Origin of the sequence: Rhizobacter sp. Root1238 (assembly GCF_001425825.1) — a bacterium.
In the GTDB taxonomy this organism is placed as follows: domain Bacteria; phylum Pseudomonadota; class Gammaproteobacteria; order Burkholderiales; family Burkholderiaceae_C; genus Rhizobacter.
On record NZ_LMDM01000049.1, the window covers coordinates 54,363 to 109,403 of the forward strand.

Below are 55,041 nucleotides of genomic sequence, written 5' to 3' on the forward strand. Positions count from 1 at the left end.
GCGACGTGCGGCCGTCGGTGAAGGAACAGGTCGAGTCGCTCGGCGCGAAATTCATCGACGTGCCGTACGAGACCGCCGAAGAGAAGGAAGCGGCCGAGGGCGTCGGCGGCTATGCGCGGCCGATGCCGCAGAGCTGGCTGGACCGCCAGAAGATCGAGGTGGCCAAGCGCGTCGCAGCCGCCGACATCGTCGTGACGACCGCGCTGATCCCGGGCCGGGCCGCGCCGGTGCTGGTCACCGAGGAGATGGTGAAGGCGATGAAGCCGGGCTCGGTGATCGTCGACCTGGCCGCCGCGCAGGGCGGCAACTGCCCGCTGACCGAGGCCGGCAAGACGGTGGTCAAGCACGGCGTCACGCTGGTCGGCGAGACCAACCTGCCGGCGCTGGTGGCGGCCGACGCGAGCGCGCTGTATGCGCGCAACGTGCTCGACTTCCTGAAGCTCGTGCTGACGAAGGAGGGCACGTTCCACGTGCCGATGGACGACGACATCGTCGTGGCCTGCCTGGTGAGCCAGGGCGGCCAGGTCACCCGCAAATAAAGGAGCGCGACGATGGATCCCGTGAGCCATACCCTGACCAACCTGATCATCTTCGTGCTGGCGATCTACGTCGGCTACCACGTCGTGTGGACCGTCACGCCGGCGCTGCACACGCCGCTGATGGCGGTGACGAATGCGATCTCGGCGATCGTGATCGTCGGCGCGATGCTCGCCGCGGCGCTCACCGAGACGCCGCTCGGCAAGACGATGGGCGTGCTGGCGGTCGCGCTGGCGGCCGTCAACGTGTTCGGCGGCTTCCTCGTGACGCGGCGCATGCTGGAGATGTTCCGCAAGAAGGAGAAGAAGGCCATCGCTGCGCCGAAGGAGGGCTCGCAATGAGCATGAACCTGGTGACGCTGCTGTACCTGGTGGCCAGCGTCTTCTTCATCCAGGCCTTGAAGGGCCTGTCGCACCCGACCACGTCGATCCGCGGCAACCTGTTCGGCATGGCCGGCATGGCGATCGCGGCGCTGACCACCGCGGCGCTGATCGTCAAGCTGGCCGACGGCAATGCGCTCGGCCTCGGCTGGGTGCTGCTCGGGCTGCTGGTCGGCGGCAGCGCCGGCGCGGTGATGGCCAAGCGGGTCGAGATGACCAAGATGCCGGAGCTGGTCGCCTTCATGCACAGCATGATCGGCCTGGCGGCGGTGTTCATCGCGGTGGCGGCGGTGGCCGAGCCGCATGCGTTCGGCATCGTCGCGAAGGGCGAGCCGATTCCCGCCGGCAACCGGCTCGAACTGTTCCTCGGCGCGGCGATCGGCGCGGTGACGTTCAGCGGCTCGGTGATCGCGTTCGGCAAGCTGTCGGGCAAGTACAAGTTCCGGCTGTTCCAGGGTGCGCCGGTGCAGTTCGCGGGGCAGCACGTGCTGAACCTGCTGCTGGGCTTGGCCACCGTCGGCCTCGGGCTGGTGTTCGTGTTCACCGAGAGCTGGCCGGCCTTCTTCGGGATGCTGGCGCTGGCCTTCGTGATGGGCGTGCTGATCATCATCCCGATCGGCGGGGCCGACATGCCGGTGGTGGTGTCGATGCTGAACAGCTACTCCGGCTGGGCGGCGGCGGGCATCGGCTTCAGCCTGAACAACAGCATGCTGATCATTGCGGGCAGCCTGGTGGGCAGCTCGGGCGCGATCCTGAGCTACATCATGTGCAAGGCGATGAACCGCTCGTTCTTCAACGTGATCCTGGGCGGCTTCGGCGGCGAGGCCGGCACCGCGGTGGCGGGCGCGCAGGCGCAGCGCAACGTGAAGAGCGGCAGCGCCGACGATGCGGCCTTCGTGCTCGGCAATGCCGAGACGGTGGTGATCGTGCCGGGCTACGGCCTGGCGGTGGCGCGGGCTCAGCATGCGGTGAAGGAGCTCGCGGCGAAGCTGACGGCCAAGGGCGTCACGGTGAAGTACGCGATCCACCCGGTGGCCGGGCGCATGCCGGGCCACATGAACGTGCTGCTGGCCGAGGCCGAGGTGCCGTACGACCAGGTGTTCGAGATGGAGGACATCAACGGCGAGTTCGGCCAGGCCGATGTCGCGATCATCCTGGGCGCGAACGACGTGGTGAACCCTGCCGCGCACATCAAGGGCAGCCCGATCTACGGTATGCCGATCCTGGAGGCCTACAAGGCCAAGACGGTGATCGTCAACAAGCGCTCGATGGCGGCGGGCTACGCGGGGCTCGACAACGAGCTGTTCTACATGGACAAGACGATGATGGTCTTCGGGGATGCGAAGAAGGTCGTCGAGGACATGGTGAAGGCGGTGGAGTAACTCTTGTCGGGGGCATCGGCGCGGCAAAGGCGCCTGCCCCGGCAACCGTTCGCCCTGAGCAGGACCGAGCTCGTCGAGGGCCGGTGTCGAAGGGTGGGTCCGCAGCGCGCCGGTGATCCCCGCGCACGATCTCCAGGCCTTCGACAAGCTCAGTCCGAACGGGATACGGGCACTCGACGGGCCTCCCACACCCGACCGCGCCTTTGTACGAGCCAATGACGCCCCGACACGAGTGTCACGCGGTCAGGAATCGACCAGATCCACGTACTGGATGTTGATGTTCTTGATCTCGCTGAACTTCACCGCGAAGGTGTCGCCCGGGATCGGGGTCAGGAACTCCGGCTCGGCGGTGCCGGCGAAGTCGGGCACCACGCCGCGGAACGCGGACGCCAGCACCAGCGCGTCGGGCGCCTTGGTCTTCTCGTCGAACGAGAAGTAGCTCAGGATGCCGCTGTACAGCACCGGCGATTCGCCGACCTGCACCAGCAGGTCGACCACCACCGTGCGCCCGGCCTGGTTCGAGCGGTTCTCGCCGGTCAGGATGTAGTGCCACGGCGGCTTGAAGCGCAGGAAGCGGTAGCGGATGTCCAGCTCGCGGCGGTCGATCCACACGTTGAGCGCGAGCCCGGCCGCCAGCGGCAACGCGAAGATGCTGATGAAGTACAGCGCGACGAACCACAGCGCGCCGCCGATCGCCGACTCGGCCGCGAGGTAGGGCGCGGTTGCGTTGTTCAGCGTCAGCAGCGCGAAGAATTCGCGGTGCGCCGGCTGGCAGCCGCACAGGCCGCCCATCGCGTGGATCGCCAGCAGCCACCCGGTGTGCAGCACCGCCGACGCCAGCACCGCGGCAATCGCATGGCCGGTCATCGAGCCGGAGATCACCGGGATCTCGCCGTTGTCGCGGATCTTGCCGGTCACCGCCAGCACGAAGATCGCGCCGGGCAGGTAGATCAGCAGCAGCAGGAAGGCCTGGAACGCGAAGTTCAAGATCGAGGGGCGACCGGCGGCGTGGCGGGCAGCACCTTCAGGCGGACGATGCGGCCGCGCTCGTCTTCGAGCTCGATGCGCCGGCCTTCGTCCTGCTGCGGCGGGCTGGCAATCAGCTGACGCCGGTACTCCTGGCGCGTCTTCGGATCGCTCAACAAGGCCCGGACCACGGGATTGATGTTGACACTGGGCATGCCCGGAAATGTAAGGTCAAACGGGCGATGCCGCAGAAAACTGCGGTGTCGGTGGAACCTTCGCGCGGTGGGAGTTACACAGGGCAGTCTCCAACCATTGATTCGCGGTGGGATATTCCGCATTCTCGGGGCGCTGGCGAGTGCCCCAACAACCTCCGGCAGAGGAGAGCAGCCATGAAGGTCTTTCTCGGACTGAAGACCCGTCCCGAACTGTTGAGCAAGCTGCAGCAGACCGTGGGGCGCAAACCGTCTGCGGCAGAAATCCTGGAACAGCGGATCTCATTCGTCTTCGGGTCGTTGAAGCCCGACAGTGGGATCACGCGCGAACAGGTTCGCCAGATCCTCCTCGAACACGACGGAAGCGTGAGCAAGTCGTGATCTTGTTCGACCTGGTGGGAGACGACGAGCATCACCCCACCTACGGAGCACTGACCGTCGAGAACGGCATTCGCCAGTACAGCTTCTTGAGGTCTGTCGTGGAGGCCAGCCTCGCGGTAGGCCGTCCATTCCTGTCGTCGCAGGTGCTGAAGGCATTGAACTTCCAGGCAATTGCCTGCCTGCATGCCTACGCGGGCGACTATCGGCCTTGTCAGGTTTTCGTCGGCGAGCATGAGCCTCCACCGCACTACCGGGTTCAAGCGTTGATGGATGACTTCGTCAACACGGTCAACCGGGAGTGGGAGGCCGCAGACTCGGTCGGTCTTGCCGCCTTCGTCCTGTGGCGCTTGAACTGGATCCACCCGTTCATCAACGGCAACGGACGCACCGCGAGAGCGGCGTGCTACTTCGTGTTGTGCGTCAAAGCGGAGCAGTGGTTGTCAGGCGCGACCATTCTTCCGGAACTCATCCGCCGCGAGCACCCGCGGTACGAACTCGGCCTGCGGCACGCTGATGCATCGATGGCCGCGGGTGCCGTCGATCTGGCCCCCTTGCACGCGCTGCTGGTCGAACTGCTCGAAGAGCAGATCACGGATGCTCCACCCAGGACTGCATAGTCTCCCGGTCGTCAGCTCCCAGGTGCCGCGAGCACCGTGGCCACCTCCGCCGCCGAGCGCACCCCCAGCTTCGCGTACACCCGCGCCCGGTGCACCTCGACCGTCCGCACCGACACGTGCAGCTCGTCGGCGATCACCTTGTTCAGCTTGCCGGCCGCCACGCGCAGCATCACCTCGTGCTCGCGCTCGGTCAGGCTCGACAGCCGCGCCTGCCGTTCGGCCACCTGCGCGCCCTGGCGCTGCATCGCGGCATCGACCGCCAGCGCCTGCGCGACGCGGTCGGCCAGCGCGTTGTCGACGTACGGCTTCTCGAGGAAATCGAACGCGCCCTTCTTCAGCGCCTCGACCGCCATCGGGATGTCGCCGTGCCCGCTGAGGAACAGCACCGGGTTGCGCAGCCCGCGCGCGATCAGCTCGTCGTGCAGCCGAGGGCCCGACATCGGCTCCATCCGGATGTCGAGCAGGAACACGCCGGGCAGCGGTCGCGGTGCGGCGTCCAGCGTCGCCAGCAGCGCCGGGCCGCTGCCGTGCGGCCGCACGTCGAGGCCGTGCGACGTCAGCAGGAAGCCGAGCGCATCCAGCACCACCGCCTCGTCATCGACCAGGTAGACCACGCCAGCGTTCATGCGCCATCCTCCATCGAGAGTTCCGAAGCCGCCAGGTTCACCGGCAGCGTCAGGGTGAACAGCGCCCCGCCGCCGGGGGCATTGGTCGCGTCGAACATGCCGTGATGCGCCTCGATGATCGAGCGGCAGATCGCGAGGCCCATGCCCATGCCTTCCGCCTTGGTCGAGAAGAACGGCGCGCACAACGCCTCGATGCCGAGCCCGCCGAGCCCGGGGCCGTTGTCGCGCACGTCGATACGCACGAAGCGGCCGTCGGCGCTCAGCGAGCTGCCGGCGACGATGCGGCGCTCGCCCGGCCGCTGCGCCAGCGCATCGCCGGCGTTGCGCACCAGGTTGATCACCACCTGCTCGATCAGCACCGCATCGGCGACGATCACCGGCAGCGCGGCATCGAGCTGCAGGACCACCTGCACCTGCTGGCGCTGCAGCTCGCGGCGCAGCAGCGCGACGCCGCCTTCGATCACCACATTCAGCGTGCACGGCTCCAGCCGCGGCTCGCGCCGCGTCAGGAATTCGCGGATGCGCTGCACGATCGCGCCAGCATGGGCTGCCTGCTCGCCGAGCCGCTTCAGCGCGCGCATCACCACCGGGTCGGGCGACGGCAGCTTGAGCATCGAATTCATCACGCCGGCGTTGTAGCTCGCGATCGCCGTCAGCGGCTGGTTCAGCTCGTGCGCCAGCGTCGAGGCCACCTCGCCCAGCATCGTCAGCCGGCCGTGGTGGGCCATGGTCTCGGTCTGGCGGCGCTCGCGTTCCTCGAGCCGGCGCCGCTCGGTCATGTCGAGGATCGAGCCCATCCAGCCGATGTGAACGCCACGCGCGTCGACCAGCGGCGCCTCGAACACCATCACGTCGAACAGCCGTCCGTCGCGGTGCCGCCAGCGCGCCTCGTAGCCTTCGCGCGGGGCCTGGCCGGCCATGTTGCGCAGGTGGCGCTGCATGATCTCCTCGTGCGAATCGGCGGGCCAGTACGGCATCGGCGGCAGCAGGCCGACCAGCTCGTGCGGCTCGTAGCCGACCATGTCGGCGAGCGTGCGGTTCACGTAGACGAGCCGGCCGTCGAGGTCGCGGGCGCGCAGGCCGACCGTCAGCGAATCCTCCATCGCCTGGCGCCACGCGGCCTCGGTGCGCCACGCCGCCTCGGCGCGCGACACGCCATGCATCTGCCGCCGCAGCATCCCCGTGATGGCCGCGATCAGCGCGACGAAGCCGGCCACCATCGCGACCGGCAGCCCGTGGTACCAGCGCGGCACCACGTCGCGCGCGGTCAGCTCGAGGTAGCCGTCGGCCAGCGCCGGCGCCATGCTGATGCGCCAGCTCTGGCGGCCTTCCAGCGGCCGGTCTTCGGTGGTCGACGCGATCACCGCATCGAAGCTGTCGAGCAGCCGCACGTCGTACTTGCGGGCCAGCCACCACGGCACCGTCTGGCGCAGCATCTCGCCGGGCGAGTAGCGGGCCACCAGCGTGCCGCCGGACGCGAGCGGCGCCGACAGGTGGGCCGACAGCCCGGGGCCGCTGCGTGCGCCGTCGGGGCCGTCGGGCAGCTGTGCGACCAGCCGGTTGGCGGCGTCGAGCCAGGTCAGGCTGATCCAGAAGCGGTGCAGGCCCTGCTGCGCCTCGGGCAGCGTCGCGAGCGCGGGCGCGCCTGCAGCGCGCTGATCCAGCCGCGTCGCGACATCCTTCAGCAGCAGCGTCTCGCGCTCGATGCGCGCGCTGGCCTGCGTCTCCAGCGACAGCGCGTCGGAGACCAGCGCGAGCCGCTGCTCCTCCAGGTCGGCCTGTTCCGATGCGCGCAGCCACAGCAGCACGCCGGCGACGAACACCAGCGACAGCAGCAGCGGCAGCGCCCACAGGCCGCGCCGCAGCTTCGGGCGCGGCGGCAGCGCGAGCGCGGGGTGGCGGGGCGGATCGGCCGGTGCGGGCATGGCGCGAAGTCTAGGTTCGCGGGCCGCCGGCGTGCGACCGGCGGCGTCGAAATGTGGAACTCCACAACTTCCCGCGCGCCGGGCCGCCGACCAGAATCCGGCCGCAGCACAGACCCCCGGAGACAAGACATGACGCAGTCCGCGAAGCTTTCCATCACGCGCCGCAGTGCGCTCGCCGCCGCCGCGTTGGCGGTGGCCGCCCCGAAGACGTTCGCGCAGGCGCCGATCGTCATCAAGTTCAGCCACGTCGTCGCCCCCGACACGCCGAAGGGCAACGGCGCGCAGCGCTTCAAGGAACTGGCCGAGCAGCGCAGCGGCGGCCGCGTGAAGGTGGATGTCTACCCGAACAGCCAGCTCTACAAGGACAAGGAAGAGATGGAGGCGCTGCAGCTCGGCTCGGTGCAGATGCTCGCGCCGTCGCTCGCCAAGTTCGGCCCGCTGGGCGTCAAGGAATTCGAGGTCTTCGACCTGCCGTTCATCTTCAAGGACCAGGCCGCGTTCCGCGCGGTGACCGAAGGGCCGGTCGGCGCGGACTTGTTCAAGAAGCTCGAGCCCAAGGGCGTCAAGGGCCTCGCGTACTGGGACAACGGCTTCCACATCATGAGTGCCAACAAGCCGCTGCACAAGGTGGCCGACTTCAAGGGCCTGAAGATGCGCATCCAGAGCTCGAAGGTGCTCGATGCCGAGATGCGCGCGCTCGGCGCGGTGCCGCAGGTGATGGCCTTCAGCGAGCTGTACCAGGCGCTGCAGTCCGGCGTGGTCGACGGCTGCGAGGGCGTGCCGTCGAACTTCTACACGCAGAAGACCTACGAGGTGCAGAAGCACACGACGATCTCGAACCACGGCCACCTGGCCTATGCGGTGATCGTCAACAAGAAGTTCTGGGACGGCCTGCCGGCCGACCTGCGCACCCTCCTCGAAGGCGCGCTGAAGGAAGCGACCGCCTTCGCCAACGACATGGCGACCAAGGAGAACATCGACGACCTCGAGAAGATGCGCGCCAGCGGCAAGACCACGATCTACACGCCGACCGCGGCCGAGCTCGACGAGTGGAAGAAGGCGCTGATGCCGGTGCACAAGGAGATGGCGTCGCGCGTCGGCCAGTCGACGATCGACGCGGTGTACAAGGCCGCCGGCTTCGTCCCCGCGAAGTAGGGCAGGGCCATGGTCGCGCCGGTGCTGCGGTCCGTGAACCGCTTCCTCGACCACCTCGAGGAATGGCTGATCGCTGCGCTGATGGGCGCGGCGACGCTGTTGATCTTCGTCGCCGTGGTGCACCGCTATGCGGCCGCCGCTCACTACCCGCCGCTGCTGCAGCCGGTGCAGGACTTCCTGCTCGGGCTGAACCTGAGCTGGGCGCAGGAGCTGTGCATCTACATGTTCGTCTGGATGGCGAAGTTCGGCGCGGCCTACGGCGTGCGCCACGGCACGCACGTCGGTGTCGACACGCTGGTGCGCGCACTGCCGCCGCGGCAGGCGCGATGGCTGACGCTGGTCGGGCTGGCCGGTGGCGTGGTCTTCACCGCGACGGTCGGCACGATGGGCGCGGTGTTCGTTTGGGACAACGGCTTCCACCACGCGCTGTTCAGCCTGTTCGGCTGGGATGTCGGCGATGTGCCCGAGGGTCCGACCTCGCCCGACCTGGAAGTGCCGACCTGGATCCCGTACGCCTGCATCCCGCTGGCGTCGTACCTGATGTGCTTCCGCTTCCTGCAGGTGATGTGGACCTACTGGCGGCACGGCCAGCTGCCGCACCACGAGATCGCGCACGTGGACGGGTTGGACGAGGCGGAGGCCGCAACATGAATGCATTGATCATCTTCGGCCTGCTGGTGCTGCTGATGCTGACCGGCATGCCGGTCTCCATCGCGCTCGGCCTCACGGTGCTGGGCTTCTTCTTCGGCATGACCAACGAGCCGATCGCGTCGATCGGGCTCAAGCTGTTCTCCGGCCTCGAGAAGTTCGAGATCATGGCGATCCCGTTCTTCATCCTGGCCGGCAACTTCCTGACCAACGGGGGGGCGGCGCGGCGGATGATCCACTTCGCGTCGACGATGGTCGGGCACTTCTACGGCGGGCTCGGGCTCGCGGGCGTGCTGGCCTGTGCGCTGTTCGCGGCGATCTCGGGCTCGTCGGTGGCCACCGTGGTCGCGGTCGGCACCATCCTGCTGCCGGCGATGCAGAAGGCCGGCTACCCGAAGCGCTTCTCGGCCGGCGTCATCACCACCTCGGGCGCGTTGGGCATCCTGTTCCCGCCGTCGATCAACCTGGTGATCTTCTCGATCGCGACCAACGGCATGAACGCGACCGGGCCGGACGGCCAGCCGGTCGCCACCGCGTCGGTCGGCGACCTGTTCATCGCCGGCGTGCTGCCGGGGCTGCTGCTGTCGCTGCTGCTGGGCGTGACCACCTGGTACCGGGCGCGCAAGTACGACTACCCGCGGCTGCCGCGCGCCAGCTGGGGCGAGCGCTGGAAGGCCTTCCGCGAGGCGTTCTGGGGCATCGCGCTGATCGTCATCGTGATCGGCGGCATCTACTCGGGCGTGTTCACGCCCACCGAGGCGGCGGCGATCGCGGCGGTGTACGCGTTCGTGATCTCGGTGTTCATCTACAAGGACCTGAAGCTCGCCGACGTGCCGAAGGTGCTGCGCAATGCGGCGGCGATGAGCTCGATGCTGCTGTACATCATCACCAACGCGGTGCTGTTCTCGTTCCTGCTGACCTCGGAGCAGATCCCGCAGTCGATGGCGGCGTGGATGACCGGCCAGGGCTTCGGCGTGGTGGTGTTCCTGCTGCTGGTCAACATCATCCTGCTGGTGGCCGGCAACTTCATGGACCCGTCGGCGATCGTGCTGATCATGGCGCCGATCCTGTACCCGGTGGCCTGCAAGCTGGGCGTGAACCCAATCCACCTGGGCATCCTGATGGCGGTGAACATGGAGGTCGGCATGTGCCACCCGCCGGTCGGGCTGAACCTGTACGTCGCGTCGGGCATCAGCAAGATGGGCATCACCGAGCTGACGGTCGCGGTGTGGCCGTGGCTGCTGACGATGATCGGGTTCCTGGTGCTGGTGACCTACTGGCCGGCCTTGTCGCTGACGCTGCCGCGCCTGCTGGGGCATTGAGCGGGCCGAGCGCCGGGCCGCCCCAAGCCTGTCCTGAGCTTGTCGAAGGGCCGGCCCGCGTCCCCTCGGGGGGGCCGCCCGGTGTACCCACCGGGCGAGGGGCTCCATGTCACATGACGGCCCCGAACTGCCACGGTACGAACTCGTTCTGGCCGTAGCCGTGGCGTTCGCTCTTCGTCAGTTCGCCGGACGCGGTGGCCAGCATCTGCGCAAAGATCTGCTCGCCGAGCGCGGCAACCGATGCGCTGCCGTCGACGATGCTGCCGCAGTTGATGTCGATGTCGTCCTGCTGGCGCAGCCACAGCGCGGTGTTGGTCGACAGCTTCAGCGACGGTGACGGCGCGCAGCCGTAGGCCGAGCCGCGGCCGGTCGTGAAGCAGATCAGGTTGGCGCCGCCGGCCACCTGGCCGGTCGCGCTGACCGGGTCGTAGCCCGGCGTGTCCATGAAGACCAGGCCGTGCGCCGTGACCGGCTCGGCGTACTCGAACACGTCGACCAGGTTGGTGGTGCCGCTCTTCGCGATCGCGCCCAGCGATTTCTCGAGGATGGTCGTCAGTCCGCCGGCCTTGTTGCCGGCCGACGGGTTGTTGTCCATCTCGGCATGGTTGCGCGCGCAATGGTCTTCCCACCAGCGCAGCCGCGCAAGCAGCTTGTCGGCGACCGCGGGCGACACCGCGCGCCGCGTCAGCAGGTGTTCGCCGCCGTAGATCTCGGGCGTCTCCGACAGGATCGCGGTGCCGCCATGGCGCACCAGCAGGTCGACCGCCGCGCCGAGCGCCGGGTTTGCGCTGATGCCGGAGTAGCCGTCGGAGCCGCCGCACTGCAGGCCGACGCACAGGTGGCTGGCGCTGACCGGCTCGCGGCGCGTGCGGTTCGCGTCGGGCAGCATCTCGCTCACGAGCGCGATGCCGCGCGCCACTGCTTTCGCGGTGCCGCCGGCATCCTGGATGTTGTAGCTGTGCAGGCGGGGGCCATCGGCGAGCCCGATGCCGGCGATCTGGTTGGTCTCGCAGCCGAGGCCGACCACCAGCAGCGCCGCGAAGTTCGGGTGCCGCGCATACCCGGCCAGCGTCCGGCGCAGCACCTGCAGCGGCTCGCCCTCGCTATCGGTCGCGCAGCCGGCACCGTGCGTCAGCGCGACCACGCCGTCGACGTTCGGAAACGCGGCCAGCGCCTCGGGGTGGATGTCGCGCCGGAAGTGGTCGGCGATTGCGCGGGCGACGGTGGCCGAGCAGTTCACCGAGGTCAGGATGCCGACGTAGTTGCGCGTCGCGACGCGACCGTCGGCGCGCACGATGCCCTGGAACGTGGCCGGGGTCTCGACGAAGGCCGTCGGGTGCGCGTCGACGCCGATCGAGGGGTCGCGCTCGAAGCTCGAGAACTCCAGGTTGTGCGTGTGCACATGCTGGCCGGCCGCGATCGGCTGGCGCGCGATGCCGATCACCTGGTTGTAGCGACGCACCGGCGAGCCGGCGGCGATGTCGCGCACCGCGAGCTTGTGGCCCGGGGGAATCAGGCCGCTGACGGTCACGTCCTCGGCCTCGATGCGCGTGCCCGACACCAGCTGGCGCCGCGCGATGACGACGTCGTCGGCGGGATGAATGCGGAGGGTGGGCGCGTTCATGGTCGTAGCCTGGATGCCAATCCGGGATGCGGGACTCAGCCGTCGATGAGCTCCGGGTTCCAGGCATGCACCGTCTGCTGCTGTTCGCCCAGGCCCTGGATGCCGAGGCGCATCTTGTCGCCCGCCTTCAGGAACAGCTGCGGCTTCTGCCCCATGCCGACGCCCGGCGGCGTGCCGGTGCTGATCAGGTCGCCCGGGTGCAGCGTCATGAAGCGGCTGACGTAGCTGACCAGGTGCGCCACGTTGAACACCATCGTCTTCGTGCTGCCGTTCTGGAAGCGCTTGCCGTTGACCTCCAGCCACATCGACAGGTTCTGCGGATCGGGCACCTCGTCTTTCGTGACCAGCCACGGGCCGACCGGGCCGAAGGTGTCGCAGCCCTTGCCCTTGTCCCAGGTGCCGCCGCGCTCCAGCTGGTACTCGCGCTCCGACAGGTCGTTGACGACGCAGAAGCCGGCCACGTGGTCCAGCGCATCGGCTTCGGACACATAGCGCGCCGTGCTGCCGATCACGACCCCGAGCTCGACCTCCCAGTCGCTCTTCAGCGAATTCTTCGGCAGCACCACCGCGTCGTTGCAGCCGATCACCGCGCTGATCGCCTTCATGAAGATCACCGGCTCGGCCGGCACCGGCTGGCCGGATTCGGCCGCGTGGTCGGCGTAGTTCAGGCCGATGCAGATGAACTTGCCGAGGCCCGACCAGGGCGGCGCGATGCGCCCCGGCTGCGCGACCAGCGGCAGCGTCGACGGGTTCAGCTCGTGCAGGCGCTTCAGCCCGTGCGGCGACAGCGTCGACGCGTTGATGTCGGCGAGCACGCCGGACAGGTCGCGCAGGTTGCCGTCAGCATCGACCAGCGCAGGTTGCTCGGAGCCCTTCGGGCCGTGGCGCATCAGTTTCATGGACTTCTCTTTCAGTTGGACCAACCACCATCGATGATCTGCGACGTCCCGGTGGTGAACCCCGATTCGTCGGACGCAAGATACACCGCCAGCGCGGCGATCTCGGCGGTGCTGCCGACGCGGCCGATCGGCTGCCGGGCGACGAACGCCGCCTGGACCTGCGCCACCGTCTGCCCGCTGGCCGATGCCTGCGCCTCGATGCGCTGGCGCAACGACGGCGATTCGACCGTGCCCGGGCAGATCGCGTTGCAGCGGATCCCCTTCGCGACGAAGTCCGCCGCGACCGACTTGGTCAGGCCGATCACCGCCGCCTTCGTCGTGCCGTAGACGAAGCGGTTCGGCGCGCCCTTGATGCTGCCGGCCACCGACGCGACGTTGATGATCGAGCCGCCTGCGCCGGCTGCCAGCATCGCCGGCAGCGCCGCGCGGATCGTGCGGTACATCGAGCGCACGTTGAGGTCGAACGAGAAGTCCCAGGCCGCGTCGTCGCAGTCGAGGATGGTGCCGGCATGCACGAAGCCGGCGCCGTTGAACAGGATCTGCAGCGGCCCGAGCCCGGCCACCAGCGACTGCACCGCCGCGCCGTCGCGCACGTCGAGGTGCTGCGCGGTGATGCCCGGGATGCGCGACAGCTCGGCCAGCGCCGCGTCGTTGATGTCGGTCGCGATCACGCGCGCCCCTTCGCGCGCGAAGGCCTCGGCGGTGGCGCGCCCGATCCCCTGGCCGGCCGCGGTGACGAGGGCGGTCTTGCCGGCCAGCCGTGGGTTGGTCGAAAGAGTCATGGAGGTTTCCGGTGGGTCACAATGGATTGGTCTGGTGGTCTGACCAATTCGCCGAAAGCGTACGGGAAGCCTCCAGGAGCGTCAATCGTGTCGCACCCCATGTCGATCCCAACTCCTGCCGCACTTCAGGTGAAACACCTTAGGGGGCGTGCGAAGGGCATGGGCCAGAATCGCCCGTTCGTTTCCGGAGACCCCAGATGGATAAGACTTGGCTCAAGCAGTACCCCAGCGGGGTGCCGGAGCAGATCGATGTCGAGCAGTACACGTCGCTCACCGCGTTGATCGACGAAAGCCTGAAGAAGTACGCCGACCTGCCCGCCTACAAGTTCATGGGCAAGGTCTTCACGTTCCGCCAGGTCGACGACGCCTCGCGCGCGTTCGCCGCCTACCTGCAGTCGCTCGGCCTCGAGAAGGGCGACCGCGTCGCGATCATGATGCCCAACGTGCCGCAGTACCCGATCGCGGTCGCCGGCATCCTGCGTGCCGGCATGGTGGTGGTCAACGTCAATCCGCTGTACACGCCGCGCGAGCTGGAGCACCAGCTGAAGGACTCCGGCTCGAAGGCGATCCTGATCATCGAGAACTTCGCCGCGACGCTGCAGGCCTGCCTGGCCGCGGTGCCGACGAAGAAGATCATCCTCGCGACGATGGGCGACATGCTCGGCTTCCCGAAGGGGCTGATCGTCAACTACGTCGTGCGCAACGTGAAGAAGCTGGTGCCGGCCTTCGAGCTGCCCGGCGTGGTGCCGTACAACGATGCGATCGCCAGCGGCAAGCGCGCGACGCTGAAGCCGGCCACGCTGAAGCTCGACGACATCGCGGTGCTGCAGTACACCGGCGGCACCACCGGCGTCAGCAAGGGCGCGGTGCTGCTGCACCGCAACCTGGTCGCCAACACGCTGCAAGCCGAGGCCTGGTACCAGCCGGCGATGCGCAAGGTGCCGAGCGGCACGCAGATCATGTCGGTGTGCGCGCTGCCGCTGTACCACATCTTTGGCTTCACCTCGAACATGATGCTGTCGATGCGCACCGGCGGCTGCAACCTGCTGATCCCGAACCCGCGCGACATCCCGGGGGTGTTCAAGGAGCTGGCGAAGCAGCCGTTCCACAGCCTGCCGGCCGTCAACACGCTGTTCAACGCGATGGCCAACCACGCGCTGTTCAACACCGTCGACTGGAGCCACCTGAAGATCTCGGTCGGCGGTGGCATGGCGGTGCAGCAGGCCACGGCCAAGCTGTGGCTCGAGAAGACCGGCTGCCCGATCTGCGAAGGCTACGGCCTGTCGGAGACCTCGCCGTCGGCCACCTGCAACCCGACCGACAGCACGGCCTACACCGGCACCATCGGGCTGCCGCTGCCGTCGACCGAGCTCGCGCTGCTCGACGACGACGGCCGCGAGGTGCCGCTGGGCACGCCGGGCGAGATCGCGATCCGCGGCCCGCAGGTGATGGCCGGCTACTGGCAGCGCCCCGACGAGACCGCGAAGGTGATGACGGCCGACGGCTTCTTCCGCACCGGCGACATCGGCACGGTGGACGGCAACGGCTACTTCAAGATCGTCGACCGCAAGAAGGACATGATCCTGGTCAGCGGCTTCAACGTCTACCCGAACGAGGTCGAGGACGTGGTCACGCAGATGCCGGGCGTGCTCGAATGCGCCGCGATCGGCGTGCCCGACGCGAAGGCCGGCGAGGCGGTGAAGCTGGTGATCGTGCGCAAGAACCCGGCGCTGACCGAGGCCGAGGTGCGGGCGTACTGCGAGGCCAACATGACCGGCTACAAGCGGCCGAAGGTGGTGGAGTTCCGCACCGAGTTGCCGAAGAGCCCGGTCGGCAAGATCCTGCGGCGCGAACTGCGCGACAAGACCTGACGATGCGCTGGGCGAGCGCCCCGCAGACGGCGCATGCTGATAAATTCGGGCCGCGGCAGGCCTGCCGCGCCGCGCCCTTGGGAGAGCCCTGGTGATCTGGACCAAAACTGACGCGGGACGCATCGAGATGACGGCCCGCACGCGCGTCAAGGAAAGGGCGCAGCGCAACCTGCTGCTGCTGATCGACGGCGCGAAGTCCGAGGAGATGCTGCTCGCCAACGTGGTCGGCGTGACGATCGAGGATTTCCGCGCGCTCGAGGCGCTGGGCCTGATCGCGCCGGTGTCGGGCAGCGGCAGTTCGCGGCTCCATGCGCCGGCGGCAGCGGCCCCGGCAGCCGCACCGGCGGCGCCGGGCGTCGGCACCCCGGTCGACCCGGGTGAGCTCGACTACGCGAAGTTCACTGCCACGCTGACGCAGATGATCTCCAGCGAGCTCGGCCTGCGCGGCTTCACGCTGACGCTGGCGGTCGAGAAGGCCAGCACGATCGAGGAACTGCGCGACGTCGCCGACCGCACGATCGAGCAGATCCGCTCGCGCAAGGGCGAGCCGGCGGCGCACAAGGCGCGCCGCCTGCTGTACGGCGGCTGAGCTGGCGCAAGACCCGGCGCGCCCGCTGTGGCGCAGGATTCTGCGGCCGTTCTGGCGGCTGCTGCGTGCCGTGCTGCTGGTGGTCGCGGCGGCTGTGCTGTTCATCGAGGAGTGGGGCTGGCGCCCGTTGACGGCCTTCGTCGCGCGGCTCGCGAAGTGGCCGCCGCTCGCGCGCTTCGAGGCGCTGGTGCGCAGCGCGCCGCCGCGCATCGCGCTGCTGCTGTTCCTGGCACCGGCCGTCGCGCTGTTTCCGATCAAGCTGCTGGCGCTGTGGGTCATCCACCGTGGCCACGCGCTGCTCGGCATCACGGTGATCGTCGTGGCCAAGCTGCTCGGCACCGCGATCGTCGGCCGGTTGTTCATCCTGACCGAGTCGCAGCTGATGCGCTTCGCATGGTTCGCGCGAGCACTGCTGTGGTGGCGGGCGACCCGGCAGCGCGTGATGGACGCGCTGCGCCGCTCGGCCGCGTGGCGGGGCGCGCGCCGGCTGAAGACGCGTTGGCGGGCCTGGCGCCGGCGCTTTCGCGGCCTGGACGAGCAGGACGGCTGAGGCAAACTCGCGCCATGCCTCCTCGTTTCCATGTGGCCGCGCCGATGCAGGCCGGCCTTGAATTGAGCCTCCCCCCCGGCGCCGCGCGCCATGTGCAGGTGCTGCGCCTGCAGCCCGGCGATCCGCTGACGCTGTTCAACGGCGACGGCGGCGAGTGGCAGGCCGAGGTCGTCCGGATGGGCCGCAGCGAGGTCGGCGTGCGCTTGAACGCGTACGTGGCGATCGACCGCGAACTGCCGATCCAGGTGACGCTCGCGCTCGGCATGCCGGCCAACGAGCGCATGGACGCGCTGGTCGAGAAGGCGACCGAGCTCGGCGTCGCGGCGATCCAGCCGCTGATGACCGAGCGCTCGGTGCTGCGGCTGAGCGGCGAGCGGGCCGACAAGAAGCAGGCGCACTGGCAGGGCGTCGCGGCCGCGGCCAGCGAGCAGTGCGGGCGCACGCGCGTGCCGGTGATCGCGCCGGTGCGCGGCCTCGCCGAGTGGCTCCGCGGCCTGCCGCCCGCGGCCGGCCGCCGTTTCGTGCTGAGCCTGCGCACGCCCGAGCCGTTGCAGGCCGAGGCCGGCGGGGCGCTGACCTTCCTGAGCGGCCCCGAGGGCGGGCTCAGCGAGGCCGAAGAGGCGGCAGCCGCCGCGGCCGGCTTCGTGCCGGCGAGCCTCGGCCCGCGCGTGCTGCGTGCCGACACCGCGCCGCTCGCGGTGCTGGCGCACCTCGGGCTGTCGAGCGGCGGCTGACGCGGGTCGATGCTGCGGGTGGCCGAGCGGTCTTGTGGCCGACACGAGGCGCGCCCACAATCGCGGTTCCCACTCCAAGGAGCACCTCATGGGACTGCTGGATTCCGTGGTCGGCATGGTGACCGGCCAGAGTGACCCGACGGGCCAGGGCGGCGGCAACCACGCGGCGCTGATCGCCGCGGTGGTGTCGATGCTGAACGCGAACGGCTCGGGCGGCGGGCTCAACGACCTGATCTCGCGCTTCGAGCAGGGCGGCCTCGGCTCGGTGATCGGCTCGTGGGTGTCGACCGGGCACAACCTGCCGATCTCGGCCGAGCAGCTGCAGAGCGTGCTCGGTTCGGGCCAGCTCGCGCAGATCGCCGAGCAGCTCGGGCTGTCGCACGGCGAGGCGGCCACGCAGCTGTCGCAGGTACTGCCGCAGGTGGTCGATCACCTGACGCCGAACGGGCAGCTGCCCGCGGGCGGCGAAGGCGGTGACATCGGGAGCCTCATCGGCAGCTTGCTGCGCCGCTGATCCGTCGCCCGGATGCCGATCCGGGCGACGTCAGCGCGCCGAGCCGGCCACCAGGTCGAAGCGGAACAGCCGGCACTCGATCGGGCCGTTCCACATCGGCACACGCTTCGATTCCTTCAGGCGCATCGCGCCGGGCAGCTTCATGTCCGGGCTCAGCACATAGGCGGTCCAGCCGCCGTCGTGCTGCGTGTACGCGCGCTTCCAGTGCGCCGACAGGCGCGGGAAGAAGTCGGCGGCCAGCGCCTTGTTGTCGCCGTCCGGCTCGTCGCGCGACGGCGCCGACGCGCGTGCCTTGCCGGCCACCTCGATGCGCTCGCCATACGGCGGGTTGATCATCAGCGTGCCGGGCAGGCCGGCCGGCAGCGCCGGCGCCGGTCGCTCCAGCGCATCGCCGCCGTTGAACTGGATCGCGTCCTCGACACCGGCGCGCTGCGCATTGCGGCGCGCGAAATCGACCATCCGGAACGACACGTCGCTGGCATGGATCGGCACCGCGCTCGCGTGGATGCGCGATTGCGCATGGCTCTTCACGCGCTGCCACTGCGCGCGCATCTCGGCATCGGCAAACGGCAACAGCCGCTCGAACGCGAAGCGCCGCTTCAGTCCGGGCGCGATGCCGCAGGCGATCTGCGCGGCCTCGATCGCGATGGTGCCGGAGCCGCAGCACGGGTCGTGCAGCGCACCGCCGGCCTCGGGCGTGCCGCGCCAGCCGGCCGCGGCCAGCATCGCGGCGGCCAGCGTCTCCTTCAGCGGCGCATCGCCCTTGTCCTCGCGCCAGCCGCGCTTGAACAGCGGCTCGCCCGAGGTGTCGACGTACAGCGACGCACGCTCCTCGCCGACGTGCAGCAGCAGCGGCAGGTCGGGGTGGCGGGTGTCGACGCTCGGGCGCGTGCCGGTGGCCTCGCGCAGCTGGTCGCAGACCGCGTCCTTGATGCGCAGCGCGGCGAAGTTCAGGCTGCGCAGCGGGCTGCGGTGCGCGGTGGTGTCGACGCGCAGCGTGTGCTCCGGCGTGATCCATTGCTGCCAGTCGACGCCGCGGGCGAGCTCGTACAGGTCGTGCTCGTCGCGGTACGGCCCTTCGGCCACCTCGGCCAGCACGCGCTGCGCGAGCCGGCACTCGAGGTTCAGCGTCATCACGTCGAGCGGGTCGCCGTCGAGCGCGACGCCGCCGCGGCCGGCATGCACCTTGGCGGTCGGCAGGATGCGCAGCACCTCTTCTTCAAGAAGCGCTTCGACGCCCGCGGCGCAGGGCAGGAACAGGGGAAGAGCGCACATCGGAGTTCAGTTCAAAGGGATTTGCGCAGGTTCGCCGGCGCGATCTTCAGCGCTTCGCGGTACTTGGCCACCGTGCGCCGCGCGACCTGGATGCCCTGCTCTTCGAGCATGTGGCTCAGCTGGCTGTCCGACAGCGGCTTGACCGGGTCCTCGGCACTCACCAGCTGCTTGATCAGCGCGCGCACCGCGGTGCTCGACGCGTTGCCGCCGGCCTCGGTGTTCAGCGACGACCCGAAGAAGTACTTCAGCTCGAAGGTGCCGAACATCGTGGCCATGTACTTGGCCGTCGTCACGCGCGAGATGGTCGACTCGTGCAGGCCCAGCTCGTCGGCGATCTCGCGCAGCACCAGCGGCTTCATCGCGATCTCGCCGTGCGTGAAGAAGCTCTTCTGCCGCTCGACGATGGCCTGCGACACGCGCTGGATGGTGTCGAAGCGCTGCTGGATGTTCTTCATGAACCAGCGCGCTTCCTGCAGCCGCGAGCTCAGCGCGCTGCCGCCGCCGGCCCCGCGGCCCTGGCGGATCGCCTGCGCGTAGAGGTCGTTGATGCGCAGCTTGGGCATCACGTCGGGGTTCAGCACGACCTTCCAGTTGCGGCCCGATTTCTGCACGATCACGTCGGGCACGATGATGTTGGCTTCGGCGCGCGCGAACGGGCGGCCCGGCTTCGGCTCCAGCGCGACGATCAGCGTCTGCGCTTCCTTGATCAGCTCCTCGTCGGCGCCGGTCGCCGCCATCAGCTTCTTCATGTCGCGGCGCGCCAGCAGGTCGAGGTGCTGCTTGCAGATGATGATCGCGATCATCTGCGCCTCGCAGCGCTCCTGCGCACGCAGCTGCAGCGTCAGGCATTCGCCGAGGTTGCGGGCGCCGACGCCCAGCGGCTCCATGTTCTGCAGCCACTTCAGCGCGCACTGCAGGCGCTCGAGGATCTCTTCCTGCTGCTCGGGGTCGGCGGCCAGTTCGGTGGCGATCTCTTCGAGCGGGTCGGCCAGGTAGCCGTCGTCGTCCAGCGACTCGATCAGCACGGTGATCGCCGCGGCGTCCTCGGCGCTCACGCGCATGCCGAGCAGCTGCTCGCGCAGGTGTTCCTGCAGGCTGGGGGCCTGCGGGTTGCGGTCCTGGCCGTCGAAGTCGTCGTCGGCATTGCTGCCGCTGCCGGCGGCGCTGGGCGTTTCGCGGATGCCGTCGAAATCGTCGCGCTCGGTGCCGTTCTCCCAGTCCTCGCGCTCGGTCGCGCCGAACTCGGCACTGTCGACGCCGGCGGCTTCGTCGGGCGCGCTGTCGGCCGAGCTTTCGCTGGCCGAGCTGCTCTCGGTCTCGCGCTCGGCATTGCGCTCCGACACCGTCAGGCGCTCGACCATCGGCTCGGTCGCGCCGGCTTCTTCCTGCTCGGCTTCGAGGAAGGGGTTCTGCTCCAGCATCTGCTCGACTTCCTGGTGGAGTTCGAGCGTGGACAGCTGCAGCAGCCGGATCGACTGCTGCAGCTGCGGCGTCAAGGCCAGGTGCTGCGACAGGCGGACCTGAAGGGAGGGCTTCATGTCGTCAGCCCCTTACATGCGGAAGTGTTCGCCGAGGTAGACCTTTCGCACATCGGCGTTGTCGACGATCTCGGCCGGCGTGCCCTCGGTGAGCACGCGCCCCTCGCTGATGATGTAGGCGCGATCGCAGATGCCCAGCGTTTCGCGCACGTTGTGGTCGGTGATCAGCACACCGATGCCACGGCTCTTCAGGAATCCGATGATGCGCTGGATCTCGATCACCGCGATCGGGTCGACGCCGGCGAACGGCTCGTCCAGCAGGATGAAGCGCGGCTGCGTGGCCAGCGCCCGGGCGATCTCGACGCGCCGGCGCTCGCCGCCCGACAGCGCCGGTGCCGGGCTGTCGCGCAGTTTCTCGATGCTCAGGTCGTTCAGCAGGTCGCCGAGCAGCTTGTCGACGGTGGCTTTCGGCAACTCCTTGCCGTCGGGGCCGCGCTGCAGCTCGAGCACCGCGCGGATGTTCTCCTCGACGGTCAGCTTGCGGAAGATCGAGGCTTCCTGCGGCAGGTAGCTCAGGCCGAGGCGCGAGCGCTGGTGGATCGGCAGGCGCTCGACGCGCTGGCCGTCGATCAGGATCTGGCCGTCGTCGGCGCGGACCAGGCCGACGATCATGTAGAAACTGGTGGTCTTGCCGGCGCCGTTCGGTCCGAGCAGTCCGACGACCTCGCCGCTGCGCACCGACAGCCGCACGTCCTTGACCACCTTGCGGGCGCCGTAGGTCTTCTGCAGGCCGATGGCTTCGAGCCGGCTGGCGTCGGACGGCATCGCGGAAGGAGAGACCGGCACGGCGCTCAACGGCGTGCTCCCGGCGCGGGTTGCGCTGCGGGCTGCGAGGCGGCTTGCGATGCCGCTTCGGCGGCGGCCGGCGTGCCTTCCTTCGGCGTGAACACGTAGCGCACGCGGCCGGTCGGGTTGGCCGGGGTCACCGCGGCACTGCCGCCGGCCACGGTGAACAGCTCGGCCGTGCCGTCGTAGGTGATCAGCGCGCCGGTCACCTCGTCGGCCACCGCGGTGCCGCGCAGGCGCCGCACCGAGGCCTTGTTGACGAAGCGGATGGTGTCGAGCTTGCTGTCGAATTCGAGGCGCTCCGCCTCGCCTTCGACGAATTCGTTCACGCCTTCGCGCTTCTGGCGGAAGCTGGCCGGCTGGGTCGGCGTGCCGACCGCGATGGCGGACTGGTAGCCGTCTGCGCTTTCGCGCACCTCGATGCGCGCCGCCTTGATCAGCATCGTGCCCTTGCTGACGACGACATTGCCGTTGAAGACCACCAGCTGGTTGATCAGGTCGACCTTGCCGGGCTGGTCGGATTCGACTTCCATCTTCTTCAGCCGGTCGGCCCGTTCGGCCTGGACCGGCAGCGCCGCGGCAAGCAGGCAGCCGGCGGCGACAAGCGCCAGGCGGCAGCGGAACAACGAGGAGGTGTAGGTAAGTGGAGTCATTGCGGCATGAAACTTGCAGGCCATTCTAGCCACAGTTTCATGCCGTCGGGGTTACCAGATGAAGTCGGCGTTGCACCGACTTCGGGCGCTCAACCGCCGGCGCGGGACTTCTGGATCAGGAAGTCGGTGACCTGCAGCATGCGCTCGTTGGTGCCGGCCAGCGACCCCGACGTGAAGTAGCGGCCGTTGATGCCCAGGGCCGGCACGCCGTCGAGCTTGTAGCCTTCGGCCAGCTTGGCAGCCTGCTTGGTCTTGGTCTGCGTCGAGAACGAGTTGTACGCCTCGAGGAACTTGGCGCTGTCGATGCCGTTCTTGGCCATGAACGCAGCGATCTCGTCGGGCTTGTCGAGGCGGGCGTGCTCGTTGTGGATCGCGTAGAAGACCTTGCGGTGCATCGCCTCGACCTTGCCCATCGATTCGAGCGCGTAGAAGATCTTCTGGTGCGCGACGAAGGGCTCGTCGCGGAATGCCACCGGCACGCGGCGGAACACCACATCGGCCGGCAGCTTCTTCTGCCAGGCGTCGAGTGCAGGCTCGAAGGCGTTGCAGTGCGGGCAGCCGTACCAGAAGAATTCCACCACCTCGATCTTGCCCGGCGTGGCCGGCGACACCGGCTGGGCGAACTTGACGTAGTTGGTGCCTTCGACCGGGGCGGCGCCTTGTGCCAGGGCGCCGGTGCTGGTCGACAGGGCGAGGGTGCCCAGGCTTGCTCCAACCAACTGTGCCGAGAAATCGCGACGGTTCATGTTCAGTGTTCCAAAGTGGTAAGGGTCAACGACGAGCGGTGGAGTCGGTGTCGGATGCGAAAGTTCAGGGCCGTTGCCGAACCCCGGCCAGTTCTTCACTTCTTTACTTCTGCACGCGGACCAGCGCCGATTCCACGCCCACGCCATCCAGTTTTTCCTTCGCCAGGTCGGCGTCTTCCTTCTTGTCGTAGGGGCCGAGGCGCACCCGGAACATCGTGCGGCCGGCCTGCTCGCGTTCGGTGATCCTGGCCTGCAGGCCCATCATCGCCAATTTGGCGCGTTGCTGCTCGGCATCCTCGACGCGGCCGAAAGCGCCTGCCTGGACGAAGTAGCTCAACGCATCGGAGCCGGGTTTGGTGGACGTGACCACCGGCGGCGTGGCCGCGGCCGGTGCGGCCGTGGTGCTCGCGGCCCGGCCCTCGAGGATGGCCGCCGGGTCGCGGCGCGAGGTGCTGGCGGCCGGCGTCGACACGACGGGCGGCGCGCCGGTCGGGACGGACGGCGGGAAGGCCGGTGCCGGCGCTGCCACGACGCCGCTGGCGGCCTGGCTGCCCGAGCGCACCGGCACCTTGCCCGACAGCGAGCCGTTCGGGTCCCAGTTCTTGTTCTTCTCGGCCTCGGCCGCGTCCTGTTCGGCCGTTCGCTGCGGCACCTTGTTGATGAAGGGCACCGGCACCTTCGCGATGTACAGCGCGACGCCCAGCGCAAGCGCCAGGCCGATCAGCAGGCCGATGATCAGCCCCAGGACAAAACCGCCACGTTGGCTTTTCATGCGTTCTCCATTACATCCGGTCGGGGGCGGCCACGCCCAGCACCTGCAGCGCATTGCGCAGCACCTGGGCGGTGGCGGCCAGCAGCGCGAGGCGGGCGCGCGTCAGGCTGGGGTTGTCGGTCACCAGGAAACGCTCGGCCGCGTAATAGCTGTGGAAGGCGCTGGCGACGTCGCGCAGGTAGAAGGTGACGTCGTGCGGCGCCAGGTCGGCCGCGGCATGCGTCAGCATGTCGGGGTACTCGGCCAGCTTCAGCAGCAGCGCGGCCTCGGTCGGCGCGGCGAGCAGCGACAGGTCGGCGCCCTTCAGCGCGTCGAGGTCGCCGCCGTGCTCGGCCACCCAGTCGCGCAGCACCTTGCTGATGCGCGCATGGGCGTACTGCACGTAGAACACCGGGTTCTCGTCGTTCTGCTTCAGCGCCAGGTCGACGTCGAAGGTGAACTCGGTGTCGGCCTTGCGGCTGATCATGAAGAAGCGCACCGCGTCGCGGCTGGTCCAGTCGATCAGGTCGCGCAGCGTCACGTAGCCGCCGGCGCGCTTGGAGATCTTCACCTCCTCGCCGCCGCGCATCACCGTGACCATCTTGTTCAGCACGTAGTCGGGGTAGCCGGCGGGAATGTTCTCGCCGACGCCCTGCAGCCCGGCGCGCACGCGCGCGATGGTGCCGTGGTGGTCGGTGCCCTGGATGTTGACCACCTTCGTGAAGCCGCGCTCCCACTTGTTGAGGTGGTACGCCACGTCGGGCACGAAGTAGGTGTAGGTGCCGTCGGACTTGCGCATCACGCGGTCCTTGTCGTCACCGTAGTCGGTGCTGCGCAGCCACAGCGCGCCGCCGTCCTCGAAGGTCTTGCCGGCGGCCTTCAGCTTGGCCACCGTCTGCTCCACCCGTCCGCTGCTGTACAGGCTGGACTCGAGGAAGTAGTTGTCGAAGCGCACGCCGAAGGCCTGCAGGTCGAGGTCTTGCTCGTGCCGCAGGTAGGCCACTGCAAACTGGCGGATGCTGTCGAGGTCGTCGGGGTCGCCCGATGCGGTGAACTCGCGGTCGTCCGACTTCACCGTCTTCTTCGCAAGGAAGTCGGCCGCGATGTCGGCGATGTACTCGCCGTTGTAGGCCGGCTCCGGCCAGGCCGCGTCGCCCGGCTTCAGGCCCTTGATGCGGGCCTGCGTGGTGGCGGCCAGCGTCGCGATCTGCACGCCGGCGTCGTTGTAGTAGAACTCGCGTGTGACCTGCCAGCCTTGCGTGTCGAGCAGGCTGCAGATCGCATCGCCCAGCGCGGCCTGGCGGCCGTGGCCGACGTGCAGCGGGCCGGTCGGGTTGGCCGAGACGAACTCCACCATCACGCGGCGCTCGATCGGCGGCTGCTTGCCGAAGGCGGTACCGGCCGCCAGGATCTCGCCGATCACCGACTGCTTCGCGGCGGCCTTCAGGCGCAGGTTGATGAAGCCGGGGCCGGCGATCTCGAGCGCCTCGACGTGGCGCTGCACCGCGGGCTGCCGGTTCAGCGCGTCGATCAGCGCCTGGGCCAGTTCGCGGGGGTTCTTCTTTAGCGGCTTGGCCAGCTGCATCGCGAGAGTGACCGCGAAGTCGCCGTGCGATGCCTGCTTGGGCGATTCGAAGGCGATTGGCACGCTGCTGCCGGGGTGGACATCGGCAACCGCTGCGGCCAGCGCCTGCAGCAGTTCCTGTTTGGCTTGGATCATGCGGGCGATTCTAAGTGGCAGGCACTGGGCTGCCGACCGAGCGGCGGGCCGAGCGCCGGGCCGCTCCCAAGCCGGCCCGCGTCCCCTCGGGGGACCGTTCGGTGTACCCACCGAACGAGGGGCTCCAGTTTGGGATTAGCACTCACTTTGGTGTTCAATTTGGCACACTGCGTCGGGCCGACGGTGCCAAGATGGCACTCTCGGCCTCCGGGCCCTTCGGCATCTCCGTGCCGACAACGCATCACCCATGAGTCTTCCGCTCGCCACCACCGAACCCCACGCCGTGTCGGGCCTGCCGTTGCCGGCCCAGGTCGGCAAGTACCCGGTGCTGCGCCGGCTCGGCGAAGGGGCGACCAGCGAGGTGTTCCTCGCGCGCGACGAATTCCACCAGCGCGACGTCGCGATCAAGCGGGTGCGCCTGGGGGCGGTCAACGACCCGAACGACGGCCGCTTCTTCGAGCGCTTCTTCGCCGCCGAGGCCGCGCTGGTCGGCCGGCTGCAGCACCCGAACGTGGTGCAGATCTTCGACGCGGTGGCCGACTCCAACGAGCCCTACCTGGTGATGGAGTACGTGTCGGGCCACACGCTGCGCCAGTACTGCCGGGCCGACCAGCTGCTGCCGCTGGAGTTGATCGTCGAAATCGGCTTCAAGTGCGCGATGGCGCTCGGCTACGTGTTCCGCCAGGGGCTGGTTCACCGCGACGTGAAGCCGGCCAACATCCTCGCGGTGATCACCAACGGCAGCATCACCGACGTGAAGGTCACCGACTTCGGCAGCGTGCTCAACATGTCGGCCGAGACGACCCAGGTCTACCGCGTTGGCTCGCTCGCCTACATGGCGCCGGAGCAGCTCGACGGCGCCTCGCTGGACAGCCGGGCCGACATGTACTCGCTCGGCGCGGTGCTGTACCACCTGATCGCCGGCCGGCCGCCGTTCGACGCGCCGTCGCAGTCGGCGATGATGAACCAGGTCTACAACGCGATGCCGCTGCCGCCGAGCCAGCTGCGCTCGGGCGTCGGCGAAGGCGTCGACGCGGTCATCCTGCGGGCGCTGGCCAAGCGCCCCGACGACCGCTTTGCCAGCTGGGACGAGTTCGCGCAGGCGCTGTCCGGGCTGATCGTCAACCACCAGGTGCCGCGCGGCCAGCTGCAGGGCGTGCTCGATTCGGAGCGCTTCAACCTGCTGCGCACGCTCGACTTCTTCTCGAACTTCGGCGATGTCGAGCTGTGGGAGGTGGTGCACCGCGCCAAGTGGCAGCGCTACACCTTCGGCCATGCGCTGTACCGGCGCGGCGAGGAAACACGCAACTTCCACATCATTGCGCAGGGCGAGGTCGAGGTCTTCCGCGAAGGCACGAAGGTCGCGCAGCTCGGTGCCGGCACCTCGGTCGGCGAGATGGTCTATCTGGCGCCCAGCGCCGAGTTGCGCCGCCACAGCACCGACGTGATCGTCACCGAATCGGCCACCACGATCACCTTCACGCCGGACACGCTGGCCCAGGTCAGCCCCGGCTGCCGCCACCTGTTCGACGAGGCCTTCATCCGCGTGCTGGTGCGCCGGCTGCATGCCGCTCACGAGGCCCTGGCCCACCCGCGCCGGATCATGTGACGCGACATGTTGTGACATGGAAGGACTCATGTTGACCCAAGCTCACGCTTGATCACATTCGACCGAGGTGCTTCAATCCGGCCGGCGACGCACCGTTCGCCGCACCCCGGAGGAATCCCATGAAGAAACTGAGCACCCTGGTGGCCCTGGGCCTGATCGCGCTGTCGAACGTGGCGTTTGCGGCCGATGCGACCTGCGAGTCGAAGGCGACCGACAAGAAGCTGGCCGGCGCTGCCAAGAACAGCTTCATGAAGAAATGCGAGCGCGAGGCCAAGGCGAGCAGCGCGGGTTCGGCTTGCGAGATGCAGGCCGCCGACAAGAAGCTGAAGGGCGCGGCGAAGAACAGCTTCGTCAAGAAGTGCACCAAGGACGCGTCGGCCCCGGCCGCGGCCGCTTCCGCCGCGAAGTAAGCCCACCCCCGGAGGCGCTTCGCGCCACCCCCTCAAGGGGGCGCCGCCAGGGGCCCGGCAAAGCCGGTTCCCCGGCGGCCGCTTGATCTACCCCCAATAGCTCGGGTCGCCGTAGGTCTGCTTCAGGAAATCGATCCACAGCCGCACGCGCAGCGGCAGGTGCTTGCGCTGCGGGAACACCGCGTAGATGCCGTTCGGCGGCGCGGCGTAGTCGTCCAGCATGCTGACCAGCGTGCCGCTCGCGACCTCGCCCTCGACCTCCCAGGTCGAGCGCCAGGCAATGCCGAGCCCGGCCAGGCACCAGTCGTGCAGCACCTGGCCATCGCTGCAATCGAGCCGACCGTTCAGCCGCAGGTGCTGCACCTGGCCGTCGATCGTGAAGGCCCAGCCACGCGTCTGGCTCGCGTCGCTGCTCAGCGTCAGGCATTCGTGCTGCGCCAGCTCGTGCGGCGTGCGCGGCGTGCCGGCGCGCTTCAGGTAGGCCGGCGTTGCGACGCACAGCCGCCGGTTGTCGGCCAGCCGCACGCTGACCAGGCTGCTGTCGGGCAGCTCGCCGACGCGCACCGCGCAATCGACGCCTTCGTTGACGATGTCGACCAGCCGGTCGCTCAGGTTCAGCGACACGCTGACCTCGGGGTGCAGCGCGAGGAAGCGGGGCACCAGCGGCGCGACGTGCCGGCGGCCGAAACCGGCTGGTGCCGTCAGCCGCAGGTAGCCCGCAGCCTTGACGCCGCCAGCGCTGACGCTCGATTCGGCATTCGCCAGGTCGGCCAGCAGCCGCTGGCAGTCTTCGAGGAAGGCGCTGCCTTCATGCGTCAGCGTGATGCGGCGCGTCGTGCGCACCAGCAGCTTGACGCCGAGGCGCTCTTCCAGCGCATCGATGCGCCGGCCGATGACCGCCGGCGCGACGCCCTCGGCGTGGGCCGCGGCCGTCAGGCTGCCCTTGGCAGCGACCGATACGAACGATTCGATCTGCTTTAACCGGTCCATGATGCGGGATTATGCGCGCCGGAGTCATCAATCAGCCTTGATGCCAGATTCGCGGACCACCTTGCCCCAGCGCGTGTGCTCGGCCTTCAGGAACTGCGCGAACTGTTCCGGCGTGCCGCCCATCGGTGCGCTGCCGTCGGCGAGCAGCGCGGCCAGCGTGTCGGCCCGGCCGAGCGCGCGGTTGACCGCGGCATTGAGCTTGCGCACCACGTCGCGCGGTGTCGCGGCCGGCGCGACCAGGCCCTTCCAGTCGGTCGCCTCGAAGCCGGCCCAGCCCGATTCGGCGACCGTCGGCACCTCGGGCATCACCGGCAGCCGACGCGCCGACGTGACGGCCAGCGCCCGCAGCTTGCCGCCGCGCACCAGCGCGGTGACGGCCTGCGGCGTGCCGAACATGAAATCGGTCTGGCCGCCGATCAGGTCGGTCAGCGCCGGGCCGGCGCCCTTGTACGGCACGTTGGTGAAGCGGATGCCGGCGAGCCGGCCGAACATCTCGCCGGCGAGGTGGCCGACGGTGCCGTTCGAGGCCAGCGCCTGCAACAACGTGCCGGGCTTGGCCTTGGCGGCGGAGACGAGGGCAGCGAGCGAGCCGAGCGGCGACTCGGTGCGCACCACCAGCACGACCGGCAGCGAGGCCACCAGCGCGACCGGCGCGAAATCCTTCAGCGGATCGAACGGCATCTTCGCGAGCAGCGCCGGGTTGACCGCGAGGTTCGCGGTCTGGCCCATGCCGAGGGTGTAGCCGTCGGCCGCGGCCTTCGCGACGGCGTCGAGCCCGATGTTGCCGCCGGCGCCGGCGCGGTTGTCGACGACGAAGTTCCAGCCGGTGTCGGCGCTGATCTTTCCGGAGATCAGGCGCGACACCACGTCGGTGGCGCCGGCCGGTGGAAATGGCACGACCAGGCGGATCGGCTGGGCGGGGAAGGGGGTCTCAGCCAGCGCGGGCCAGGCGGCCAGGGCCGGGAGTCCGGCGAGGAGGGTGCGGCGCAACGGGTTCATCGGGGGTCGTCTCCAGGGTGTTGTTCGGTGCGAGAGGGGGCGATCACGCCGTCGGCACGCAGTGCGAGGATCTGCGCGGCGTCGAGCCCGAGCGACAGCAGCAGCGCTTCGGTGTGCTCGCCGATCGCCGGCGGGTCGCTGCGCAGCGGCGGGCGCTGACCGTCGAGCGTGATCGGCAGCAACGGCGTGCGGGTGGCGCGGCCGTCGGGCAGCGTGACCGGCGCGAGCCCGCCGGTGGCCTGCAGGTGCGGGTCGTCGAACAGGTCGTGGGGCCGCGTGATCGGCGCCCACGGCAGGCCATGGGCCTCGAAGCGCGCACCGATCTCGGCCGCGCGGTGCGCCGCCATGCGCTCGCGCAGCAGCGGCAGCATCCAGTCGCGGGCGGCGACGCGCAGGTTGTTGGTCGCGAGCCGCGGGTCGTCCTTCAGGTCGGCGAAGCCGAACGCGTTGCACAGGCCGGTCCATTGGCCGTCGGAGACCACGGCAAGGAAGATCTGCTCGCCGCCCGCCACCTCGAAGATGTCGTAGACGCCCCAGGCCGGAATGCGGCTGGGCATCGGCGCAGCCGGCCGGCCGGTCACCGCGAACTGCATCATGTGCTGCGCGACGAGGAACACGTTGTTCTCGAACAGCGCGCTGCGCACCTCCTGGCCGCGGCCGGTGGTCGCGCGCTGGGCCAGCGCGGCCAGCGCACCGATCGCGCCGAACATGCCGCCCATGATGTCGTTGACGCTGCTGCCGGCACGCAGCGGTTGCCCGACCGGCCCGGTCATGTAGGCCAGGCCGCCCATCATCTGCACCACCTCGTCGAGCGCGGTGCGGTGCTCGTACGGGCCCGGCAGGAAGCCCTTGTGCGACACGTAGACCAGGCGCGGGTTCAGCGCCGCGAGGCTGGCGTAGCCGAGGCCTAGCGCGGCCAGGCCGCCGGGCTTGAAGTTCTCGCAGAACACGTCGGCCGTCGCGACCAGCTTCAGCACCAGCTCGAGCCCGCGCGGCTGCCGCACGTCGATCGCGAGGCTCTTCTTGTTGCGGTTGAACATCGGGAAGAAGCCGGCGCCCGAGCCCTGCAGCCGCCGGGTGGCGTCGCCGGCCAGCGGCTCCACCTTGATGACCTCGGCACCGAGGTCGGCCAGCACCATGCCGCAGCTCGGCCCCATCACCATGTGGGTGAACTCGACGACGCGGACGCCGGCCAACGGCAGGCTGGTGTTGCCCTCCATCGGCGCGCTCATGCGGGCACGAAGCCGAGCGGCAGCCCGGCCTGCGGCGTGTGGCCGTACAGCGGCTCGCCGGCGAGCGACTGCTGCAGCACCTCGCGCGCCCGGAACAGTCCGGGCAGGTCGACGCCGGTGCGCACGCCCATCGCCTCGAACATGAAGACCAGGTCTTCGGTGACGACGTTGCCCGACGCGCCGGGCGCGTACGGGCAGCCGCCCAGCCCGGCGAGCGAGCTGTCGAAGACGCGCACGCCAGCCTCGAAGGCGGCCAGGCAGTTGGCGAGGCCGAGGCCGCGCGTGTTGTGCAGGTGCGCCGCCCCGGCATGCGCGCCGATCTCGGCGCGCAGCCGCGTGAACAGCCGCTTCACCTGGGCCGGGTTGGCCATGCCGGTGGTGTCCGACAGGCCCGATTCGTCGGCGCCCGCGGCGATGGCCTGTGCGGCCAGCCGGATCACCGCGTCTTCGGACACCGGGCCCTCGATCGTGCAGCCGAACGCGGTGGAGATGCCGGCCTCGATGCGCACGCCGGGCGCCGTCCCGTCACGCAGCTCGGCGATCGAGCGCAGCGCCTCGATCATCTCCAGCGGCGTCTTGCGCACGTTCGCCAGCGAATGCGAGCTGCTCGCCGACACCGGCAGCGTCAGCTTGTGCACGCCGGCGGCGAGCGCGGCTTCGGCGCCGCGCAGGTTCGGCACCAGCGCCATCACGGTGAGCCCGGGCAGCGTCAGCGCATGCGCGACGACCTCGGCGACGTCGGCCATCTGCGGCAGCAGCCGGGCCGGCACGAACGAGCCGACCTCGATCTCGCGCAGGCCGGCGGCATGCAGCGCGTCGATCCAGCGCAGCTTGTCGGCCGTGGGCATCACGCGCGCGATGCTCTGCAGGCCGTCGCGGGGACCGACCTCGCTGATCAGCACGTCGGGTTGCGGCAGCGGACTTGCGCTCATGGCATTGATTTCATAAGATAGAACGATATTCTTTCTAACGGATTCGAGTATCAACGTCGTCCGGACGCAAGTCAATGGCGACGCCGAAACAACCCATGCCCCGCAAAGCCGCCCACGCCTCGCTCGCCGATGAACATGCCGCGCCCGGCGGCGCCGCCGCGGTCGACCGCGCGCTCAGCCTGCTGATGGCGTTCGACAGCGCGCAGCCGATGCTGTCGCTGGCCGATCTCGCAGCGCACACGCGCCTGCACAAGAGCACCGCGCTGCGGCTGCTGGCCTCGCTCGAACACGCCGGCCTGGTGCAGCGGCTCGCCGACGGACGCTATGCCGCCGGTGCCGCGGCAATCCGGCTGCACGCGGCGCACGCGGCGGCGTTCTCGCTCGAAGCCATCGTGATGCCGGTGCTGCGGCAGCTTGCCGCGCTCACGCGCGAGAGCGCGGCCTTCCATGTGCGGCAGAACGACGCCCGGCTGTGCCTGTACCGCGTCGATTCGCCGCAGCCGATCCGCGACCACATCCGGGCTGGCGACCTGCTGCCGCTGAAGCACGGGGTCGGTGGGCGCGTCATCAGCGCCTATGTGCGGCGGGCGTCCGGCGCGCTGCCGAATGACGCGACCAGCCTGCGCATCCGCCGCGATGGCGTGATCGGCCTGACCGACGACCGCAGCGAAGGCGTGGCCGGCATGTCGTCGCCGGTGTTCGATGCCGCGGGCGAGCTGGCCGGCGCGCTGACGCTGACGATGCCGACCCAGCGCTACACCGAGGCCCATGCCGCGCCGGTCCGCGCGGCGGCCATCGCCTTGACGACGCAGCTCGGCGGGCGATTTCCGACCTGATTCAATGCACAGGAGTCACGAATCAACGGATTTTGAGACTCTTAATCTTCATGCAAGTCTCCAATAGAGTGCGGGGATTCGCTTTTTCGAGGAGATTCCCATGAGCAGCCTTCCCCTGCCGCACGGCATGCAGATCCACGCGCCCATCCTGCCGGGCTTCGAGACGGTGCTGACGCTGCCGGCGCTGGAGCTGGTCGCCAAGCTGCACCGGGCCTTCGAGCCGCGCCGGCAGCAGCTGCTGGCCGCGCGCGTCGAGCGCACCCGGCGGCTGGACGCCGGCGAGCGTCCGGACTTCCTGCCCGAGACGGCGCACATCCGCGCCGGCGACTGGCAGGTCGCGCCGATCCCGAAGGCGCTGCACTGCCGGCGGGTCGAGATCACCGGCCCGGTCGACGCCAAGATGGTGATCAACGCGTTCAACTCCGGTGCCGACAGCTACATGACCGACTTCGAGGACAGCAACTCGCCGTCGTGGGCCAACCAGATCCAGGGGCAGATCAACCTGTCGCAGGCGATCCGCCGCACGCTGACGCTCGAATCCAAGGGCAAGACCTACCAGCTGAACGACCAGATCGCGACGCTGCAGGTGCGCCCGCGCGGCTGGCACCTTGACGAGAAGCACGTGACGGTCGACGGCCAGCGGGTGCATGGCGGCATCTTCGACTTCGCGCTGTTCATGTTCCACAACGCGCGCGAACAACTGGCGCGCGGCGCCGGCCCGTATTTCTACCTGCCGAAGATGGAGAGCCACCTCGAGGCGCGGCTGTGGAACGACGTGTTCGTGATGACGCAGGCCGAACTCGGCCTGCCGCAGGGCACGATCAAGGCGACGGTGCTGATCGAGACCATCCTCGCGGCCTTCGAGATGGACGAGATCCTGTACGAGCTGCGCGAGCACAGCGCCGGGCTGAATGCCGGCCGCTGGGACTACATCTTCAGCTGCATCAAGAAGTTCAAGGTCGACCGCAGCTTCTGCCTAGCCGACCGCGCAAAGGTCACGATGACGGCGCCGTTCATGCGCGCGTATGCACTGCTGCTGCTGCAGACCTGCCACAAGCGCGGTGCGCCGGCGATGGGTGGCATGAGCGCGCTGATCCCGATCAAGAACGATCCGGAGAAGAACGCGGTCGCGATGGCCGGGATCATTGCCGACAAGAAGCGCGATGCGGTCGACGGCTACGACGGCGGCTGGGTGGCGCACCCGGGCTTGGTCGAGCCGGCGATGAAGGAGTTCATGGCGGTGCTGGGCGACCGGCCGAACCAGTTCGACAAGCAGCGGCCCGACGTGAAGGTCAGCGCCGCCGACCTGCTCGACTTCCAGCCCGAGGCGCCGATCACCGAGCACGGGCTGCGGATGAACATCAACGTCGGCATCCACTACCTGGGTGCCTGGCTGGCCGGCAACGGCTGCGTGCCGATCCACAACCTGATGGAGGATGCGGCCACCGCCGAGATCAGCCGCTCACAGGTGTGGCAGTGGATCCGCTCGCCGAAGGGCACGCTCGACGACGGCCGCAAGGTCACCGCCGAGCTGGTGCGCGCGCTGGTGCCGGAAGAACTCGCGAAGATCAAGGCCGGCGGCTTCGAGGGCAAGTTCGACCGGGCGGCGGAGATCTTCACGCAGATGAGCACGCAGGAGGAGTTCGCGGAGTTCCTGACGCTGCCGCTGTACGAAGAGATCTGAGGCCATTGCCGCGACGGCCCTTGTTGAGCAGAATGACGCAGCGTTATTCTGCTCGGAATCAGCCATGGCCATCGACATCACCAAGGGCATCGTGCCGATCACGCAAGCGCGTGCCCGCTTGACCGAACTCGCCGACGACGTGTCGAAGTCCGGACAGGAAAAGATCTTCACGAAGAACGGCGAGAGCTATGTGGCGCTGATCACCGCGGAGCAATTGGCCGAATATCACGGCTTCAAGGAGGCCGAGCATCTCTCGCGGCTGAAGGCGTTGGTCGAGTCGGCCGAGGACATCGAAGCGGGCCGGGTCTACACCCAGGAGGAATTCAATCCGAGGCTCGCGAAACTGCGGGCTCGGGCTGAGCGCATCGCGAAGAAATGAGCGCGGCGACGCCGCAGGTGATCTACACGCGGCGCTTCGAGCGCGCGCTCGAAGCGCTCATCGATCACTACGACGCGATTCACCACCTCCATCCCGACGCTGGATCCCGCGCACTGGACCTGCTGACCGTCGTCCAGCACAAGTTGCCGGCACTGCTGGCGGCTCAACCCCGTATCGGGCGCCGGGTGGCACTCAATGTCAGCCAAAGCCAGGCAGAGATCGCGTGGTTGTCACGGCTGGCGCCGCTGACCGCGGGCCGGCGCTTGGAAGCGCGGGAATGGTTGGTCGAGGGTTTCTGGATCCTTTACCACCGCACGCCGACGGTCCTCTACGTGGCCTCTGCGCGCAACGAAAGGGAGGCGAGTTACCGTTGACGCGGGCGCCGTGAGTTGGAGAGCATCCCGCGACGCCTCCGGGAAAGTCCCTCCCCCCTCTCCGTGCCAACCCTCTTCTAAAACACGAACGTTCGTTCGAGACTCCGCGTCGGCCGCATGTTTTGCAGGCAGTTCGCAGGATGTTCGGTCCCGCGTGCGCACACGACTGGCATCGATGCCGGCGGGCGCACGGCATACCAAGAACCTTCAGGAGACATCTCGATGAACGTGCTGACCTGCCGCGCGCCGCGGTTGCCCTTCCCATGGCGCTCCCGCTTCCGCTCCCCGTTGCTGCCGCGCACGCTCGGTGCCCTCGCGCTGGCGGCCGGCCTCGCATTCGGTGCCGCGCCCGAGGCGCGCGCCGCCGACACCTACACGAAGACGCAGTACCCGATCGTGATGGTGCACGGCCTGCTCGGCTTCGACGCGATCGGCCCGGTCGACTACTTCTACGGCATTCCGTCGGCGCTGCGCGCGGGCGGCGCAACGGTGTTCACACCCAGCGTGTCGGCCGCCAATTCCAGCGAGGCGCGCGGCGAACAGCTGTTGCGCGAACTGAGGGCGATGAAGGCGGCCCATGGCTACCAGAAGTTCAACCTGATCGGCCACAGCCACGGCGGCCCGACCATCCGCTACGTGGCCGCCGTCGCGCCCGAGCTGATCGCGTCGATCACGACGGTCGGCGCGCCGCACACCGGCAGCAAGACGGCCGACGCGATCCAGGGCGTGACCTCGTGGACCGGCACCACCGGCGCCGTCGCGGCGATCGCGAACGCGCTGGCGGCGACGATCTCGTTCCTGTCCGGCTCGCCGAGCCTGCCGCAGGACTCGCTCGGCGCGCTGCAATCGCTGAACACCGCCGGCGCCGCCGACTTCAACCGCCGCTTCCCGCAGGCCGCGCCGAGCACGCCTTGCGGCCAGGGCGCGGCGGTCGTCAACGGCGTGCGCTACTGGTCGGTCGGCGGCACCAGCGTGCTGACCAACGTGTTCGACGTCAGCGACGGCCTGCTCGCCGCCACCAGCGTGTTCTTCGGCTTCGAGCAGAACGACGGTCTCGTCAGCCAGTGTTCGAGCCACTGGGGCGTCGTGCTGAAGGACAACTACGCCTGGAACCATCTCGACGAGGTGAACCAGGCCTTCGGCATCCGCGGCCTGTTCGCGCAGGACCCGGTCGCGTTCTACCGCAGCCAGGCGAACCGCTTGAAGGCGGCAGGGCTGTGAGCGACCGGCCGGCCTCGCTGTTCGCGGTTTCGATCGCGGCGGTCTGCCTGGCGATCGGCGTGATCGCGTGGCGGCTCGCACCTTCGGCGGCACATGCCGCGCGGCCGGCCGAGCCGCGCTTCACCGAATGGCGCGACAACCCGTTCGCCGCCGGCGTGCCCACCGAGGCCGCCGCCTACAACGAGGCCGCGAGCCGGGAGGCGGAAGCCGCGGCCGCGCGCGTCGCCCGGCTGTGGGTCGAAGGCTCGCTGCGCGGCACCGACCTCGACGGCGACTGGGGCACCTGGGCCGGCGACCGGCTGCAGCCCGGCCTGTCGCTGCGCCGCCGCTTCGACTACCTGCTGACCGGCACCGGCGAGGTCGAACCGGCCGAGCTGCGCCACTGGATCGAACAGCAGCTGACGCTCGAACGCGGCATCGACGCCGCGCGCCAGGTGCTCGACATCTGGGACCGCTACCTGTCGCTGCAGCAGCGCCGCTTCGAGACCGCGTGGAAGCCCGAAGACCCGGCCAGCTGGGCCGGCGTGATGGCCGAACGCTCGAAGGTGCGCCGAGACGTGCTGGGCGCGCCGTGGGCCCAGGCCTTCTATGCCGACGAGGAGCGCGACTTCGCGGCGCTGGCCGCCCGGCGCAGCGCTCCGTCCACCGACGCTGCGGCGGTACCGCCGTCGCTGCTGACCCCGGACGCAGCCCGTCAGACGCCCGAGCTGCAGGCCGCCCGCAGCGCGCAGTTCGGCGCCGAAGCTGCCGAGCGGCTGCGGGTGGAGGATGCCGCCTGGGCGCGTTGGGAGCAGCAGCTCGCCGATGCGCGCGCCGCGCTGCAGGCGATCGCGCAGCGCGCGGAGCTGTCCGAACCGCAGCGCGCGCAGGCCCGGATTGACGAGTTGGCGCGGCGTTTCAGTGGTCCGGAACTGCAACGCGCCCACGCCATCCTGCGCTCCGTCGCACCGTGAGCCCGAGCAAGCTGGAGCGCCTGTAGAGTACGGCAGCGCCGATCAGGCGCCCCCCTCGACCACCGCGGTCCACCCGGCCGCCAGGAGCTTCACTTGCATCTTCTGCCTCACCGTTTCCGACTGGCTGCCTCCTGCGCAGCCCTCGCGGCCGTCGCCGCCACGCTGTTCGCCGGCGCCGTTCATGCGCAGACCGCGGCCCCCCGTTCGGGCATCGACCGCAGCGGCATGGACAACGCCGTGCGCCCGCAGGACGACCTGTTCCGGCACATGAACGGCACCTGGCTGCGCGACACGCCGATGCCGGCCGACAAGGCCTACATCGGCGCCTTCGAGCAGATCCAGGAAGGCACGCTCGCGAAGCTGCGCGGCCTGATCGAAGACGCCGCGAAGAACGGCGGCGACGCCGATGCAAAGAAGATCGGCGACCTGTACGCCAGCTTCATGGACGAAGCCGCGCTCGAGACGCTGGGCGCGAAGCCGCTGGCCGGCGAACTGGCCGCGATCGACGCGGTGCGCACCCGCAAGCAGTTCAGTGTGCTGATGGCGCGCCATGGCCGGCTCGGCATCCCGTCGGCGGTGAACGGCGAGATCGACCAGGACGCGAAGGATTCCACCCGCTATGTCACCTACCTGAGCCAGGGCGGCCTCGGCCTGCCCGACCGGGACTACTACCTGAAGGAAGACGACGCCCGCTTCAAGGAAGCGCGCGCGAAGTACGTCGAGCTCGTCGCGAAACTGCTCGGCCTGGCCGGCGAATCGAACACCGAGGCCAGCGCCCGCGCGGTGCTCGCGCTCGAGACCGAGATGGCCCGTGTGCAATGGACGCGCGTCGAGAACCGGGACGCGGTCAAGAGCTACAACCCGGTGTTGCAGAAAGACCTGCCGAAGCTCGCGCCGGCCGTCGACTGGAAGGCCTGGCTCGTCGATGCCGGCGTCGCCGGCAAGACCGCCGACGTGATCGTGCGCCAGCCGAGCTACTTCAAGGGCATGAGCGCGCTGCTGCAGTCGCAGCCGCTGTCGACATGGAAGGCCTATGCGAAGACACGACTGCTGATCTCGTTCGCGCCGTACCTGAGCAAGGACTTCGTCGACGCCCAGTTCGCCTTCAACGGCACGGTGCTGATGGGCACCACCGAGAACCGCCCGCGTTGGAAGCGCGGCGTCGCGATCGTCGAGCGCTCGATCGGCGAGAGCCTCGGCAAGGTCTACGTCGCGAAGTACTTCCCGCCCGAGTCGAAGGACAAGATGGAGAAGCTGGTCGGCAACCTGCTGGCCGCCTACAAGCAGAGCATCGACACGCTCGACTGGATGGGCGACGACACCAAGAAGCAGGCGCAGGCCAAGCTCGCGACCTTCGCGCCGAAGATCGGCTACCCGAAGAAGTGGAAGGACTACAGCCGGCTGCAGATCCGCCGCGACGACCTCGTCGGCAACGTGATGCGCGCCCGCCTGCTGGCCGACGCACGCGACGTGGCCAAGCTCGGCAAGCCGGTCGATCGCGACGAATGGTTCATGACGCCGCAGACCGTCAACGCCTACTACAACCCGGCGATGAACGAGATCGTGTTCCCGGCGTCGATCCTGCAGCCGCCGTTCTTCGACGCGACCGCCGACGACGCGGCCAACTACGGCGGCATCGGCGCGGTGATCGGGCACGAGATCAGCCATGGCTTCGACGACGAGGGCAGCCGCTTCGACGGGCTGGGCAACCTGCGCGAATGGTGGACCGCCGAGGACCGCAAGCGCTTCGAGGCCAAGACCAGCATCCTGGTCGAGCAGTACGGCGCATTCGAGCCGGTGCCGGGCTACAAGGTCAACGGCGAGCTGACGCTGGGCGAGAACATCGCCGACAACTCGGGCCTGGAGATCGCGTACAAGGCCTACCACCTGTCGCTGAACGGCCAGCCGCCGCTCGCGATCGACGGGCTGAGCGGCGACGAGCGCTTCTTCCTCGGCTTCGCGCAGGTGTGGCGCGGCAAGGCGCGCGAGCAGGCGATGGTCCAGCAGCTGAAGTCCGACCCGCATTCGCCGGAAGAGATCCGCGCCAACGGCACGGTGCGCAACCACCCGGGCTACTACTCGACCTTCGGCGTGAAGGCGGGCGACAAGATGTACCTGCCGCCGGAGAAGCGCGTCTCGATCTGGTGACCCCGATGGGGCGACGCAGGCGGTGCGAAACTGGCCGGATGAGCATCCCGCCCGAATCGCCCGCCTCCCTCGTCCAGCTGCGGGAGCGCTTCGGAGAACGCTACCGCTGGAGGGTGCTGCTGACGGTGATGATCGGCACGATGGCGTCGATCATGGCCTCGACCATCATCAACGTCGCGGTGCCGGACATCAGCCAGCGCTTCGGGCTCGGCCAGGAGCGCGCGCAATGGCTGTCGGCCGGGTTCATGGCGGCAATGACGGTCTCGATGCTGGTCACGCCCTGGGTGCTGGACCGCTTCGGCTACCGCGGCAGCTACTTCGGCGCGGTGCTGCTGCTGATGCTGGGCGGCATCGGCGGCGGGCTCGGGACGAGCTTCGAATGGGTGCTCGCGATGCGGGTGCTCGAAGGCCTGTCGGCCGGCGTGCTGCAGCCGATCCCCGCGATCATCGTGCTGCATGCCTTCCAGCGCCACGAGCAGGGCAAGGCGATGGGCATCTTCGGCTTCGGCGTGGTGCTGGCGCCGGCCATCGGGCCGAGCATCGGCGGCGTGCTGGTCGAGGCCTTCGGCTGGCGCTCGATCTTCTTCGTCGTGGTGCCGTTCTGCCTGGCCGCGCTCGCGATGGCCGCCCGCTACCTGCCGCACAGCTCGCCGGGCGGCACGCACGTCAACCAGCATGGCCGCAAGCTCGACGTTGGCGGGCTCGCATTGCTGACGGTGGCGGTGCTCGCGCTGCTGAACGGCCTTGTGCACCTGCACGACGCGGCGCACCTGGCGGCGGTCGTGCTGCTGGCGTTGGCGATCGGCACCGGCCTCGTGTTCATCGTGCGGCAGCGCCGCAGCGCCAACCCGATCATGCGGCTCGCGCTGTTCGGCTTCCGCTCGTTCTCGATGGGGGGCTGGGTCGCGTTCATCTACGGCATGGCGCTGTTCGGCTCGACCTACCTGGTGCCGGTGTTCATGCAGCTCGCGCTGAAGCTGCCGCCGTCGCAGGCCGGCGCGGTGCTGCTGCCGGCCGGCATCGTGCTGGCGATCACGATCCCGCTGGCCGGGCGGCTGGCCGACAAGCTGCCGGTCAGCCGCGTCGTCGCAGCCGGCGTGCTGCTGCTGGCGGCGTCGTTCTGGCTGATGCTGACGGTCGGCTTCGCGACCGCGCTGTGGGTGATCACGCTGTGGGCGGTGGTCGGTCGCATCGGGCTCGGGCTGGTGCTGCCGTCGCTGAACCTCGGCGCCATGCGCGGGCTGCCGACCGAGCTGATCTCGCATGGGTCGAGCACGATCAACTTCCTGCGCCAGCTCGGCGGTGCGGTCGGCATCAGCATCGTCGGGATCGTGCTGCAGTGGCGGTTGGGGGTGCATGCGGATGCGCCGCTGCGGGCGTTCCACGAGACCTTCGGGCTGCTCGGGGCGATCAGCGCGCTGGCGGTGATCGCCGCGTGGCGGATGGCGCCTGCCAAGGCGTAACCCGTCTACGGGTTTCCCGCGGGCAGACACCGCCCTGCTGCGGCGGGATCCTGGGTGCTCTTGCACCAGCACCCCAGGAGACGCCCGTGAGCACACGTTTCAAGATCAACGGCAAGGCGGTCGACGTGAAGGCCGAACCCGACACCCCGCTGCTGTGGGTGATTCGCGACGAGATCGGCCTGACCGGCACCAAGTACGGCTGCGGCATGGCGCTGTGCGGCGCCTGCACCGTGCACCTCGACGGCAAGCCGGTGCGCTCGTGCCAGACGCCGGTGTCGGCGGTGAGCGGCAAGTCGGTCGCGACGGTCGAGAGCCTGTCTCGCAACAACAGCCACCCGCTGCAGGTCGCGTGGATCAAGCACGACGTGCCGCAGTGCGGCTACTGCCAGTCCGGCCAGCTGATGAGCGCGGCCGCGCTGCTGAAGGAGAACAGGAACCCGAGCGATGCCGAGATCGACGCCGCGATGAGCGGCAACATCTGCCGCTGCGGCACCTACCCGCGCATCCGCGCCGCGATCAAGAGCGCGGCCGCCGACATGCAGCACCACAAGGCCTGAGGAGAACGCCATGACCAAGACCACCCGTCTCGCGACGGACCTCACGCGGCGCGGCTTCCTGCAGACCTCGGCGCTCACCAGCGGCGGCCTGATGCTGGGCGTCGCGCTGCCCGGTGCCGTCTCCGATGCCAACGCGGCCGGCATGCTGTACACGCCGAATGCCTGGGTGCACATCGCCGACGACAACACCATCACGCTGCTGTCGGCGCGCTCCGAAATGGGCCAGGGCGTCTACACCTCGATGCCGATGCTGATCGCCGAGGAGCTGGACGTCGACATCCGCGCGATCAAGGTCTCGATCGCGCCGCCGAACCAGAAGCTCTACGGCAACGCGCTGCTCGGCGGCCCGCAACTGACCGGCGGCTCGAGCTCGGTGCGCGACGGCTGGGAGAAGCTGCGCATCGCCGGCGCCCAGGTGCGCATGATGCTGATCAGCGCGGCTGCTCAAAAATGGAACATCCCCGAGTCGCAACTGCGCGCCGAGAACGGCCGCATCGTCGGCCCGAAAGGCCGCAAGGCGACCTACGGCCAGCTGGCGGCGGCGGCCTCGAAGCTGCCGGTGCCCGACAAGGTGGTGCTGAAGGACCCGAAGGATTTCAAGATCGTCGGCAAGCCGACGCGCCGGCTCGACACGCCGGCCAAGGTGAACGGCACCGCCGAGTTCGGCATCGACGTGAAGCTGCCCGGCATGGTCTACGCGTCGCTCGAGCAGTGCCCGGTGATCGGCGGCACGGTGAAGAGCTTCGACGCGGCCAAGGCGAAGACGATGCCCGGCGTGATCGACGTGGTGCAGATCCCCGACGGCGTCGCGATCGTCGCCGACACGTGGTGGCATGCCCGGAAAGCGCGCGAGGGCCTCACCGTCGTCTGGGACGAAGGCCCCGGCGCGGCGCTGACGCACGCAGCGATGACCGAGGGCACGCGCGCCGCGCTGAAGACCGGCAAGGTGCTGCCGCTGAAGGCGGTGGGCGATGCCGATGCCGAGATCGCGAAGGTGGAGCAGGCGTCCGGCAAGGTGATCCGCGCCGAGTACATGATGCCGCTGCTGTCGCATTCGCCGCTGGAGCCGATGAACTTCACGGCGCACGTGCATGACAACCGGGTCGACCTGATCGGCCCGACGCAATGGCAGGACGCTGCGGCCGCCACGGTGGCCAAGGTGGTCGGCGTGCCGCCAGAGAACGTGAGCCTGCGAACCACCTTCCTGGGCGGGGGCTTCGGCCGGCGCATCGACATCGACTTCATCATCCAGGCCGCGCAGATCTCGAAGGCGGTCAACAAGCCGGTGAAGCTGCTGTGGACGCGCGAAGACGACATGACGCACGACTTCTACCGGCCGCAGTCGGTGCACCAGCTGGCCGCGGCGATCGGCCCGGACGGCAAGCCGACCGCGATGACCTTCCGGATGAGCTCGCAGTCGGTCAGCGGCCGGGTGTTCGGCCTGCCGGCCGACGTGCAGGACCCGCTGATGACCGAGGCGGCGGTCGCCGGCTACGCGGTGCCGGCCTCGCGGCACGACATGGTCAAGCACGATGCCGGGCTGCGCGTCGGCTACTGGCGCTCGGTCAGCCACGCGCTGAACGCGTTCGCGAACGAGACCTTCATCGACGAGCTCGCGGTGGCGGCGGGGCAGGATCCGCTCGCCTACCGGATGTCGCTGCTGGCCAGCCAGCCGCGCTTCGCCAACGTGCTGAAGATCGCGGCCGACAAGGGCGGCTGGGGCCGCGCCGCGCCGGCCGGGCACTTCCGCGGCATTGCGCTGATGGAGGGCTACGACACCTACATGGCCCAGGTCGCCGAGATCTCGGTCGACAAGGGCGGCGAGGTGCAGGTGCACAAGGTGACGGTGGCGGCCGACCTCGGGCGCATGGTCAACCCCGACACGGTGGAGGCGCAGATCCAGTCGAGCATCGTGTTCGGGCTGACGGCCGCGCTGTTCGGCGAGATCACGCTCGAGAAGGGCCGGGTGCAGCAGACCAACTTCCACCAGTACCGGCTGCTGCGGCTGAACGAATCGCCGGCGATCGACATCACGCTGGTGCCGAGCACCGAGAAGCCGGGCGGCATCGGCGAGCCCGCCACGGCCTTGATCGGGCCGGCGGTCGGCAACGCGCTGTTCGCGGCGACCGGCAAGCGGCTGCGCAGGATGCCGTTCACGCCAGAGAACATCCAGAGCGCCTGACGGCGTCGGCGGCCAACGAGGCACGGGTATCCTTGCGGGCTTCCCCGAGCCCGCAAGCCGACCGATGCCGCCGACCCAGAACACCCCGCTGACCGACCTGCCCGAACGCTGCGAGGTCCTCGTGGTCGGTGCCGGCCCCGCCGGCAGCGCCGCTGCGCTGTGGCTGGCGCGGGCCGGCGTGGACGTGGTGCAGGTCGACCAGCACCGCTTTCCGCGCGACAAGGTGTGTGGCGACGGGCTGATCCCCGATGCGCATGCGGCGCTCGCGCGGCTCGGCGTGCTCGACGAGGTGATGGCGCAGGCGCAGGCGGCGCAGCACGTCGGCTGCATCGGCCCGCGCGGCGGGCGCGTCGACGTGCCCGGCACGCTGGCGGTGCTGCCGCGCCGCGAGCTGGACCAGATCCTGTGCCGCGCCGCCGTGCGTGCCGGCGCGAAGATGTTCGCCCCGGCCCATTTCGAGGGCTTGCTGCACGATGCAGCCGGACGCGTGAGCGGCGCGACGCTGAGCCATGGCGAGGTGAAGCGCGAGATCCACGCGCGCTGGGTGCTGCTGGCCACCGGTGCGGTGCCGCAGGCGCTGATCGCCGCCGGCGTGTGCGAGCGCCAGACCCCCAGCGGCATCGCGATGCGCACCTACATCCGCAACCCGGCGATGGCCGAGCGCCTGCGCGCGCTCGACGTCGTGTGGGACCGCCGGCTTCGCCCCGGCTACGGCTGGATCTTTCCGTGCCGCGACGGCGTCTTCAATGTCGGCGTCGGCGTCGCGAACAGCCACCGCAGCGGGGCCGATGGCCGCCACAACAAGCTCGACGTGAACCTGCGGCAGATGTTCGCGAGCTTCTGCGAGTTCTACGAGCCGGCCCGCGAGCTGCTGGCCGGTGGCGAGCTGCAGGGCCCGCTGAAGGGCGCCCCGCTGCGCTGCACGCTGAAGGGCGCGGTGTTTTCGCGCCCCGGCCTGCTGGTGACCGGCGAGGCGGCCGGCAGCACCTACTCGTTCACCGGCGAAGGCATCGGCAAGGCGATGGAGACCGGCCTGCTGGCGGCCGAGGCGGTGCTGGCCGGCCGGCGCACCGACGACGATGCCGTGCGCACCCGCTACGAGGCGGCCCTGTGCGCGCTGCAGCCGCGCTTCGCGCTCTACGAGCGGGCGAACGGCATCAACGCCCACCCGTGGCTGGCCGACCTGGTGATCTGGCGCGCGCAGCGCAGCGCGCGGCTGCGCGAGCGCATGAGCGGCGTGCTGAACGAAACCAGCAATCCGGGTACGCTGCTGAGCCTGAAGGGCGTCAAGCGCCTGTTCCTGGAATAGCCACCGGAAGAGCGAGATGTGCCAGCTGCTGGGCATGAATGCCAACACGCCGACCGACCTGATGTTCAGCTTCACGGGGTTCTCGACCCGTGCCGAGGAGCACAAGGACGGCTTTGGCATCGCGTTCTTCGAAGGCGCCGGCACGCGGCTGTTCGTCGATGCGCAGAGCGCGCGGCTGTCGCCGGTGGCCGAGATGGTGCGGCACTACCCGATCCGCAGCCACAACGTCATCGCGCACATCCGCAAGGCCACGCAGGGGGTGGTGGCGCTGGAGAACACGCACCCGTTCGTGCGCGAGCTGTGGGGCCGGTACTGGGTGTTCGCGCACAACGGCGACCTGAAGGACTACCAGCCGCGGCTGCATGCGGCGTTCCGCCCGGTCGGCAGCACCGACAGCGAGCGCGCGTTCTGCTGGTTGATGCAGGAGTTGGCGAAGGCGCATGCCGACCTGCCGCCGGTGGGTGAGCTGACCGCCACGCTGGCCGAACTGGTGCCGCGCGTCGCGGCGCATGGCAGCTTCAACTTCATGCTGAGCAACGGCCAGGCGCTGTGGGCGCATTGCTCGACGAAGCTGAGCTGGCTGGTGCGCGAGCACCCGTTCCGCAAGGCGCGGCTGCAGGACGAGGACATGAGCGTCGACTTCGCCGAACTGACGACGACGGCCGACCGCGTCGCGGTGGTTGTCACCGAGCCGCTGACGGCGGACGAGGCGTGGCGGGCGTTCGCGCCGGGGGAGTTGAAGGTGTTCGTGAACGGCGGGGTGGTGGAGCGCTGAGCGAGCAGGTTGGCCTCGATCAGTCAGGCGGACTCGCAGGCCGATTGCTGGTAGTTCCAACGGCCGCCGCTGTCCAGGCATGAATCGATCTGGAGCGAGCGCCGCAGCCAATGCCCCCCTGCAATCAACGCAACTGCCAGCACGACACTCCAGACGACAGGCTTTCGTTTCACGAGAGTCTTCCTAGTAGGCAAGCGGCAGGCCGACAGGCCGATACTGGCTGCACGCCATTTCACAAGAAGTCCGGGTGCCCGATCCCCAAGCTCTGCCATAGGCGTTGGCGGCTTGATCGGCTTGCGACGCTTGCGGGGGATCACGCTTCAGATTCTGGTCAAACCACTCTCGACCGTCGGAGATCATGCACGCCATGGCTTCGCCGGTCGAGCCCCGTCTGGCGGCCTGACAGTTGGCTTTGCAATGGAAGTACTTGTCGGCATTGATGGTGTTGGCCGCACGCATGTCGCCATAGTTTCGTGCGAAGTCTCTGCCCGAACCAAGAACCTCGCGAACCGGATCTGGCCGGCGTGGAACCCGCAGCGTGCCGAGGTGGGATGGCGGTTGCCAGCCACTGTTTGCCAAGCCCATCGGATCGATTCCTTGCAGCGGGTTGCCGTCTACATAGGTGTAGGTCGACATGCTTCCGCCAGCCAGGCCGATGGGGTCGGATTGGGCGTAGCCGCCTGTCGCATGGCCGGTTGCCACGCACCCGGAGACGACGAACAAGAGCGCAACCACGTTGCGCGCGGTGAAGAGATCTGCCATGAGGGCTCCTGGGGAGGATTGAGATGGCCCCAACAGCCCGGGCGCGTCGCGCGATGCTAGTAAAGCGTCGCCCGCGCCGGCTCCTTACTTTCTACAGAATTGCGCGCTACTCAGTCGCGGCTGTCCACCATATTTCTGGGTTCCGCCATATTTACTGCACAGTAAATATCGAAGAACTGCGAAATATGGTCCGCGCCGGTAAGCCCTCAGAGCCGCTCCTGCGACCCCGGATCGAACAGCGACACCTTCTCCGCCGCGATCCGGAACGGCGCCTGCTCGCCGACCACCGGCTCCGCGTGCCCGCTCAGCATCGCGCTGATCTGCTGGCCCTGCACGTCCATCCAGACGATGGTCTGCGCGCCCATCGGTTCCACCAGCGCGACCGTGCCGCTGCCGTCGCCCGCGGCCGCGCCGTCCAGGTGCAGCGCGATGTCTTCCGGGCGGATGCCCAGCAGCACCGGCTGCCCGTCGCGCGGGGCCTGCGCGAACGCATACCGCGTCACGTCGACCGACAGCCCGGCGCGCTTGAACGTCACCGCGCCGCCGCCCACCTGCAGCGTGCCGTCGGCGAAGTTCATGCTCGGCGAGCCGAGGAAGCCGGCGACGAACACGTTGGCCGGCCGGTTGTAGATCTCGCCCGGTGCACCGATCTGCTGGATGCGGCCCTTGTTCATCACCGCGATGCGCGTCGCGAGCGTCATCGCCTCGACCTGGTCGTGCGTCACGTAGACCATCGTCGTGCCGATGTTCTTGTGCAGTTGCTTCAACTCGCGGCGCAGCTCGGCGCGCAGCTTCGCGTCGAGGTTCGACAGCGGCTCGTCGAACAGGAACACGCCGACGTCGCGCACCAGCGCGCGGCCGATCGCGACCCGCTGGCGCTGCCCGCCCGACAGCTGCGAGGGCTTGCGCTTCAGCAACTCCTGCAGGTGCAGGATCTCGGCGGCGCGCGCCACGCGCTTCTCGATCTCGGCCTTCGGCGTGCCGTTCACGCGCAGCCCGAACGACATGTTGCGCTCGACGCTCATCGTCGGGTACAGCGCGTACGACTGGAACACCATGCCGATCGAGCGGTCCTTCGGGTCGGCCCAGGTCACGTCGCGCCCGCCGATCTCGATGCTGCCTTCATGCACGTCCAGCAGCCCGGCGATCGAATGCAGCAGCGTCGACTTGCCGCAGCCCGACGGGCCGAGCAGCACCAGGAACTCGCCGGCCTGAACATGCAGGTCCAGCGCGGCAATGATCGGCACGCCGCCGAGGCGGATCTCGAGCTGGCGGATGTCGACATTGGCCGATGCCACGTGCGACACCGGGGTCGCGGTGGATGACGGCAGGTCGACGGATGAATTCACGGGAATGGCAGACACGGATCAACCCTTCACGGCACCAGCCGCAATGCCGCGCACGAACCAGCGGCCTGAAATGAGATAGATGGCCAGCGGAACCAGCGAGGTGAGCACGGTGGCCGCCATGTTCACGTTGTAGAGGCGCTCGCCGGTGGTCGTGTTGATCACGTTGTTCAGCTGCACCGTCATCGGCAGGTTGTCGCGGCCGGCGAACACCAGCCCGAGGATGAAGTCGTTCCAGATCGCCGTCACCTGCATGATCACCGCGACGATGATGATCGGCGTGGCCATCGGCAGCATCAGCTGGAAGAAGATCCGGAAGAAGCCGCCGCCGTCGATGCGCGCCGCCTTGAACAGCTCGCCCGGCACCGAGGCGTAGTAGTTGCGGAACAGCAGCGTCATCACCGGCATGCCGAAGATGGTGTGGATCAGCACGATGCCGGGCAGGCTGCTGAAGATGCCGGCCGCCGCGAACGCGCGCACCAGCGGAAACATCACCACCTGGTAGGGCACGAAGGCGCCGATCATCAGCACGCCGAACAGCAGGTTCGCGCCGCGCGCGCGCCAGAACGACAGCGCATAGCCGTTCAGCGCGCCGAAGAAGATCGAGATCACCGTGCTCGGCAGCACGATCTTCACCGAGTTCCAGAAGCCGACCTGGATGCCGCTGCAGTCGAGGCCGGTGCAGGCCTGCGACCAGGCGGCGATCCAGGGCTGGAGCGTCCAGTCGCCGGGCAGCGCGAACAGGTTGCCCAGCCGGATCTCGGCCATCGGCTTGACCGAGGTGATCAGCATCACGTACAGCGGCAGCAGGAAGAACGCGGCACCGGTCAGCAGGAAGGCGTAGACGCCGATGCGCGCCGGCGTGACGCGCGGCGGGCGCTTCGAGCGCACAGGCGACGCGCCGGCAGGCACGGCCGCGGGCAGGGCGGAAGAAGGCGTGGACATCAGGCTTCCCGTGCGTTGCGGTTGGCGCGGCTGCGTGCATACAGCCACGGCGTGATCACGGCCAGCACCGTCAGCAGCATCACCGTGCTCGCGGCCGACGCGAGGCCGATGTTGGCGCGGCCGAACAGGTAGTCCATGATGAACTTCGCCGGCACCTCGCTGGCGATGCCGGGGCCGCCTTGCGTCATCGCGATGACCGCGTCGTAGACCTTCACGACGCCGACCGACAGCAGCACCAGCGCGGTCGCGAACGACGGCCCGAGCTGCGGCAGCACGATGCTCGCGTACACGCGCCAGCGCGGAATGCCGTCGATGCGCGCGGCCTTCCACATCTCTTCGTCGACGCCGCGCAGCCCGGCCAGCATCAACGCCATCACGAGGCCCGAGGCCTGCCACACCGCGGCGATCACCACCGTGTAGATCACCTTGTCCTGGCTGACGATCCAGTCGAAGCTGAAGCTCTCGAAGCCCCAGCCGCGCACCGTGGTCTGCAGGCCGAGCTCGGGGTTCAGGATCCATTGCCACACCAGCCCGGTCGCGACGAAGCTCATCGCATACGGGTAGAGGAAGACGGTGCGCAGCACGCTCTCGCCGGCCACCTTCTGGTCGATGAAGACCGCGAGCAGGAAGCCGATCACCAGGCAGGCCAGGATGAACAGCACGCCGAAGATCAGCACGTTGTGCACCGAGACCATCCAGCGCTCGCTGGTGAACAGCCGCTCGTACTGCGCGAGGCCGACGAAGCTGTCGCTCGGGAAGGTGCGCGAGTTGCTCAGCGAGATGCGCACCGACCACAGCACCGTGCCGATGTAGGCGAACAGCACCGTGGCGGCCATCGGCAGCAATGCCGCGTAGACCGACCAGTGTTGCCGCAGTCGGCTGCGCCCGACATCCATCGTGAATCCTCGAAACCTTGCCAAGTCGGCAAGGGTAGACAAAAAAACGGTGGGCCGCAGCCCACCGTGGTTCGGCTGACCTGGGGGGATCAGGTCTTCAGCGCGACGGCGAGCGCCTTGGCAGCGTCGTCGACCGACTGGTTGGTGTTCCACAGCTTGGTCAGCACGTCCTGCACGGCGCCGATGGTGTCGGGCGTCGCGAGCATTTCCGAATCCGGCAGCTGGCGCGAGGCGTCCTTCATGATGGCCACGCCGGCTTGCGCGCAGATGTCCATCTTCGAGGTGTCGACGTCGGTGCGGATCGGGATCGAGCCCTTCTTGTTGTTGAAGGCGACCTGCGCGGCCGGCGAGGTCATCGTCGTCGCGAGCAGCTTCTGCGCCTTGATCGCATCGGCGTTGGTCGTCTTCGGGAACACGAACACGTCACCCGCGACGATGTACGGCGACTTCGGACCGAAGCCCGGGAAGCAGCCGAATTCCTTGCCGGCCGTCTGGTTGGCGGCCTGGAACTCGCCCTTGGCCCAGTCGCCCATGATCTGCACGCCGGCCTTGCCGGAGATCACCATCGCGGTCGCGTCGTTCCAGTTGCGGCCCGGCGAGCCGGCATCGACATAGTTGTGCAGGCGCTTGAAGGTGGCGAGCACCTTCTTGAACGGCTCGCTGGTGACCAGCGCGCTGTCCTTGTCGCGGTAGAACTTCAGGAACATCTCCGGGCCGCCGACGTGCGCCAGCACCGCGTTGAAGGTGATGCGCTCCTGCCACGACTGGCCGCCCAGCGCCAGCGGCACCAGGCCGGCGGCCTTCAGCTTGTCGAGGTCGGCGAAGAATTCGTCGATGGTCTTCGGCTCGTCCTTGATGCCGGCCTTCGCGAACGCGGCCTTCGAGTACCAGAACCAGGCGGGCATGTGCACGTTGACTGGCACCGCGTAGTAGTGGCCCTTCACCTTGACGGTGTTCAGCACCGGCTGGGGCAGGATCTTGTCCCAGCCTTCTTTCGCAGCCACCTCGTCCATGTCGGCGAGCTTGCCTTCGGCGACGATGTCGTGGAACTGCTTCGAGGTGTTGAACTGCGCGGCGGTCGGCGGGTTGCCGCCGACGATGCGGTTGATGGCCGCGGCGCGCGCGTTGTCGGCACCGGCCACGGCGCTGTCGACCCAGGTGCCGCCGGCTGCCTTGTAGGCGTTCGCGAACTCCTTGATGGCGGCCGACTCGCCGCCCGAGGTCCACCAGTGGATCACCTCGGCCTTGTTGGCCTGCGCATGGGCCGCGCCCAGTGCGCCGAAGCCCACGACCATTCCGGCGAGAACTGCCTTCAATTGAAACGCCATGTCTGTCTCCTGTGGTGAAACTCGAGCACTCCGGCTCATTGGGGGTGAACAACCCGGCTCCCCGGGTGACTCGGTGAACGCGGTTTCAGGCCTTCGGCTGTCTCGCCTTCATGAAGGCCTGCACGACCCGGCCGCTGTCTTTCCAGGTGCGCGCCTGGGTCTCGTAGTCGACATGGACGATCCCGAAGCGGCGTTCATACCCATACGCCCATTCGAAATTGTCCAGCAGCGACCAGATGAAATACCCGCGAATATCCACGCCGTGGCGCATCGCGTCGTCGACCGCCAGCAGGTGGCGGCTGATGAAACTGATGCGCGACGGGTCGGCCACGCGCCCGTCGACGACCTTGTCGTCCGACGCCATGCCATTTTCGGTGATGTAGATCGGCGGCAGGTTCTTGTAACTCGCATGAAAGCCCTTCAGCAAACGGGCCAGCCCCTGCGGATAAACCTCCCAACCCATTTGCGTGCGCTCGACGCCGGGCATTTCGGTTTCGATGAAACCATGGCGGCCGTCGCTTTTCACCTGCGTGCGGAAGTAATAGTTGATGCCGAGGAAATCGAGCGGCGCGGCGATCGTCTGCATATCGCCGTCGAGCACCAGCGGCTCGGCGCCGGGCCACAGCCGCCACAGGTCGGCCGGGTAGCTGCCCTTCAGCAGCGGGTCGAGGATCCAGCGGTTGTGCTGCACCTCGAACAGGTAGGCGGCATCCTGGTCCTGCGGCGACGGCGTCTCGGCCACCGCGGCGCCGACGTTGGCGACGATGCCGACCTGTGCGTCCGGGTCGTTGCGGCGCAGCACGGCCACCGCGGTGCCATGTGCCAGCAGCAGGTGGTGCATCGCCTGCGTCGCGTAGCGCAGGTTCCGGCGGCCCGGCGCATGGCGGCCGACGGCGTAGCCCAGGAAAGCCGAGCACCACGGCTCGTTCAGCGTCGCCCAGGCCGTCACCAGGCCCTTGAACTCGCGGCTCACCAGGTCGGCGTATTCGGCGAAGTGGTAGACCACCTCGCGGTTGGTCCAGCCGCCGCGGTCCTCGATCCACTGCGGCAGGTCCCAGTGGTACAGCGTCACGTAGGTCTGGATGCCCTTGGCCTTCAGCGCTTCCAGCAGCCGCTTGTAGAAGGCCAGGCCCTTCGGGTTCGGCCGGTTGTTCGCGTCCATCACGCGCGGCCAGGCGATCGACAGGCGATAGGCCTGCACGCCCAGTTCCTGAATGATTTCCAGGTCCTGCGGCCAGCGGTGGTAGTGGTCGCAGGCAAACTCGCCGGTGTCCCCGTTCAATACCATGCCGGGGGTGTTCGAATAGGTATCCCAGATCGACGGGATGCGGCCATCTTCATGGATGGCGCCTTCGATCTGATAAGACGCGGTGGCGGTACCAAATAGAAAGTCGGGCGACCAGAGCCTGGAATCCGCGGGAATCTCCAACTGCACTGCACTGTACTTCGCCGAATTCGTACTCACTCCACACCTTTCGCAACTGCTGCTTGACTTGACGGATCGTCCAGGCACTACAATGCCAGCCCAATTGGAACCGGTTCCAAAGAGCGGATCGCATTTCAGCATCTCTGCCGCCAACCGGCATTGGGGAAAACCCGGTCGGATGGGCGTCAAGCGAGTAAAGGGCCGGGGGCAGGAAACGTGAGCGCGGGTGGCTCCTATGATTCCCGGTTCGGGGAAGCGGTTCTCCTGCAGCGTTCTCTTGCGCAGGCTCTTTCACAGGCAACGAATGGCAACCATCAAGGACGTGGCGCGGCTGGCGGGTGTGGGGGTCGGCACCGCCTCGCGGGTGATCTCCGGCCGCGGCTCGGCGTCGCCGGCGGCGGTGGAGCGGGTGCAGGGCGCGGTGCGCCAGCTCGGCTTCCGGCCGTCGAGCCTCGCGCGGGCGTTGTCGTCGCGCACGCTCGGCATGGTCGGCGTCTTCGTGCCCGATTTCAGCGGCCCGTTCTACGGCCGCATCCTGCAGACGATGGACGCCGAGCTGCGCGAGTTCGACCGCCACATGGTGGCCGCGAATGGCTGCGGCCACGGCGACCGCCGCCAGCAGGCGCTGGACGGCACGGCGTTCCTGATCCAGCGCGAATGCGACGGCCTGATGCTGCAGAGCAACGAGCTGCTCGACGAGGACCTGCTCGCGCTGCACCGGCTGCAGCCGCGGCTGGCGGTGCTGAACCGGCTGGTGCCGACGCTCGAGGCCCAGTGCTTCTCGGCCGACCACCGCGTGGGCGGGCAGCTCGCGGCGCAGGCGCTGCTGAGCCACGGTCACCGGCAGATCGCGGTGATCTCGGGGCCGAATTCCGCGCCCGACAACGAGGCGCGGCTGGCGGGCTTCTACGGCGAGCTCGCGGCCCATGGCATCGCGCGCGACACGGTGCCGCAGGTCGAGGGCGACTTCAGCTCCGAAAGCGGCTGGCGCGCGGCCTCGCAGCTGCTGGAACGCGGCGTGCCGTTCACCGGGCTGTTCGGCGCCAACGACGTGATGGCGATCGCGGCGATCTCGCGCCTGCAGCACGCCGGGCTGCGCGTGCCCGAGCAGGTGTCGGTGGTCGGCTACGACGATTCGGAGCCGGCGTCGTACAGCAACCCCCGCCTCACCTGCGTGCGCATTCCGATCCAGGACGTGGTGTCGAACGCGTCGCGCTACCTGTTGAACGCCTGCTACGGCAGCACGCTGCCGGTGACCCACATGTTCGAGCCGACCTTCGTGTGGCGTGACTCGGTCGTGAAAGTTCCCTGAAATACACCGCCCTCCGAAGAGGGATGCGCATTGCGTCGGCACGGCGCGAGGCGCCCGACAAAGTTTGGCCTGCGCATCGACGGTTTGCGTCAGATGCAAGTGATAAACGGTTCCACTTCGGGGTTCGGCGGCCGTGGCATGCGAACTGCAACACGGTTTCCCCCATCGGCGAACGACTGCCAGCACGTTGGAACAAGCGAAAGTTTTCGATGAACGATCACCCTGACCTCGACAGCCGGCTGCGCCGGCGCCTGATCGGCGCCAGCCTGGCGTCCGCAGCCACCGCGGCGCTGGCCGCTTGCGGCGGCGGCAGCGATGCATCGCCGTCGCCGGCACCGGTGGGCGGCACCCCGCCTTCGCCGGCCCCGGCGCCCTCTCCGTCACCTGCACCGGCACCGGCCTCGAAGAGCTTCAAGCGCGGCATCGCCTACGACCTGGCGACGACCGGCGACCTGAACGCGCTCGCGCCGGGTGTGTCCTGGTGGTACAACTGGTCGCCCCGCCCGGCGGTGACCCCGCCCACGGGGACCGACTTCGTGCCGATGGCATGGAACTTCGCGTTCAACGACGCCGAGATCGAGACGCTGCTGAAGGCCAACCCGCAGTACAAGTACCTGCTGGTGATCAACGAGCCGAACCTCTACGGCCAAGCGACGACAACGCCGTCCGATGCGGCAGCGGCCTGGCCGCGCCTCGAGGCGCTGGCGACGAAAACCGGTGTGAAGATCGTCGGCCCGCAGATCACCTGGGGCACCCTGACCGGCTTCACGGACCCTGTCGTCTGGATGGATGCCTTCTACGCCGCCTACCGAAATGCCAACGGCGGGCGTGATCCGCGCATCGACATGCTGGCATTCCATTGGTACGACTACGGCCTGGCCGCGCAGCTCGACCGCCTGAAGAAATACGGCAAGACGTTCTGGGTCACCGAGTTCGCGAACTGGCACGAGGGCGACGGCTCGGCGGCGATCGACACCGTGGCCAAGCAGAAGGCCCAGATGGCGGAGATGGTCGCCCTGCTCGAAAGCCGGGCCGACGTCTTCCGCTATGCGTGGTTCACCGGCCGCTGGGAGAAGGATGACCACTACACCAGCCTGCTCGTCAAGGGTCATGACGGCCAGCTGACCGAGCTGGGTCAGTACTACCTGTCGTTGCCGTTCTGATCCCCGGAGCCTTGCCGTCCCATGCGTGACCCTGTCACCTTCGACCAGCTGAAGATCTTCATCGCCTGCGTCGAACGAGGTAGTTTTTCAGGAGCGGCGCGCAAGCTGCACCGCACCCAGTCGGTGGTGAGCCAGGCCATCGCGCAGCTGGAGCGCCAGATCGGCGTGATGCTGTTCGACCGCAGCGGCCGCCTGCCGACGCTGACCGACGAAGGCCGCGCGCTGCTGGCCGACGCGCGCATCGTCGCGCGCGGCGTCGACGGCTTCAAGGCGCGCGCCAAGAGCTTGTCCGACGGGCTCGAGCCGGAGCTGTCGGTCGCGATGGATGCGCTGTTTCCGATGGACTGGCTGACCCAGGCGGTCGGCGCGTTCCGCCACGAATTTCCCGGCACGCCGCTGCGGCTGCATGTCGATGCGATGGGGGCGATCCTGCAGCCGGTGCTCGACGGGCAGTGCCGCATCGCGGTGATCGGCAGCCTGCCGGAGGTGCCCGACACACTTGAATCGCAGCCGCTGCTCGACGTGGCCGCTGTCACGGTGGTGGCGCCGACGCACCCGCTCGCATCGCACGACGGGCCGATCCCGCGCGCGGTGATCGAGCAGCATGTGCAGCTGGTGCTGACCGAC

Annotated in this window: 54 protein-coding genes (2 of these 54 running past the window's edge); 30 read left to right on the plus strand and 24 right to left on the minus strand. The window is 68.8% G+C overall.

The annotated features are described in order from the left end of the window. The 3 genes in view from ASC98_RS27370 to ASC98_RS27380 are tightly spaced (at most 12 nt apart) and all read left to right on the plus strand, a layout consistent with a single transcriptional unit that may run on beyond the window. Positions 1-539: the 3' end of a Re/Si-specific NAD(P)(+) transhydrogenase subunit alpha gene (locus tag ASC98_RS27370; RefSeq protein ID WP_056813296.1), read on the plus strand. The gene continues 577 nt to the left of window position 1, outside the view; 539 of the gene's 1,116 nt are visible here — the last part of the coding sequence; its start codon lies beyond the left edge, outside the window; it ends in the stop codon at positions 537-539. 12 nt (positions 540-551) lie between these two features. Beyond that, on the plus strand, positions 552-878 hold the full coding sequence (locus ASC98_RS27375) for an NAD(P) transhydrogenase subunit alpha (protein WP_047501305.1): 327 nt from the start codon (positions 552-554) through the stop codon (positions 876-878). Continuing rightward, positions 875-2,299, plus strand: coding sequence for an NAD(P)(+) transhydrogenase (Re/Si-specific) subunit beta (locus tag ASC98_RS27380; protein ID WP_056813298.1), 1,425 nt, complete (start codon positions 875-877; stop codon positions 2,297-2,299). The genes ASC98_RS27375 and ASC98_RS27380 overlap by 4 nt, the downstream gene beginning before the upstream one ends. 243 nt (positions 2,300-2,542) lie before the next feature. On the opposite strand, the gene ASC98_RS27385 is transcribed toward ASC98_RS27380, so the two are convergent. Then, positions 2,543-3,286 (minus strand): DUF6338 family protein, encoded by a 744-nt coding sequence (locus ASC98_RS27385; RefSeq protein ID WP_056813301.1) that lies wholly within the window; start codon positions 3,284-3,286, stop codon positions 2,543-2,545. Next, entirely contained in the window at positions 3,283-3,480 is a 198-nt protein-coding gene (locus tag ASC98_RS30925; RefSeq protein WP_157597921.1) for a hypothetical protein, read from the minus strand. Before ASC98_RS30925 ends, ASC98_RS27385 begins: the two co-directional genes overlap by 4 nt. A gap of 174 nt (positions 3,481-3,654) precedes the next feature. Here ASC98_RS30925 and ASC98_RS31215 point away from each other — a divergent pair, with 174 nt between their 5' ends. Both ASC98_RS31215 and ASC98_RS27395 read left to right on the plus strand, forming a co-directional pair. Beyond that, positions 3,655-3,858 carry a hypothetical protein gene (locus ASC98_RS31215; RefSeq protein WP_056813305.1) on the plus strand — a complete coding sequence of 68 codons (204 nt, stop codon included), beginning with the start codon at positions 3,655-3,657 and terminating at the stop codon, positions 3,856-3,858. Next, positions 3,855-4,475: a Fic family protein gene (locus tag ASC98_RS27395; protein ID WP_056813307.1), complete on the plus strand. Its 621-nt coding sequence runs from the start codon at positions 3,855-3,857 to the stop codon at positions 4,473-4,475. The genes ASC98_RS31215 and ASC98_RS27395 overlap by 4 nt, the downstream gene beginning before the upstream one ends. Positions 4,476-4,486: 11 nt before the next feature. On the opposite strand, the gene ASC98_RS27400 is transcribed toward ASC98_RS27395, so the two are convergent. Beyond that, positions 4,487-5,101, minus strand: coding sequence for a response regulator transcription factor (locus ASC98_RS27400; RefSeq protein ID WP_056813310.1), 615 nt, complete (start codon positions 5,099-5,101; stop codon positions 4,487-4,489). After that, a complete protein-coding gene (locus tag ASC98_RS27405) occupies positions 5,098-7,026 on the minus strand; it encodes a sensor histidine kinase (protein ID WP_056813312.1) in 1,929 nt (642 codons plus the stop codon). The genes ASC98_RS27400 and ASC98_RS27405 overlap by 4 nt, the downstream gene beginning before the upstream one ends. A 129-nt stretch (positions 7,027-7,155) precedes the next feature. On the opposite strand from ASC98_RS27405, the gene ASC98_RS27410 reads away from it, so the two are divergent. The 3 genes from ASC98_RS27410 to ASC98_RS27420 all read left to right on the plus strand — a co-directional run bounded on the left by ASC98_RS27410 (position 7,156) and on the right by ASC98_RS27420 (position 10,151). Beyond that, positions 7,156-8,181, plus strand: coding sequence for a TRAP transporter substrate-binding protein (locus ASC98_RS27410; RefSeq protein ID WP_056813315.1), 1,026 nt, complete (start codon positions 7,156-7,158; stop codon positions 8,179-8,181). Between the two features lie 81 nt (positions 8,182-8,262). Then, positions 8,263-8,832: a TRAP transporter small permease gene (locus ASC98_RS27415; RefSeq protein ID WP_369820447.1), complete on the plus strand. Its 570-nt coding sequence runs from the start codon at positions 8,263-8,265 to the stop codon at positions 8,830-8,832. After that, entirely contained in the window at positions 8,829-10,151 is a 1,323-nt protein-coding gene (locus tag ASC98_RS27420) for a TRAP transporter large permease (protein ID WP_056813319.1), read from the plus strand. Before ASC98_RS27415 ends, ASC98_RS27420 begins: the two co-directional genes overlap by 4 nt. 109 nt (positions 10,152-10,260) lie before the next feature. Here ASC98_RS27420 and ASC98_RS27425 read toward each other — a convergent pair whose 3' ends face one another. The 3 genes from ASC98_RS27425 to ASC98_RS27435 are packed head-to-tail and all read right to left on the minus strand — an operon-like array spanning position 10,261 to position 13,456. Next, on the minus strand, positions 10,261-11,775 hold the full coding sequence (locus ASC98_RS27425) for a UxaA family hydrolase (RefSeq protein WP_056813322.1): 1,515 nt from the start codon (positions 11,773-11,775) through the stop codon (positions 10,261-10,263). Positions 11,776-11,810: 35 nt separating this feature from the next. Next, on the minus strand, positions 11,811-12,674 hold the full coding sequence (locus ASC98_RS27430) for a fumarylacetoacetate hydrolase family protein (RefSeq protein WP_056813324.1): 864 nt from the start codon (positions 12,672-12,674) through the stop codon (positions 11,811-11,813). Between the two features lie 11 nt (positions 12,675-12,685). Next, positions 12,686-13,456 (minus strand): SDR family oxidoreductase, encoded by a 771-nt coding sequence (locus ASC98_RS27435; RefSeq protein ID WP_056813327.1) that lies wholly within the window; start codon positions 13,454-13,456, stop codon positions 12,686-12,688. A 197-nt stretch (positions 13,457-13,653) separates the two neighbouring features. Between ASC98_RS27435 and ASC98_RS27440 the strand changes: the two genes are divergently transcribed. The 5 genes from ASC98_RS27440 (at position 13,654) to ASC98_RS27460 (ending at position 17,714) form a co-directional block, all read left to right on the plus strand. Next, positions 13,654-15,327, plus strand: a complete 1,674-nt coding sequence (locus tag ASC98_RS27440; protein WP_056813330.1) for a long-chain-fatty-acid--CoA ligase — start codon at positions 13,654-13,656, stop codon at positions 15,325-15,327. Between the two features lie 91 nt (positions 15,328-15,418). After that, positions 15,419-15,916, plus strand: a complete 498-nt coding sequence (locus tag ASC98_RS27445) for a hypothetical protein (protein WP_157597922.1) — start codon at positions 15,419-15,421, stop codon at positions 15,914-15,916. Between the two features lie 70 nt (positions 15,917-15,986). Beyond that, complete coding sequence (locus ASC98_RS27450) at positions 15,987-16,466, plus strand: hypothetical protein (RefSeq protein WP_056813335.1); 480 nt, start codon at positions 15,987-15,989, stop codon at positions 16,464-16,466. A 14-nt stretch (positions 16,467-16,480) separates the two neighbouring features. Then, positions 16,481-17,200, plus strand: coding sequence for a 16S rRNA (uracil(1498)-N(3))-methyltransferase (locus ASC98_RS27455; protein ID WP_056813339.1), 720 nt, complete (start codon positions 16,481-16,483; stop codon positions 17,198-17,200). Positions 17,201-17,288: 88 nt separating this feature from the next. Continuing rightward, entirely contained in the window at positions 17,289-17,714 is a 426-nt protein-coding gene (locus tag ASC98_RS27460; protein WP_056813341.1) for a YidB family protein, read from the plus strand. A 30-nt stretch (positions 17,715-17,744) separates the two neighbouring features. On the opposite strand, the gene ASC98_RS27465 is transcribed toward ASC98_RS27460, so the two are convergent. From ASC98_RS27465 to argS, 7 genes are all read right to left on the minus strand, one after another. Beyond that, entirely contained in the window at positions 17,745-18,989 is a 1,245-nt protein-coding gene (locus tag ASC98_RS27465) for a class I SAM-dependent RNA methyltransferase (protein WP_056813344.1), read from the minus strand. 11 nt (positions 18,990-19,000) lie between these two features. After that, positions 19,001-20,527: an RNA polymerase factor sigma-54 gene (locus ASC98_RS27470; RefSeq protein ID WP_056813348.1), complete on the minus strand. Its 1,527-nt coding sequence runs from the start codon at positions 20,525-20,527 to the stop codon at positions 19,001-19,003. A 12-nt stretch (positions 20,528-20,539) separates the two neighbouring features. Next, the gene (lptB, locus tag ASC98_RS27475) at positions 20,540-21,292 is read right to left on the minus strand and encodes an LPS export ABC transporter ATP-binding protein (RefSeq protein ID WP_056813351.1); all 753 of its coding nucleotides are present in this window, start codon (positions 21,290-21,292) and stop codon (positions 20,540-20,542) included. A 26-nt stretch (positions 21,293-21,318) separates the two neighbouring features. Further along, positions 21,319-21,966 carry a lipopolysaccharide transport periplasmic protein LptA gene (gene lptA, locus ASC98_RS27480; protein WP_162249267.1) on the minus strand — a complete coding sequence of 216 codons (648 nt, stop codon included), beginning with the start codon at positions 21,964-21,966 and terminating at the stop codon, positions 21,319-21,321. An 89-nt stretch (positions 21,967-22,055) separates the two neighbouring features. After that, entirely contained in the window at positions 22,056-22,712 is a 657-nt protein-coding gene (locus ASC98_RS27485) for a thiol:disulfide interchange protein DsbA/DsbL (RefSeq protein WP_056813356.1), read from the minus strand. 103 nt (positions 22,713-22,815) lie between these two features. After that, positions 22,816-23,484, minus strand: coding sequence for an SPOR domain-containing protein (locus ASC98_RS27490; protein ID WP_056813359.1), 669 nt, complete (start codon positions 23,482-23,484; stop codon positions 22,816-22,818). A 10-nt stretch (positions 23,485-23,494) separates the two neighbouring features. Continuing rightward, entirely contained in the window at positions 23,495-25,183 is a 1,689-nt protein-coding gene (gene argS, locus ASC98_RS27495; protein ID WP_056813361.1) for an arginine--tRNA ligase, read from the minus strand. A gap of 247 nt (positions 25,184-25,430) precedes the next feature. Here argS and ASC98_RS27500 point away from each other — a divergent pair, with 247 nt between their 5' ends. Next, positions 25,431-26,792: a serine/threonine-protein kinase gene (locus tag ASC98_RS27500; RefSeq protein ID WP_056813363.1), complete on the plus strand. Its 1,362-nt coding sequence runs from the start codon at positions 25,431-25,433 to the stop codon at positions 26,790-26,792. Between the two features lie 119 nt (positions 26,793-26,911). Next, positions 26,912-27,202 (plus strand): hypothetical protein, encoded by a 291-nt coding sequence (locus ASC98_RS27505; RefSeq protein ID WP_056813366.1) that lies wholly within the window; start codon positions 26,912-26,914, stop codon positions 27,200-27,202. A gap of 87 nt (positions 27,203-27,289) precedes the next feature. Here the strand turns inward: ASC98_RS27505 and ASC98_RS27510 are convergent, their stop codons facing one another. The 4 genes from ASC98_RS27510 to ASC98_RS27525 are packed head-to-tail and all read right to left on the minus strand — an operon-like array spanning position 27,290 to position 31,355. Further along, a complete protein-coding gene (locus ASC98_RS27510; protein ID WP_056813369.1) occupies positions 27,290-28,192 on the minus strand; it encodes a LysR family transcriptional regulator in 903 nt (300 codons plus the stop codon). 27 nt (positions 28,193-28,219) lie between these two features. Beyond that, on the minus strand, positions 28,220-29,191 hold the full coding sequence (locus ASC98_RS27515; RefSeq protein WP_056813372.1) for a tripartite tricarboxylate transporter substrate binding protein: 972 nt from the start codon (positions 29,189-29,191) through the stop codon (positions 28,220-28,222). Continuing rightward, the gene (locus ASC98_RS27520; protein WP_235581415.1) at positions 29,188-30,423 is read right to left on the minus strand and encodes a CaiB/BaiF CoA-transferase family protein; all 1,236 of its coding nucleotides are present in this window, start codon (positions 30,421-30,423) and stop codon (positions 29,188-29,190) included. The genes ASC98_RS27515 and ASC98_RS27520 overlap by 4 nt, the downstream gene beginning before the upstream one ends. Then, entirely contained in the window at positions 30,420-31,355 is a 936-nt protein-coding gene (locus ASC98_RS27525; RefSeq protein ID WP_056813374.1) for a hydroxymethylglutaryl-CoA lyase, read from the minus strand. The genes ASC98_RS27520 and ASC98_RS27525 overlap by 4 nt, the downstream gene beginning before the upstream one ends. 95 nt (positions 31,356-31,450) lie before the next feature. On the opposite strand from ASC98_RS27525, the gene ASC98_RS27530 reads away from it, so the two are divergent. The 12 genes from ASC98_RS27530 to ASC98_RS27585 all read left to right on the plus strand — a co-directional run bounded on the left by ASC98_RS27530 (position 31,451) and on the right by ASC98_RS27585 (position 45,236). Beyond that, positions 31,451-32,191 carry an IclR family transcriptional regulator gene (locus ASC98_RS27530; RefSeq protein ID WP_056813791.1) on the plus strand — a complete coding sequence of 247 codons (741 nt, stop codon included), beginning with the start codon at positions 31,451-31,453 and terminating at the stop codon, positions 32,189-32,191. A 100-nt stretch (positions 32,192-32,291) separates the two neighbouring features. Next, positions 32,292-33,875 (plus strand): malate synthase A, encoded by a 1,584-nt coding sequence (gene aceB, locus ASC98_RS27535; protein ID WP_056813376.1) that lies wholly within the window; start codon positions 32,292-32,294, stop codon positions 33,873-33,875. A 64-nt stretch (positions 33,876-33,939) separates the two neighbouring features. Beyond that, the gene (locus ASC98_RS27540) at positions 33,940-34,254 is read left to right on the plus strand and encodes a type II toxin-antitoxin system Phd/YefM family antitoxin (RefSeq protein ID WP_056813379.1); all 315 of its coding nucleotides are present in this window, start codon (positions 33,940-33,942) and stop codon (positions 34,252-34,254) included. Further along, positions 34,251-34,628 carry a hypothetical protein gene (locus tag ASC98_RS27545; RefSeq protein WP_056813383.1) on the plus strand — a complete coding sequence of 126 codons (378 nt, stop codon included), beginning with the start codon at positions 34,251-34,253 and terminating at the stop codon, positions 34,626-34,628. The genes ASC98_RS27540 and ASC98_RS27545 overlap by 4 nt, the downstream gene beginning before the upstream one ends. A gap of 222 nt (positions 34,629-34,850) precedes the next feature. Continuing rightward, on the plus strand, positions 34,851-35,849 hold the full coding sequence (locus tag ASC98_RS27550; RefSeq protein ID WP_082541891.1) for a triacylglycerol lipase: 999 nt from the start codon (positions 34,851-34,853) through the stop codon (positions 35,847-35,849). Beyond that, the gene (locus ASC98_RS27555) at positions 35,846-36,802 is read left to right on the plus strand and encodes a lipase secretion chaperone (RefSeq protein WP_056813387.1); all 957 of its coding nucleotides are present in this window, start codon (positions 35,846-35,848) and stop codon (positions 36,800-36,802) included. Before ASC98_RS27550 ends, ASC98_RS27555 begins: the two co-directional genes overlap by 4 nt. Positions 36,803-36,895: 93 nt before the next feature. Then, a complete protein-coding gene (locus ASC98_RS27560) occupies positions 36,896-38,950 on the plus strand; it encodes a M13 family metallopeptidase (protein ID WP_056813390.1) in 2,055 nt (684 codons plus the stop codon). A gap of 38 nt (positions 38,951-38,988) precedes the next feature. Further along, positions 38,989-40,413 carry a DHA2 family efflux MFS transporter permease subunit gene (locus ASC98_RS27565; protein ID WP_056813395.1) on the plus strand — a complete coding sequence of 475 codons (1,425 nt, stop codon included), beginning with the start codon at positions 38,989-38,991 and terminating at the stop codon, positions 40,411-40,413. Positions 40,414-40,499: 86 nt separating this feature from the next. Next, positions 40,500-40,970, plus strand: coding sequence for a (2Fe-2S)-binding protein (locus ASC98_RS27570; protein ID WP_056813398.1), 471 nt, complete (start codon positions 40,500-40,502; stop codon positions 40,968-40,970). A gap of 10 nt (positions 40,971-40,980) precedes the next feature. Next, positions 40,981-43,152, plus strand: a complete 2,172-nt coding sequence (locus tag ASC98_RS27575) for a xanthine dehydrogenase family protein molybdopterin-binding subunit (RefSeq protein ID WP_056813403.1) — start codon at positions 40,981-40,983, stop codon at positions 43,150-43,152. Positions 43,153-43,216: 64 nt separating this feature from the next. Beyond that, positions 43,217-44,461 (plus strand): NAD(P)/FAD-dependent oxidoreductase, encoded by a 1,245-nt coding sequence (locus tag ASC98_RS27580; RefSeq protein ID WP_056813407.1) that lies wholly within the window; start codon positions 43,217-43,219, stop codon positions 44,459-44,461. A gap of 16 nt (positions 44,462-44,477) precedes the next feature. Then, positions 44,478-45,236, plus strand: coding sequence for a class II glutamine amidotransferase (locus ASC98_RS27585; RefSeq protein ID WP_056813410.1), 759 nt, complete (start codon positions 44,478-44,480; stop codon positions 45,234-45,236). Positions 45,237-45,419: 183 nt separating this feature from the next. Here ASC98_RS27585 and ASC98_RS31985 read toward each other — a convergent pair whose 3' ends face one another. From ASC98_RS31985 to ASC98_RS27610, 6 genes are all read right to left on the minus strand, one after another. Next, the gene (locus tag ASC98_RS31985; protein ID WP_082541892.1) at positions 45,420-45,998 is read right to left on the minus strand and encodes a hypothetical protein; all 579 of its coding nucleotides are present in this window, start codon (positions 45,996-45,998) and stop codon (positions 45,420-45,422) included. A 206-nt stretch (positions 45,999-46,204) separates the two neighbouring features. Beyond that, entirely contained in the window at positions 46,205-47,347 is a 1,143-nt protein-coding gene (locus tag ASC98_RS27590) for an ABC transporter ATP-binding protein (RefSeq protein ID WP_056813413.1), read from the minus strand. Between the two features lie 18 nt (positions 47,348-47,365). Next, the gene (locus tag ASC98_RS27595; RefSeq protein ID WP_056813416.1) at positions 47,366-48,289 is read right to left on the minus strand and encodes a carbohydrate ABC transporter permease; all 924 of its coding nucleotides are present in this window, start codon (positions 48,287-48,289) and stop codon (positions 47,366-47,368) included. After that, positions 48,289-49,185 carry a carbohydrate ABC transporter permease gene (locus ASC98_RS27600; RefSeq protein ID WP_056813419.1) on the minus strand — a complete coding sequence of 299 codons (897 nt, stop codon included), beginning with the start codon at positions 49,183-49,185 and terminating at the stop codon, positions 48,289-48,291. Before ASC98_RS27600 ends, ASC98_RS27595 begins: the two co-directional genes overlap by 1 nt. An 89-nt stretch (positions 49,186-49,274) precedes the next feature. Further along, positions 49,275-50,480, minus strand: a complete 1,206-nt coding sequence (locus tag ASC98_RS27605; protein WP_235581425.1) for an ABC transporter substrate-binding protein — start codon at positions 50,478-50,480, stop codon at positions 49,275-49,277. Between the two features lie 118 nt (positions 50,481-50,598). Beyond that, positions 50,599-51,978: a GH1 family beta-glucosidase gene (locus ASC98_RS27610; RefSeq protein WP_056813424.1), complete on the minus strand. Its 1,380-nt coding sequence runs from the start codon at positions 51,976-51,978 to the stop codon at positions 50,599-50,601. 265 nt (positions 51,979-52,243) lie between these two features. On the opposite strand from ASC98_RS27610, the gene ASC98_RS27615 reads away from it, so the two are divergent. From ASC98_RS27615 to ASC98_RS27625, 3 genes are all read left to right on the plus strand, one after another. Next, positions 52,244-53,251, plus strand: a complete 1,008-nt coding sequence (locus tag ASC98_RS27615; protein ID WP_056813427.1) for a LacI family DNA-binding transcriptional regulator — start codon at positions 52,244-52,246, stop codon at positions 53,249-53,251. Positions 53,252-53,460: 209 nt separating this feature from the next. Then, complete coding sequence (locus tag ASC98_RS27620; RefSeq protein ID WP_082541895.1) at positions 53,461-54,414, plus strand: glycosyl hydrolase; 954 nt, start codon at positions 53,461-53,463, stop codon at positions 54,412-54,414. A 21-nt stretch (positions 54,415-54,435) separates the two neighbouring features. Next, a protein-coding gene (locus ASC98_RS27625) for a LysR family transcriptional regulator (RefSeq protein ID WP_056813429.1) crosses the window boundary here: on the plus strand, positions 54,436-55,041 show its 5' portion. The gene runs 300 nt beyond the window's last position; only the first 606 of its 906 coding nucleotides appear in the window; the start codon lies at positions 54,436-54,438; its stop codon lies off the right edge, out of view.

What these genes read in the sequence shown, in the direction of transcription:
- ASC98_RS27375 (WP_047501305.1), top strand. Translation starts at nt 552, where the DNA reads ATGGATCCCGTGAGCCATACCCTGACCAACCTGATCATCTTCGTGCTG.
- ASC98_RS27380 (WP_056813298.1), top strand. Translation starts at nt 875, where the DNA reads ATGAGCATGAACCTGGTGACGCTGCTGTACCTGGTGGCCAGCGTCTTC.
- ASC98_RS30925 (WP_157597921.1), bottom strand. Translation starts at nt 3,480, where the DNA reads ATGCCCAGTGTCAACATCAATCCCGTGGTCCGGGCCTTGTTGAGCGAT.
- ASC98_RS31215 (WP_056813305.1), top strand. Translation starts at nt 3,655, where the DNA reads ATGAAGGTCTTTCTCGGACTGAAGACCCGTCCCGAACTGTTGAGCAAG.
- ASC98_RS27400 (WP_056813310.1), bottom strand. Translation starts at nt 5,101, where the DNA reads ATGAACGCTGGCGTGGTCTACCTGGTCGATGACGAGGCGGTGGTGCTG.
- ASC98_RS27405 (WP_056813312.1), bottom strand. Translation starts at nt 7,026, where the DNA reads ATGCCCGCACCGGCCGATCCGCCCCGCCACCCCGCGCTCGCGCTGCCG.
- ASC98_RS27410 (WP_056813315.1), top strand. Translation starts at nt 7,156, where the DNA reads ATGACGCAGTCCGCGAAGCTTTCCATCACGCGCCGCAGTGCGCTCGCC.
- ASC98_RS27415 (WP_369820447.1), top strand. Translation starts at nt 8,263, where the DNA reads ATGGGCGCGGCGACGCTGTTGATCTTCGTCGCCGTGGTGCACCGCTAT.
- ASC98_RS27420 (WP_056813319.1), top strand. Translation starts at nt 8,829, where the DNA reads ATGAATGCATTGATCATCTTCGGCCTGCTGGTGCTGCTGATGCTGACC.
- ASC98_RS27425 (WP_056813322.1), bottom strand. Translation starts at nt 11,775, where the DNA reads ATGAACGCGCCCACCCTCCGCATTCATCCCGCCGACGACGTCGTCATC.
- ASC98_RS27430 (WP_056813324.1), bottom strand. Translation starts at nt 12,674, where the DNA reads ATGAAACTGATGCGCCACGGCCCGAAGGGCTCCGAGCAACCTGCGCTG.
- ASC98_RS27435 (WP_056813327.1), bottom strand. Translation starts at nt 13,456, where the DNA reads ATGACTCTTTCGACCAACCCACGGCTGGCCGGCAAGACCGCCCTCGTC.
- ASC98_RS27440 (WP_056813330.1), top strand. Translation starts at nt 13,654, where the DNA reads ATGGATAAGACTTGGCTCAAGCAGTACCCCAGCGGGGTGCCGGAGCAG.
- ASC98_RS27455 (WP_056813339.1), top strand. Translation starts at nt 16,481, where the DNA reads ATGCCTCCTCGTTTCCATGTGGCCGCGCCGATGCAGGCCGGCCTTGAA.
- ASC98_RS27460 (WP_056813341.1), top strand. Translation starts at nt 17,289, where the DNA reads ATGGGACTGCTGGATTCCGTGGTCGGCATGGTGACCGGCCAGAGTGAC.
- ASC98_RS27465 (WP_056813344.1), bottom strand. Translation starts at nt 18,989, where the DNA reads ATGTGCGCTCTTCCCCTGTTCCTGCCCTGCGCCGCGGGCGTCGAAGCG.
- ASC98_RS27470 (WP_056813348.1), bottom strand. Translation starts at nt 20,527, where the DNA reads ATGAAGCCCTCCCTTCAGGTCCGCCTGTCGCAGCACCTGGCCTTGACG.
- lptB (WP_056813351.1), bottom strand. Translation starts at nt 21,292, where the DNA reads ATGCCGTCCGACGCCAGCCGGCTCGAAGCCATCGGCCTGCAGAAGACC.
- lptA (WP_162249267.1), bottom strand. Translation starts at nt 21,966, where the DNA reads ATGACTCCACTTACCTACACCTCCTCGTTGTTCCGCTGCCGCCTGGCG.
- ASC98_RS27485 (WP_056813356.1), bottom strand. Translation starts at nt 22,712, where the DNA reads ATGAACCGTCGCGATTTCTCGGCACAGTTGGTTGGAGCAAGCCTGGGC.
- ASC98_RS27490 (WP_056813359.1), bottom strand. Translation starts at nt 23,484, where the DNA reads ATGAAAAGCCAACGTGGCGGTTTTGTCCTGGGGCTGATCATCGGCCTG.
- argS (WP_056813361.1), bottom strand. Translation starts at nt 25,183, where the DNA reads ATGATCCAAGCCAAACAGGAACTGCTGCAGGCGCTGGCCGCAGCGGTT.
- ASC98_RS27500 (WP_056813363.1), top strand. Translation starts at nt 25,431, where the DNA reads ATGAGTCTTCCGCTCGCCACCACCGAACCCCACGCCGTGTCGGGCCTG.
- ASC98_RS27505 (WP_056813366.1), top strand. Translation starts at nt 26,912, where the DNA reads ATGAAGAAACTGAGCACCCTGGTGGCCCTGGGCCTGATCGCGCTGTCG.
- ASC98_RS27510 (WP_056813369.1), bottom strand. Translation starts at nt 28,192, where the DNA reads ATGGACCGGTTAAAGCAGATCGAATCGTTCGTATCGGTCGCTGCCAAG.
- ASC98_RS27515 (WP_056813372.1), bottom strand. Translation starts at nt 29,191, where the DNA reads ATGAACCCGTTGCGCCGCACCCTCCTCGCCGGACTCCCGGCCCTGGCC.
- ASC98_RS27520 (WP_235581415.1), bottom strand. Translation starts at nt 30,423, where the DNA reads ATGAGCGCGCCGATGGAGGGCAACACCAGCCTGCCGTTGGCCGGCGTC.
- ASC98_RS27525 (WP_056813374.1), bottom strand. Translation starts at nt 31,355, where the DNA reads ATGAGCGCAAGTCCGCTGCCGCAACCCGACGTGCTGATCAGCGAGGTC.
- ASC98_RS27530 (WP_056813791.1), top strand. Translation starts at nt 31,451, where the DNA reads ATGCCCCGCAAAGCCGCCCACGCCTCGCTCGCCGATGAACATGCCGCG.
- aceB (WP_056813376.1), top strand. Translation starts at nt 32,292, where the DNA reads ATGAGCAGCCTTCCCCTGCCGCACGGCATGCAGATCCACGCGCCCATC.
- ASC98_RS27540 (WP_056813379.1), top strand. Translation starts at nt 33,940, where the DNA reads ATGGCCATCGACATCACCAAGGGCATCGTGCCGATCACGCAAGCGCGT.
- ASC98_RS27545 (WP_056813383.1), top strand. Translation starts at nt 34,251, where the DNA reads ATGAGCGCGGCGACGCCGCAGGTGATCTACACGCGGCGCTTCGAGCGC.
- ASC98_RS27550 (WP_082541891.1), top strand. Translation starts at nt 34,851, where the DNA reads ATGAACGTGCTGACCTGCCGCGCGCCGCGGTTGCCCTTCCCATGGCGC.
- ASC98_RS27565 (WP_056813395.1), top strand. Translation starts at nt 38,989, where the DNA reads ATGAGCATCCCGCCCGAATCGCCCGCCTCCCTCGTCCAGCTGCGGGAG.
- ASC98_RS27575 (WP_056813403.1), top strand. Translation starts at nt 40,981, where the DNA reads ATGACCAAGACCACCCGTCTCGCGACGGACCTCACGCGGCGCGGCTTC.
- ASC98_RS27580 (WP_056813407.1), top strand. Translation starts at nt 43,217, where the DNA reads ATGCCGCCGACCCAGAACACCCCGCTGACCGACCTGCCCGAACGCTGC.
- ASC98_RS27585 (WP_056813410.1), top strand. Translation starts at nt 44,478, where the DNA reads ATGTGCCAGCTGCTGGGCATGAATGCCAACACGCCGACCGACCTGATG.
- ASC98_RS31985 (WP_082541892.1), bottom strand. Translation starts at nt 45,998, where the DNA reads ATGGCAGATCTCTTCACCGCGCGCAACGTGGTTGCGCTCTTGTTCGTC.
- ASC98_RS27595 (WP_056813416.1), bottom strand. Translation starts at nt 48,289, where the DNA reads ATGTCCACGCCTTCTTCCGCCCTGCCCGCGGCCGTGCCTGCCGGCGCG.
- ASC98_RS27600 (WP_056813419.1), bottom strand. Translation starts at nt 49,185, where the DNA reads ATGGATGTCGGGCGCAGCCGACTGCGGCAACACTGGTCGGTCTACGCG.
- ASC98_RS27605 (WP_235581425.1), bottom strand. Translation starts at nt 50,480, where the DNA reads ATGGTCGTGGGCTTCGGCGCACTGGGCGCGGCCCATGCGCAGGCCAAC.
- ASC98_RS27615 (WP_056813427.1), top strand. Translation starts at nt 52,244, where the DNA reads ATGGCAACCATCAAGGACGTGGCGCGGCTGGCGGGTGTGGGGGTCGGC.
- ASC98_RS27620 (WP_082541895.1), top strand. Translation starts at nt 53,461, where the DNA reads ATGAACGATCACCCTGACCTCGACAGCCGGCTGCGCCGGCGCCTGATC.